Source organism: Mesorhizobium sp. M0410 (assembly GCF_040321435.1).
GTDB lineage: Bacteria > Pseudomonadota > Alphaproteobacteria > Rhizobiales > Rhizobiaceae > Mesorhizobium.
The window spans coordinates 54763-111322 of sequence record NZ_JAMYRN010000005.1 but is presented as its reverse complement, the minus strand read 5'-3'; the positions used below and the strand labels follow the sequence as shown (position 1 = coordinate 111322).

The following is a 56560-nucleotide window of genomic DNA, read 5'->3' as shown; positions in this document are numbered from 1 at the left end:
TATGATGCCAAGATCAACTCCGGCGATCTGATCTCGATCTCGGAAGTGGTGCGTGACCTCTATCGCGCCGACAACCAGCCGGAGCAGTCCTATTCCGAGCGCCAGCTCTACGAGGCGGCCCTCGACCGCATGGCCCGCGAGATCGCGGCCGTCAACCGCATGTCGGAGACCGAAGCGGTTCGCCTCATCGAGGTGAACCTCAACAAGGGCCCCAAGCGCGGCGCCAAGGCAGACAACGAGGAAGCCGAGCAGGAAGAGGCTGCCTGAGCTTTTCGCCTTCGAATCAGAAAAACCCGGCCTCGCGCCGGGTTTTTTGTTTTGGCTGACCGGTAATGGCCATTCTAGCTCTTGCCGCCGCCTTCCCGTTCCGCCTCCTGCTTCAGCGTGGCGATGAACCGCTTGGTCCGCTGGCGCTCGGGGTTGCTGAACAGCACCGCGGCCGGCCCTTGTTCGACGATGTTGCCGGCATCGAGGAACACCACTTCCCGCGCGATCTTCGAGGCGAGCCGCAGATCATGCGTCGCCATCACCATGGTCGTGCCCTCGCTGGCGAGCTTGCCGAGCACGTCGACCACCTCCTGCGCCAGTTCCGGATCAAGTGCAGAGGTCGGCTCGTCGCAGAGCAGGACTTTCGGCGAAGGCGCCAGCGCCCGGGCAATCGCTACGCGCTGCTGCTGGCCGCCTGACAGCGTCGCCGGCCAGGCGTCGGCCTTATGCGCCATGCCGACCTTTTCGAGCAGGGCGAGCGCCCGTCCGCGCGCTCTTTCCTTGGGCCATTTCAGCACCGTCACCAGCCCCTCCATGATGTTCTCGATCGCAGTGCGATGCGGAAACAACTGGAAATTCTGGAACACCATGCCGGTCTGCAGCCGCAGTCGCTGGATATCCCTGGTCGAGACCCTGCCGCCGGGGTGGAATTCGAGTGCATCGTCGCCGATCCGCACCGTGCCTGAAGTCGGCAGCTCGAGCAGGTTGATGCAGCGCAAAAGCGTGCTCTTCCCTCCGCCCGACGGCCCGACAAGCGCCGTGACGCTGCCTTCCTCGATGGTGACGGTCACGCCCTTCAGCACCAAATTGTCGCCGAAACGCTTTTCGATGTTGGTGAGGCCGATCATGCGCGCGCCTCCAGGAAGCCGCCATAACGGTTGAGCCGCGTTTCCAGCCGCGCCTGCAAGGCCGACAGCACGGAGCTCATGACCAGATAGAGAGCCGCTGCCTCGACATAGAGGATCAGCGGCTCATAGGTGGTGGCGACGATGCGCTGCGCCGCCTGGAACATCTCCGGCACGGTGATGGCGGCGGCGAGCGAAGTGTCCTTGACCAGCGAGATGAAGGTGTTGGACAGCGGCGGCACGGCGACGCGCCCCGCCTGTGGAAGAATGGTGCGCCGCATTGCCTGGGCCCAGGTCATGCCGATCGAATAGGCCGCTTCCCACTGGCCCTTGGGCACCGAACCGATGACGGCGCGGATGATTTCCGACGAATATGCGCCGATGTTCAAGGTAAAGCCGATCAGTGCTGCCGGAAAGGCGTCGAGCAGGATGCCGACCGATGGCAGGCCGTAGAAGATCAGGAACAGTTGCACAAGAAGCGGCGTGCCGCGGAATATCCAGACGTAGAAGCGGACCACGGCGACCAGCGGTTTGGGACCGAACAGCCGGACAAGCGCCACAACCAGGCCTAGGACAAGACCGAATGCAAACGACAGCAGCGTCAACGGCACGGTGAAGATGAGTGCGGCCCACAGCAGCGTAGGCAGGGATTCCAGCATCAATTGCAGCCAGTGCGGCACGAAGGCTCCTCCTTGCCAGATTGCCGTCGCTCATATCACGCGAAAGCGGCGGGCCGTCAAAAGACAGCTCGCCGCGATATGAACGACGCGGGCCGGCGTTCGGCCCACACGAGAAAGCCGTTTTACTTCGAAACGTCCTGGCCGAAATAGGTCTCGGCGATTTTCTTGTAGGTGCCGTCGGCCTTGATGTCGGCCAGCGCCTTATTGATGGCGGCCACCAGTTCCGGATCGCCCTTGCGCACGATGACGCCGGAATAGTCGGCGTTTTCCTCCTGCGCGGCAATCTTCACATTGGCGTCGGGCTTGTGCTTCTTGAAGTCGAGGAAGGACAGGCTGTCATTGATGGTGGCGTCGGCGCGGCCGGTAAGAAGAAGCTGGATCGACTGGTCGAAGCCGTCGGTGCCGACGAGCTCGGCGCCGTTGGTTTCAGCCAGCTTGCCGAAGTTCGAAGTCAGCGACTGCGCCGCCTTCTTGCCCTTGAGATCGGCGAAGCTCTTGATATCGGTGTTGTCGCCACGCACGATCAGCACCGCCTTGGAGGCGATGTAGGGATCCGAAAAGTCATATTTGGCCTTGCGCGCCTCGGTGATGCCGACCTCGTTGATGACGGCATCGTAGCGGTTGGCGTCGAGACCGGCGATCAGCCCGTCCCATTTGCCTTCGAGGAACTGGGCTTTGACGCCGAGGCGCTCGGCGATGGCCCGTGCGATCTCGACGTCGAAGCCGACGAGCGCGCCGGAAGCATCATGATAGGTGAAGGGCGCATAGGTTCCTTCCGTGCCGACCTTGAAGACGCCGGACTGCTTGATCTGGTCGAGATTGGCGCCGGCATGACCGGCGGCGATGGCCAGAACCTGCAGCGTTCCGGCGATAATAAGCGATTTGAGCCATTTCATTTTTCTGTGATCCCGTCCTTGGCCGATGTCCGGCGTCATTGCGAGTGCCGGAAAATGACAGATGCGCGATGCCGGAATAAGAAACTAAATTTCAAAAATCTCGCGCCCTTGAAATCCAATTCTCAACCAGCAGTTCCCGGCGCCATCCGGCTGAGTCAAGGCCGGTGGCGAATCGCCTGGAACAGCGCAATCGACATGACAGTTCAGGGGAACATTCCCCCGCATGGCACGTTCTTCGCTGTTGTAGGGCGCGGCGCCGCCATTTCAACCATCGGCGCCAACTCACGATTCGATCGCACCGCAACGCCTGAAGCAGGAGCGCGGCATGATGGAAGACAGTGCAGGACGGACCATGGTTCGCGCGGCGATGAAAGCCCCTTATCTGGAACGTGACGAAGAGCATCTCCTGGCGCTGCGCTGGAAGGAAAACAATGACCAGCACGCGCTGCACCGCATCACCGTCGCACATATGCGGCTGGTCATTTCCATGGCGTCGCGGTTTCGCCACTACGGCCTTCCGCTGGGCGACCTGATCCAGGAAGGCCATGTCGGGCTGCTGGAGGCCGCGGCCCGTTTCGAGCCCGAGCGCGAGGTGCGGTTCTCGACCTATGCGACATGGTGGATCCGCGCATCGATGCAGGACTATATCCTGCGCAACTGGTCGATCGTGCGCGGCGGCACCAGCTCCGCGCAAAAGGCGCTGTTCTTCAACCTGCGCCGTCTGCGCGCCCGCCTGGCAAACGGCGCCGAGCAGACGTCGAATGCCACGCTCTACCGCGAAGTGTCGGCGGCTCTCGGGGTATCGGAGGCGGATGTGGCGATGATGGATTCCCGCCTTTCGGCGCCGGACAGCTCGCTCAACACGCCGCTTGCCGACGATGCGGGCGCAACCGAGCGGATGGAGTTCCTGGTTTCGGATGACCCGCTGCCCGATGAGGTCGTCGGCGACACGATCGACGTCGAACGCCGCTCGGTGTGGCTGAAGACGGCGCTCGGCGCTCTCAATGCGCGCGAGCTCAGGATTATCGAGGAACGCCGGCTGAGCGACGAGGGCGCGACGCTCGAAGCGCTTGGCGAGACGCTCGGCATCTCCAAGGAACGTGTCCGGCAGATCGAGGCGCGCGCCATGGAAAAGCTCAAGGCGGCGCTGGTAAAGCAGAATCCGGAATTTCTCGCAGCCTGAATCGCGTCGGCTGCTATTTGTCGGTGACGATCTTAACCTTGTCGCCGGCCGAAACCGCCGCACCCGGCGACAGCGCGTTGAGCACCCTGAACAAATCCAGCTTGCGGTCCACGCCGACCATCTGTGCGGCCAGGGAGCCCATTGTCTGGCCGGGCTGCACCGTGACGATGCGGATACGCAGTGGCTTCAGTGCTGCCTTCTCGGCAGCACTCAGGATGCGGAATGAGCCGCTGACCGAGCGCGCCACCGTGCTCAGCGAGGTGCTGGCCGACGGTGCAGCAGTCAGCAAGCGGTAGACCTGGCCGCCGGCGCGGATCACCGCAATATCGAATTGCCAGCCATCGGCGCCGGCATGCGCGGTCGCCGCTTCGTTGCCGTTGATCGTTTCCTGACGCACGCTGCTGTCGTCGAGGCCGGCAACCCAGCCGCTGCGGATGTAGTCGGTCAGCGAGCGGTCCTTGTCGATCGAAACGCCGTCGAAGCGGATTGCCATGTCGCCCGGGCCTGTGGCCGTCACCGCCGCCGCCGAATTGTCGATGATGAAGCCGTTGGGCACTGAGAACGACACGCCGAGGCCAGGATGCAGGAAGGTTTCGCCGCGCACATAGCCTTCCTCCGGCGTGTCGCCGTAGAGCAGCCCGTCTATGCCGGCAAGGAATGAATCGCGGTCGCGCGACCCGACACCGGGCGCGCCGAACTGGCGGGCGTGGCGCTGCGCGAGATCGATACGCTGCGGCGTGTTGGGGTGCGTCGCCAGGAAGTCGAGGCTGGCGTCGGTGGCGCCGCTGATCGAGCGGAAATCGGTATAGGCCGACATCGACTGCAGGAAGCGGCCGGCGGCGTAGGGGTCGAAACCGGCTTCGCCGATCGACTTGATGCCGATGGCATCGGCCTCCAGCTCCTGATTGCGCGAGAACTGGGCCAGCCTCAGCTTGCCGCGGATCAGCGCCGCCTTGGCCGTCGGGTTGTCGCCGAGCACGTCCAAAACGACCTTGGTCGCCAACCCCTCTTCGGCTTCCAGCTGCTGGCGCTGCAGACCATGATTGGCCGTAACGTGGCCCATCTCATGCGCAATGACGGCGGCAAGCTCGGCTGAATCGTTGGCCAACGCCAGCAGGCCGCGGGTGATGTAGAGATAGCCGCCCGGCAGCGCGAAGGCATTGACGTTGGGCGAGTTGAGGATGGTGATGCGGTAGGTCTGGGTCGGGTTGGCCGACACCACGGTCAGTCTGCCGACGACCTTGGCCACCATGCGCTCGAGCTTGGGGTCGGAATACTCGCCGCCATAGGTGGCGAGGATGCGCGGGTGCTGCGCCTTCGCCAGTTCGGCGAGCCTGCTGTTAGCGGCGACATTGTCGACCGTAATCGGCTTGTCGGAGGGCTGGAAGCCCGATTCCTGCACGTCGGGAGGCGTGAACATCTGGCAGCTTGCCAGCGCCACGGCAAGACCGGCCAGCGCAAGAAAGCGCGCCAGCGGTTTCAACCTCCGATTGTCGATGCCGGTCGGCAGGTCGGCTTCCTTTCAAGTCCTGGGACGTGACCGCGAAAATCGGGCGCGATTTCCGGAAAGCATCACGCGCAAAATCAAGTTCTACGGCGTCCTTCGTGCGTCCGACAGATACGAGGCAGCAAGGGCAAATCACGGTCTAAGCCGGACCAGTTCCTGGCGGACCTAGCCACACTACCTCGACCATGGCAAGCAAGCGCCGCTTCGCCTTCCGCCGGTTTGACCATAAATTATGTCCGCTTCCGGGCAACATCTCGTGATCCAGTCGCAAACGGACCCGAGCCGATATAGCGTCGGAATGCCTCCGGTCCAGCCCCAACGAAAAAATCGGCGGCGGTGCCGGTCGCGGCAACCGTGCCACCGTCCAGGAAAACCATGTTTTGGCCGATACGGCGCGCATCGTCCGGCTGGTGCGTGACGAATAGCACCGTCATGCGCTGCTCCGAATGGACGTCGGCCACCAGGTCGAGCATGTCGTCGCGCAGTGCCGGTCCGAGCGAAGCGAACGGCTCGTCAAGCAACAGCACCGGCCGGTCGCGCACTAAAACCCGGGCGAGCGCGACGCGCTGCCGCTCGCCGCCGGAGAGTTCGCGCGGCAGTCGGCTTTCCTTGCCGGCAAGGCCGACGCGCTTCAGCGCTGCGGCGATTGCGGCGCGGTCAGCCTCGCTCAGCCTGAGCGAAGGCGAGCGGCCGAGCCCGACATTCTGCTCGAGGGACAGATGGGCAAACAGGTTGTTTTCCTGGAACACCATCGATACCGGCCGCGCTGATGGCGGCGCAGTGCTGACGTCGGCGCCGCCGATGAGCACGCGGCCTGACCGTGGCGCTTCGAAACCGGCCACCAGATTGAGCAGTGTCGACTTTCCCGAACCGCTCGGCCCCATGATGGCGGTGATTTCCGACGCCGGGAAATCGACATCGAATATAAGCGGCGTTTCACCATAGCTGAACGAGACATTATCGAGCCGCACGGCCGCGCCTTTTTCCACCGAAATGGACCGTTCCGGGCTGATCGGCATCATGATTTCTCCCTCCTTCCCATCCAGTCCGCGGTCAGCACCAGCGCCAGGCAGACAAGGCCGAGCACCAGCGCCAGCCCGGCCGCATCCTCGGTGCGGTAACTGCCCATGCGGGCCAGCAGCAGGTAGGGCAAGGTTTGCACGGAATCGCTGCCGAACAGCGCAATGACGCCAAGATCGCCGAGCGACAGCGCCATGGCGAAAGCGAAGCCGGTGGCGAGCGGCCGCCGCAGCGACGGCCAGTCGACCAGCCGCAACCGGTTCCAGCCCGAGATGCCAAGCTGTGCGCAAAGCCGTTCGTGGCGTTCGCTCGCCGCGTCATAGGCAGGGCGGATGGCGCGGATGGCGAACGGCATCGCCATCACCGCATTGACCGCAACGACCATGACAGGGGCGATCGCAAAGACATCGCTGACGGTGCGCAGGAGCAGGAACCAGCCGGCGCCGATGACGATGGGCGGCACCACCAGGACGAACCCCGCACCGGTGTCGGCCAGATGCTCGAGCACCGTCCGCCGGCCTGTCCGCCGGGTGAGCGCCAGCGCCCGGCGCGCCATGACCAGCGACAGCGACAGCGCCAGGGAGAGCAGCGCCGATAAGACGGACAGCACGGCACTGGTCGCCGTCGCTTGCCGCACCGCGCTCTCGCCGGCAAGGCGGCCGAGATCGGCGCCAAGCCCGGCCGCCAGCGTGGCCGCCATCGGCCCGGCGACAAATAGCAGTGCCAGCCCGATCACCAGCGCGTTCAGCACGGTCTCGGCCGCACCGGCTAAAAAATACCGGCGCGGCGCCACCGGCAGATTGGCGTCGCCGGTCATATTGGCGCCAAGCCGCGTCAAGGCCAGCACGACCACGAAGGTCAGGGCAATCTGCAGCAGGGTCAGCGTCACAGCCCGCGCCGGGTCGAAGTCGAAACGCAGCGCCTGGTAGATGGCAACCTCCAGCGTCGTCGCGCTGGGTCCGCCGCCGAGCGTAAGCACGATGGTGAAGGAGGTGATGCACAGCATGAAAACGAGCCCGGCAACGCCCGGCAAGGCCGCACGCAGCGGCGGCCATTCGATCAGCCGGAAGGCCGGCGCAGCACCCATGCCAAGCTGGCTCGCCAGCCGCCATTGGTCGGCCGGCACGATCTGCAACGCCTCCAGGAACAGCCGCGTCGCCAGCGGCAGGTTGAAGAAGACATGGGCGACGAGTATGCCCGACAGGCCATAGATGCCGGGCCAGCTCTGGCCGCCTAGCGCGCCCAGCGTGCCGGCAAAATAGCCGGCGCGGCCATAGAGTGCCAAGACACCGAGTGCGGCAACAATGGCCGGCAGCGCCAGTGGCACGGCGAAAAGCTGCAGGATAAAGCCTCGCCCGAAAAACTGTGGATGCCGCGACAGGGCACGCGCGACGAACAGCGCTGGCGCGACGGAGAGCAGGGTCGACAACAGAGCCTGCCAGAGCGTGAAACGGACGATACGCAAGAGATACGAATCGAAGGCGGAGACAACACCGGACGGGTCGCGCGTGGCTTCGACGACGAGCCCGGTGAATGCACCGCCGATCAGCAACGCGATGGCGGCGAGCGCGACGATGCCGGCGTTGACGCGGGAGTCAGATGATGGTGCGCGTTGCACGCTAGACTACCAGATTCGAGATTCTTAGTGAGGATTGCGTTCCTTCGCGCCCCCCTCTGTCCTGCCGGACATCTCCCCCACAAGGGGTGAGATTGGCAGTTTCAGCGCTCCGCTCATTCCAGCAACATCGGCGACTGGCGAAAGCCGCCGTGTCGTCCGATCTCCCCCCTTGTGGGGGAGATGTCCGGCAGGACAGAGGGGGGCGCCGTAGAGCGATCATCTTCGATCAATCGGCCAAAGCTACTTGCTCATCGCCGCAAGCCACTCATCGACCCAGGCCTTGCGGTGGGCCGCGACTTCCTCCGGGCTGAACAGCAAGGTTTTGGTCGGTTTGACAAGCTTGTCGAACGCCGGATTGAGCGGCTTGTCGGTCTTGCCGGCCGGGAACATCCAGTTGGTTTCGGGAATGACATCCTGGAATTTCGGTCCGGTCATGAAGGCGATGAACTTTTCCGCCAGCGGGTTCTTCGCGCCCTTGGTGGTGATCCCCGCAACTTCGATCTGCAGGTATTCGCCTTCCTCGAAGGACGCCGCCTGGTAGCGCTCGGTGTTTTCGGCGACCATGTGGTAGGCCGGCGACGTGGTATACGACAGCACCATCGGCGCCTCGCCCTTGGTGAACAGGCCGTAGGCCTCGCTCCAGCCTGGCGTCACCGTCAGCACCTTTGCCTTGAGCTTGGCCCAGGCTTCGGGCGCCTTGTCGCCATAGACCGACTTGACCCACAACAGCAGGCCAAGGCCCGGCGTCGAGGTGCGCGGGTCCTGGATGACGATCTTCTCTCCGGCATCGCCCTCGACCAATTCCCTGAGGCTCTTCGGCGGGTTCTTCAGTTTTTCGGTATCGTAGACGACGGCGAAATAGCCATAGTCGAACGGCACGAAAGTATCGTCGCGCCAGCCGCCCGGCACGCTGACATCCGATATGGCGCCATGCGGCGAAAACAGGCCGGTTGCCTTGGCGTCGGCGGTTAAATTGGTATCGAGGCCAAGCACGATATCGGCCTTGGTGGCGGCCCCTTCCAGCTTCACACGGTTGAGCAGCGCCACGCCGTCAGCGACCGAGACGAATTCGACGACGCAGCTGCACTCGGCCTCGAAGGCCTTCTTCACCGCCGGTCCCGGACCCCAATCGGCGGTGAAGCTTTCATAGGTATAGACGGTCAGTCTATCCTGTGCCGATGCCTGCCCTGGCAGGGCGAGCGCGGATGCCGCAAGCAGGACAATCGGGACAAGAGAGTGGAAAAAACTGCGCATCGGCGCCTCCTTCGTTCGCATTGAAAGGAATTGAGGCGCCGGGCTGTCCGAAGCGTCTAATCCCTCCGCCGGTACAAACCGGATCAGGTTCAGCGGGTTGGCAGTCTTGCCTCTCAGCCGGTCCGCGAAGATCGCGTCCGGCACCCCGTTAGAGCGTTTCGACACATAGGCCCGGCCGAAGTGCCGCGCAAGCGGAAGTTTGCCGGGCATCCAAAGCCCAGCCTTCCGTTTCGTCTGCCGTTTCATCTTCCGTTTCATTCTTCCGTTTCTGGGGCAGGGCTGGTAAGGGCCACGAGATATGAGCAAATTCACCATCCTGCTTGGCGGCGATCTCATCCGCACGCCGCTGCTCGACCGCCAGGTCGAAGGCTCGCGCGTCATCGCTGCCGATGCCGGCATCGGCCATGCCCGTATGCTGGGCCTGAGGCCGGAACTCTGGGTCGGCGATTTCGATTCCGTACCTGCCGAGTTGCCGGAGGATCTGGCCGCCGTGCCACGGCAGGTGTTTCCCGCCGAAAAGGACAAGACCGACGGTGAACTCGCTATCGCCGCCGCACTCGAACGCGGTGCGACCAGCCTTGTGCTCGCAGGCGCTTTCGGCGGCAAACGCACCGACCACATCTTCCTGCATCTGGCGCTGAGCGTCCGGCTGGCGGAAGGCGGGACGGACGTGCTTTTGACCAGCGGCGCACAGGAAGGCATTCCCTTGCTGCCCGGAAAGACTGGCTTCGACTATGCCGACGGCACGCTGTTTTCGGTGCTCGGCTTCTCCGATCTCGCCGGCCTGAGCGTCACCGGTGCCAAATGGCCGCTCGACCATGTCGAGGTTGCGTTCGGCTCGTCGCTGACCATTTCCAACGAGGTCAGGGGCCGGTTGGAAATCGCGCTGGCCAGCGGCCGCGCGCTGCTGCTCGCGCATCCTTTTCCCTTACCTGAAAGCTGACATGGCACCGCCGCTTCTCAATCTCGATGGGATAAAGCTGACCTTTGGCGGCACGCCGCTGCTCGACGGTGCCGCCCTGACGGCCTCAGCTGGCGACAAGATCGCCTTGGTCGGCCGAAACGGTTCGGGCAAGTCGACGCTCCTCAAGATCGCCGCCGGGCTGATCGAGCCGCAGGACGGCGAAGTCTTCCGCCAGCCTTCGGCAACCGTGCGCTACTTGCCGCAAATGCCCGACATGGAAGGTTTTGCGACCGTCCGCGCCTATGTCGAGGCGGGGCTCGGGCCCGCCGACGATCCCTATCGCGCCACCTATCTGATGGAGCATCTCGGCCTGACCGGCGAAGAACGGCCGAACGACCTCTCCGGCGGCGAGGCGAGGCGTGCGGCACTCGCCCGCGTCATGGCGCCGGAGCCCGACATTCTCCTCCTCGATGAGCCGACAAACCATCTTGACCTGTCGGTCATCGAATGGCTGGAGGAGGAGCTTGCCCGCACCTCCTCGGCACTGGTCGTCATCTCGCATGACCGCCGTTTTCTCGAGCGCGTGTCACGCGCCACAATCTGGCTCGACCGCGGGCAGACCCGCCGTCTCGACAAGGGCTTTGGCTATTTCGAGCAATGGCGCGACACGGTGCTGGAGGAGGAAGAGCGCGAGCAGCACAAGCTCGGTCGCCAGATCGTCCGCGAGGAGCACTGGCTGCGCTATGGCGTGACAGCGCGGCGCAAGCGCAACATGCGCCGGCTCGGTGAGTTGCAGACCATGCGCCAGCGCTTTCGCGGTCATCGCGGCGCCGAGGGTGCGGCGACGATGACAGCCAGCGACGCCGCCGAATCCGGCAAGCTGGTGATAGAGGCCAGGAACATCGAGAAGAGCTTTGGCGATCTGATCGTGGTCAAGGGATTTTCGACCCGCATCCAGCGCGGCGATCGCGTTGGCTTGGTCGGGCCGAACGGCGCTGGCAAGACGACGCTGTTGAAGATGCTGACCGGCGAATTGAAGCCGGACGCAGGCACGGTGCGGCTCGGCACCAATCTGGAGATCGCCACGCTCGACCAGAAGCGCGAGGCCGTCGATCCACAGGAGACACTGGCGCAGTATCTCACCGACGGTCGCGGCGAGAACCTGGTCATCAATGGCGAACAGCGCCACGTCGTCTCTTACATGAAAGACTTCCTGTTCAAGCCGGAACAGGCGCGCACGCCGGTGCGCGAGCTTTCGGGCGGCGAGCGGGCACGGCTGATTCTCGCCCGCGTTTTGGCGCGGCCGGCAAACCTGCTTGTGCTCGACGAGCCGACCAACGACCTCGATATGGAGACGCTGGAGTTGCTGCAGGAACTGGTCGCCGGCTTTGCCGGCACGGTGATCCTGGTCAGCCACGATCGCGATTTCCTCGACCGCACCGTGACCAGCATCATCGCGCCGGATGGTGATGGCCGCTGGATCGAATATGCCGGCGGCTATTCCGACATGCTGGCGCAGCGCGGCGGCACCAGGCTGGACGACCGCAAGGCGCGGCCGAAGGCAGAGACCAGCGAGGCGACGGCCGCAAGCAGGAGCGACGCGGTCGCTCCCAAGGGCCCGGCAAAGAAACTGTCGTTCAAGCAGAAATTCGCGCTGGAAACCTTGCCCAAGAAGATCGAGGCGGTGTCGGCCTCGATCTCGCGGCTGGAGAACAACATCGCCGATCCGGCCTATTACGAGCGCGACCCGGCCTCGTTCCAGAAGACGATTGCCGCGCTCGACAAGGAGCGCGTCACACTGGCAGCGCTCGAGGAGGAATGGCTGGAACTCGAGATGCTGCGCGAGGAGATGGAGGGGTAATTCGCGAGTTCAAGCGCCTTGTCATTGCGGCTAGACAGGAGTGCGCATATGTTATGCGCATGCTGCGGAGGTGATCATGCGCAAGATAGCTGTGAATGCGGTTCGTCAGCCGGCAAATCTGTCTATCGACTCAAAGCTCATGAAGGAAGCCAAGGGGCTCGATGTTAATGTCTCGCGCGCCGCTGAAGCCGGCATCGCAGAGGCAGTGGCCGCCGAAAAGACGCGGCTGTGGAAGCTTGAGAACCGCGCGACGATAGATGCGTGGAACGAATATGTCGAAAAACACGGTATTCCGCTGGCAGAACATCGGCAATTCTGATGGCGCGCTACGACGTCTTCGCGAGTAGCATCGAAGGCGGCTATCTCCTCGACGTCCAGGCCGATCTGCTCGACCATTTCAAGACCCGGGTGGTCGTCCCGCTGCTGCCGGTTGCGATGGCACCATCACCAATGCGAAGGCTCCATCCCATTTTCGAGATCAATGGTCGGAAATTGGTCATGGCCACCCATTTGATCGCCACGGTTGCGGCGACGGAACTGGGCGAGAGCCGACTGAATCTGACCAGGCATCACGAAGACATCGTGAGCGCGCTCGACATGCTGTTCCAAGGCTTCTGAGCCAAGGAGGCGTTGGGCTGGTGAGCCGGCCTCACCCCGCCGTCTTTGTCTGCCAGGCCTTCAGCGCCTCGTCGAATACCTTCTCGCCGGGAATTCCCTTTTCCATGGTGAGCAGCGCCCGCCGCCCGGTCTTGTAGACGACCGGCACGTCAATCCAGTCCTGACCTCTGAGCAAGGTCAGATTGGCGTCTTCATCCGCCTTGGTGTCGTTGAGCGCAACCAGGAAGAAGCCATCGGCGATCTTGGCCGGGATGCCGATCAGCGGGCTGCCGGCATCCTGCTCGGAGCCCTTCATGGCGACACGCAAGATGTTGTCGACACCGCCGCCCTCGAAGCCATTAGGCGTCAGGAAGATCATCTCGATGATGTGGCTGGCCGGCAGCGTCTGGTCGGTGTTGCGACGGATCGTCATGCGCAACTGGATATCCTTGCCTGGAATGGTCGCCTCGGCACGGATCGCCGGCTCGGGCGGCAGGTCGCCGCCGGGCGATTCCTGCACCAGCGACCAGACGATGTTGCCGGGCTCGGCCGAGCCTTGAGCGGTGCTGGTGCGCTCCTCGTAGAAGATCGCCTTCTGGCCGACGGCCAACGCGGCTTGCGGCGGAACTACCGTCGGTGCCGCTGCCGTCGCGGGCGGTGGGGCGGCCGTTGCAGGGGCTGGCGGAGTAGCTGCAGCATCGGGCGGCGTTGCGGGCGTTGGCGCAGCGGACCCATCGACTGGTGGAGCATTGGCCGTGGCTTGCGTGTCGGCGGGTGCGGCCGGTGCCGGCGCGGCGGGTGCCGGGGTGGTCGGCGCTTGAGCGGCCGACGGCGGCGTGGTCAGTGCGGCGACGGATTCGCCTTCGCCGATGCCCGCCTGCCCGGCCGCGGGGCCGGGATCGACTTCGTGGCCCTCGGGCGTAAGGCGCTGCGTAAACTTCGCGCCCTCGCCGGCCTCCGTCGGAGGCGCGGCGGCCGGTACGGCCGCATCGGCCACCGGCTTGGCCGGGGCTGGTTTTACCAGCGGTTCGGTGGCGACGGCTTTGGTCTCGTCGAGGCCGAGCATGCTGCCGAACGCATCCTTGTTCAGCCAGATGCCATAACCGCCACCGGCAATGACCAGCAGGGCAATGGCGGCGGCGATCACGCCGCCATAGCTGCGCCTGCGCTCGGCAGGATGGAGTCGCTGGAACCTGTCCTCCGCGGGGCCGCCGTCGTTGGAAAAGTCGTCGCCCCGAAAAACGCTGTCTTGGTCATCGGCCGTCGGAAGATCCATATCGGACGGCGGCGGACCAGCGCGCTCTTGAGGAAGAGCGACGGGCTGCGGCTTTTGCCAGTTCGGCACCGCCTTGGCGGGCGTGGACTGCCATGCCGGCCCAGTCTGGGCCGGCCCGGTCTTTGCTGGCCCGGTCGTTGCTGGCTCCGTCTTTGCTGGCTCGGTCTTTGCCGGCTGCCGGACATGGCTGGGCTGGTTCTTGTTGCGGTCGATGGAGGAGAAGATGTCCTCCAGTTCCGCCAGCGGATCGGATGCCGGTGCCGGTTTAGCATATTCTCGCTCAACGCTTGCGATGGCGTCTTCGAGTGCGCGCTTCTGCCTGGCGACATCCGACGGCGCAAACGGCGGATCGCGTTCGGCAATTTTCTTCGCGATCGTCGAACGCGCCATGTCATAAACTTTGGCGCGCACTTCCGCCGACGGCTTATCAAGCTTGTCTAGCGTCTTTTTCAGGGCACCAACAAAATCTACCATGCTTCAGTCGACCTGCATTTGTTTCTGGGCCGGCCCCCGCAAATCAGCCGCAATGCCCGGAAAGGCTGAGAAACTAGTCTTGAAACGGATCGGTCACAAGTATCGTGTCGTCCCGTTCAGGGCTGGTGGAAAGGAGTGCGACCGGCGCGCCGATCAGCTCTTCGATGTGGCGGACGTACTTCACCGCCTGCGCCGGCAGATCGTTCCAGCTGCGCGCGCCGGCGGTGGTACCTTTCCACCCCTCCAACGTTTCGTAGACCGGTTCGACGCGGGCCTGCGCACCCTGGCTGGCCGGCAGGTAATCGATCGCCTCGCCGTCGAGTCGGTAGCCGGTACAGACCTTGATCTCGTCCAGCCCATCGAGCACATCGAGCTTGGTCAGCGCAATGCCCTTGATGCCGTTGACGGCGACAGCCTGGCGGACCAGCACGGCATCGAACCAGCCGCAGCGCCGCTTGCGGCCGGTGACGACGCCGAATTCATGGCCACGCGTGCCCAGGAACTCGCCGATCTCGTTCTTCTGCTCGGTCGGAAACGGGCCTTCGCCGACGCGCGTGGTATAGGCTTTGGTGATGCCGAGCACATAGCCGATGGCGCCAGGGCCGACACCGGAGCCCGCGGCGGCCTGACCGGCAACCGTATTGGACGAGGTGACGAACGGATAGGTACCATGATCGATGTCGAGCAACGTGCCTTGCGCGCCCTCGAACAGGATGCGCTCGCCGGCGCGGCGCTTGTCGTCGAGGATTTTCCAGACGCGGTCCATATAGGGCAGGATCTCGTCAGCGACGGAAATCAGCTCGCTCATGATCGCCTCATGCGTGACTTCGGCATGGCCAAGCCCGCGCCGCAGCGCATTGTGGTGCGTCAGCAGCCTGTAGACCTTCAAGGGTAGCGTTTCCAAATCCGCCAAATCCATCACCCTGACCGCGCGCCGGCCCACCTTGTCTTCGTAGGCGGGACCGATACCGCGGCGGGTCGTGCCGATCTTCGTTCCGGAATTGGACGCGGCGTCCTCGCGGAATCCGTCCAGCTCCCGGTGCAAGGACAGGATAAGCGCGGTGTTTTCGGCTATTTTCAGGCGGTCCGGCGTCACCTCGACGCCCTGCGCCTTCAATTTCGCAACCTCCGCGACGAAAGCGTGCGGATCGAAGACGACGCCATTGCCGATGATGGACAGCTTGCCTTGCCGCACCACGCCGGACGGCAGCAGCGACAGCTTGTAGACCTTGCCGTCGACGACCAGCGTGTGGCCGGCATTGTGGCCGCCTTGGAAGCGCACGACAACGTCGGCGCGCTCCGACAGCCAGTCTACGATCTTGCCTTTGCCCTCATCGCCCCATTGCGAGCCGACGACCACCACATTGGCCATATTTCTTTTCCCTTGAGACGCCGCACGAGCAGCTTGAAAACAGTTCGAAACGACAGGCCTCTATCGCATCGGCCCCCAAAATCGGAATCGATTTTCGGAAAAGCACGACGCGAGGATTAGAGCCTTCCGACGCGTACTTGTAGCGTCCAATTGCACGCACGTCGCTCTATAGCGTCAAGACCCGGCGAGCGCGACCACTCTTTGCCGCCCAAAACGCCCCGAGGCACAACAATTTTCGCCTTTGACATCATTTACTTGGGTTGGCGGTCGCAATAGGCCCACACCGACGTCGAATTCCCTCTGCCTGGCCGGAATGTCACGATGCATCGAGCCGCCTACCTTTTCCTGCTGTTCACCACCTTGCTGTGGGGCGGCAACTCCGTGGCCGGCAAGCTGGCGGTCGACCACATTTCGCCGATGACGCTGGTCTTCCTGCGCTGGACTCTGGCCGTTCTGATCCTGCTGCCGATCGGCTGGCGAACGCTGCATCAGGACTGGCCAGTGGTGCGTCGGCACTGGTTGCTGCTTGGCGGGCTCGGCGCTTGCGGCTTCGCCTTTTTCAATGCGATCTTCTACACGGCGCTCAACTACACGACGGCAATCAACGTCTCGATCGAGCAGGCGGCGATACCGATCGTGATCATCATCGCCAATTTCGTGCTGTTTCGCCTGCGGGTGAACCGGGTGCAGATCGCTGGCGTCGTGCTGACCATCATCGGCGTCGCGGTGACGGCGAGCCATGGCGACCTGCGCCAGCTTCTCAAGCTGGATCTCAACTTCGGCGACGCGATCATGCTGGTCGCCGTGCTTTGCTACTCCTTCTATTCGGTGGGGTTGCGGCTGAAGCCGGTCATCCGCTGGCAGAGCCTGATGCTGGCGCTGTCGGTTGCCGCACTCATCACATCGCTGCCTTTCTTCCTGTGGGAGATTGCCGCCGGCAAGGTCATCGTCCCCGACGCCCGCGGCTGGGCTGTCGCGTTCTATACTGCCATCGGTGCTTCGGTCATCTCGCAGATCTTCTATATCAGAGGCAACGAGCTGATCGGCGCCAACCGGGCCGGCCTGTTCATCAATCTGGTGCCGATCTTCGGTACGCTGCTGTCGGTGCTGATTGTCGGTGAGACATTCCAGCTTTATCAGGCGCTGGCTCTCGCGCTGGTGCTGGGCGGCATCAGCCTCGCCGAATACAGCGGACGGAAGATGGCGGTATCCGCTGCTCAATGAAGTCGCTTGCCGCGACGGTTCACTGCGGTCCGTCAACGACCATGGAAGCGCCCCGCGTGCTGCTGCACACGGGGTGATCGAATTTCAGGCCGCGCCGACGTCGAAATGCAGCCGCTTGGCCGAGTCGATCGATTTGTGCGAGCGCACCTGCGCCAACACGTCTTCCGGGAACGGCGCATCGAGATAGAGCAACGCAATGGCATCGCCGCCCGGCCGGTTGCGGCCGAGCTGGAAATTGGCGATGTTGACGCCGTTCTCGCCGCACACCGTGCCGAGCAGGCCGATGATGCCGGGCGCGTCGGCATTGGTCGTGTAGAGCATGTGCTGACCGACCTCGGCGTCGAGATTGATGCCCTTGATCTGGATGAAGCGCGGCTTGCCGTCCGAAAAACAGGTGCCGGCGATCGAGCGCGTCCTGTGCTCGGTCTTGACCGTTAGCTTGATATAGCCGTCGAACACGCCCGACTTGTCGCGCTTGACCTCGGCGACGATGATGCCGCGCTCCTTCACCATGATCGGCGCCGACACCATGTTGACGTCGGCGACCTGCGGCCGGATCAGCCCGGCAAGAGTAGCGCTGATCAGCGCCCGCGTATTCATCGTCGCGGTCGAGCCGTCGAACAGGATCTCGACCTCCTTGATCGGATCCTCGGTGACCTGTCCGACAAAGGCGCCGAGCACTTCGGCGAGCTTGACGAAAGGTTTCAGCCGCGGCGCTTCCTCGGCGGTGATCGACGGCATGTTGATGGCATTGGAAACGGCGCCCTTGATCAGATAGTCCGACATCTGCTCGGCGACCTGTAGCGCGACGTTCTCCTGCGCCTCCATCGTCGAGGCACCGAGATGCGGCGTCGCCACCACATTCTCCATGCCGAACAGCGCGTTGTTCTCCGCCGGTTCGACCTCGAACACGTCGATGCCGGCGCCGGCCACCTTGCCGCTCTTCAAGGCCGCGATCAGGTCGGCCTCGACGATCAGCCCGCCACGCGCGCAGTTGATGATACGCACGCCGGTCTTCATCTTTGCGATCGCCGCGGCGTCGATGATGTTGCGCGTCTTGTCGGTAAGCGGTGTGTGCAGCGTGATGAAGTCGGCACGGGCGAACAGCTCGTCGAGCTCGACCTTTTCGACACCGAGTTCCTCGGCGCGGCTGTCCGACAGGAACGGATCGAAGGCGACGACGTGCATCTTCAGGCCGACGCCGCGCGTAGCGACGATCGAGCCGATATTGCCGCAACCGATGATGCCGAGCGTCTTGCCGGTGATCTCGACGCCCATGAAGCGGTTCTTTTCCCATTTGCCGGCATGGGTCGAGGCGTTGGCCTCCGGTATCTGGCGGGCCAGTGCGAAGATCATGGCGACGGCATGCTCGGCGGTGGTGATCGAATTGCCGAAAGGCGTGTTCATCACGATGATACCCTTGCGGCTCGCCGCCGGGATGTCGACATTGTCGACGCCGATGCCGGCGCGGCCCACGACCTTCAGCCTGGTCGCGGCGTTGATCAGCTTCTCCGTGACCTTTGTCGCCGAGCGGATGGCCAGCCCATCATACTGGCCGATCACTTCGAGCAGTTTTTCCTTGTCCTTGCCGAGATCCGGCAAATAGTCGACCTCGATGCCGCGATCCCTGAAGATCTGCACGGCGGTGGTGGAAAGTTTGTCTGAGACGAGAACGCGGGGCATTGGCTTGGTCCTTTGCGATTGGCGTCCCTCCCCCTTGAGGGGAGGGTCGGCGCGAAGCGCCGGGGTGGGGTCATTGCGGCCGGATGCGGCCAAATCTTTTTCTTTCTGGATCGCGGATCGGTGAGCGGTTGGAGGCGACCCCACCCGCCCCTTTGGGCCACCCTCCCTCGAGGGAGAGGGAGTCAGGCGGCTGCCTTCAGCGACGCCTTTTGTGCGGCAAAAGCCCAGTCGAGCCAGGGCAGCAGCGCTTCGAGATCGGAGGTCTCGACTGTCGCGCCGCACCAGATGCGCAGGCCGGGCGGTGCATCGCGATAGGCGCCGATGTCGTAGGCGACGCCTTCCTTGTCGAGCGCCGAGACGATTGCCTTGGCGAACGCAGCCTGTCCATCGGCGTTGAGTGCAGCGACATCCGGATCGGTGAAGGAAAGGCAGACCGATGTGTTCGAGCGCGTCGCCGGGTTGACGGCAAGATGGCCGAGCCAGGAAGATTTTCCGACAAAGCGATCCAGAACAGCGGCATTGGCATCCGCTCTGGTGACCAGCGCGTCGAGGCCGCCGATCGACTGCGCCCAACGCAGCGCGTCGCGATAGTCCTCCACGCACAGCATTGACGGCGTGTTGATGGTCTCGCCCTTGAAGATGCCTTCGATCAGCTTGCCGCCCGAAGTGAGCCGGAAGATCTTCGGCAGCGGCCAGGCCGGCTTGTAGCTTTCCAGGCGCTCGACGGCGCGCGGGCTGAGGATCAGCATGCCATGCGCGCCCTCACCCCCCAGCACCTTCTGCCAGGAGAAGGTGACGACGTCGAGTTTCTCGAAATCGAGCCTTTGCGCAAACGCGGCCGAAGTGGCGTCGCAGATGGTCAGGCCGCGGCGGTCGGCCGGAATGAAATCGCCGTTCGGCACGCGCACGCCCGAAGTCGTGCCGTTCCAGGTGAAGACCACGTCGCGATCGAAATCGATTTTCGTCAGGTCGGGCAGCGCGCCATAGCCGGCTTCGATCTTGCGCGCGTCGGCGAGCTTCAATTGCTTGACGACGTCGGTGACCCAGCCGGAACCAAAACTCTCCCAGGCGACCATGTCGACGCCGCGCTCGCCCAGCAGCGACCACAGCGCCATCTCGACCGCGCCGGTATCCGATGCCGGCACGATGCCGATGCGGTAATCCGCCGGAACCTGGAGGATTTCCCGCGTCAGCTCGATCGCTTGTTCAAGCTTGGTCTTGCCGATCTTGGCACGGTGCGAGCGCCCGAGCGCGGCATTTTTGAGCGCCTCGACCGACCAGCCGGGGCGTTTTGCACAGGGACCTGAGGAAAAATTGGGATTTGCCGGACGGAATTCGGGCTTCGTATGCGTCGTCATCGTGGTCTATCCTTCCAGATAGTGGCCCCTCGTTGGGGAGGGGTGGCCCACGGACGGCGATATGCGTTCAGGCTTTCGGCGTCAAGGGGAAAGTTTTTGTCGCTGTCGGGATACCGGCTGCCTTTGGAAAAAAAGTGCCACAACGCAAACGGCGGGCCAAAGACCCGCCATTGTTCACGCCTCAGCTTCGATCGAGCCTACCAGAGGTCGTATCGCAGTCCGACTTTGACCTGGTGATTATTGATCCCTTTGCGGATCGGATAAGAAGTCAGGCTTTCGGCCGTCACATATTCGGCGTCGGGTGCGGAGAAATACTGATACCCCACATCGACTGAGACATTCTTGGACACTTGGTAGGCAAGGCCGGCATTCAGCGTGTAGGCGAAGGAGTATTGGGTCTTGTTGTCACGCAGGACGAAATCGTCGGTGGGGTCGGCGTTGGCGGTGAAGTAGCTCGCCGACAGGCGGCGCTTGCTCTGGAGGATACCGACACCAGCGCCGAGATAAGGCGTGATTCCGACATAGGTGCCAAGGTCGACATAGCCATTGAGTATGCCTGAGAAGGCATAGTTCTTCAGGGTCGCCGATGCCACGGTCGTTCCGTTGTTATAGCCGACCTCGATCTTGTTGCCGGGCAGATAGCCGGCATTGAGATCGGCGCGCAAATAGTCGTTGAAATGGTAGCCGAAGCCAATGCTGGCGAAGATGGGATCTTCCTTTTCGTCGAAGCTCGCGGGCGTGAAGGCGAAATCCTCATCCCTGAAGCTCTTCTGCACCAGATAGGAGACATCGCCGCGCAGATACCATCCCGAGCCAACCTCGACCGGTACATAATCGGGCGCCTGGTCGACATAGACCGGCGGTTCGTAATCGGCACCAAGCGCCGGCGTCAGCGGCAACACGACGACTGCTGCTAGCGCCAGTGCTACAGGCGATTTGGATGTCATGGTCCTCGGCTCCCGAACTTGGCGCATTCGCAATCGCGCGCCGTTTCAGACAGCATTGTTAACCATAGGGGTTAAGTGCGGGTTAAGGATAACAAGGCGTTAGCAATTGATTTGATCCGCTTTCGCTTCTCAAGTTGGGCGGTGTTCCCGAGCGCCGCAGCATCTTAGGCAGCCAAAACGAAACCGCCCGGCATCAGCCGGGCGGTCGACGAATTCCTGGATTTCAGAAACAACTACTTGGTGTAGACGGGCTCGGGTTCTGGAACGTAGGGCTCCGGCGGCGCGCAGTCCGACCTGCCGAACTGGTAGCGCAGGCCGCCACGCACTTCGTGCACGTTGATGCCTTTGTCATAGCCTGGGCCGACATTGGGGAGGGAGGCATAGTCGAACATCTTACCGCCATTGATGTGGCTGAAGCGGTAGCCGACATCGAGTTTGACGCGATCGGTCAGGCAGTAGGATGCGCCCGCCATGGCAGCATAGGCAAAACGCCAGCCCTTGCCACCGCTATGATCAAATGAACCGTCGCTGTCCACGTTGTGCAGTTCATCCCACTTGACCCAGGCACCGCCGATGCCGGCGCCGACATAAGGCGTGATCCCATGCCAGGTGCCGATGTCGACATAGGCGTTGGCCAAGAGCAGCAGCGCCGAATAGGACGAGGTATCGACGGACGTGCAAGGCGTTTGCTGCGGGCCGCAGAAGCCGTTGGTCGAGCCGCGGAATTTGGACTTGCTCATCCAGTCCAAGGTGAGATCGGTGCGGAAATGCTCGTCGATCTGGTAACCAACACCGCCGCCGGCCGAGAAGGCGCCGTCCAGCTTGCCTGTATCGAACTTGCCGGGATTCTGGGGCGCTACACCGTAGGTGATGTAGTCGCCGCCACGAAACTTCGACCAGTGATAGTCGATGTCGCCACGGATATACCAGCCGCCGAATTCGGCCGGCTGCTCGTAGGCAACCGGTGGTGGCGCCTCCTCGACTACGGGCGGCTCGACGAAATCGGCGGCGAATGCCGGCCCGGCGCCGGCAAACAGCGCGGCCAGGAGGGCCATTCTTGCTGTGTTGAACATGCTTATCACTCCTGAGAACCCTCGAACGGCGAACGCGCCCGAAACGTGATTGACCTCAGTTGTGGATAATGAATCGGAAAGGTTAAAAGGCGTTTAACCGTATTGATTAACCACGAATCTCCAAAAGTCGAGCAATCTGGCGGCCGTTGCTGCAGGCGGAATTGGCGACTCAATAAAAAGCCCGCCGGCAAGGCGGGCTTTGAACCGATGTTGGAGGGAGATCAGGCGGCGCTGCGCGTTTCCGAAATGACCTCGACGATGTCGTTGACGACGGACTCGACAAGTTGTGGGTCGTCGCCTTCCGCCATGACGCGGATGAGCGGCTCCGTGCCGGATGGCCGGATGACCAGGCGCCCGGCCTTGCCGAGGCGATTGCGCGCATCTTCGATCGCTGCCTTGACCGGCGCCTCCTCGAGCGGCTTGCCGCCGGAAATATGCACATTCTTCAACAGCTGCGGCACCGGCTCGAACTTCTTCGACAGTTCGCTCACCGGCCGGTTCTGCCGCTTGATGCAGGCGAGCACCTGCAGCGCCGAGACAAGGCCGTCGCCGGTGGTCGAAAAGTCGGACAGCACGATGTGACCCGACTGTTCGCCGCCGACATTGAGCCCATGGGCACGCATGTGCTCGACGACATAGCGGTCGCCGACCTTGGTGCGATGCAACTGCAGGTTCATGTCGCCGAGGAAGCGTTCGAGGCCGAGATTGGACATTACCGTCGAGACGACACCGCCGCCGGCCAGCCGCCCGCTCTGGTGCCAGGACTCGGCAATCAGCGCCATGATCTGGTCGCCATCGACGATCGCGCCGTTCTCGTCGACGATGACGACGCGGTCGGCATCGCCGTCGAGCGCAATGCCGATATCGGCGCGCACTTCGTGCACCTTCTTTTGCAAGCCGGCTGGATGAGTCGAGCCGCATTCCTTGTTGATGTTGAAGCCGTTGGGCTCGACATTGATGGCAACGACCTCGGCGCCGAGTTCCCATAGCGCGTCGGGCGCCACCTTGTAGGCGGCGCCATTGGCACAATCGACGACGATGCGCAGGCCCGACAGCGACATCGAGCGCGGCAGCGTGCGCTTGGCGAATTCGATATAGCGGTCATGCACGCCGTCCACGCGTTTGGCGCGGCCGAGCCCATCGGAATCAGCGAGCGCCAATTCGATATCCTTGTCGAGCATCCCCTCGATACGCTCCTCGATCTCATCGGACAGCTTGTAGCCATCGGGGCCGAACAGCTTGATGCCGTTGTCGTAATAGGGGTTGTGCGAGGCAGAAATCATCACCCCGATATCGGCGCGCAGCGAGCGCACCAGCATGGCAACAGCGGGCGTCGGGATAGGGCCGAGCAGGAAGACATCCATGCCGGCGGCGCACAGGCCGGATACCATCGCGTTCTCGATCATGTAGCCGGAAAGCCTGGTATCCTTGCCGAGCACGACGCGGTGGCGGTGGCTGCCGCGCTGGAACGAGAGGCCGGCGGCCATGCCGACCCGCATGGCGACCTCCGCCGTCATTGGAAACTTGTTGGCTCGCCCACGAATGCCGTCCGTACCGAAATAATGTCCTGCCATGTTCGCCAGCTTCCCGATGGTTCTTTCCGAGCATCTCATGCCATAAAATGGCCCAAGCCCCGTCATCACATTGTATGATTATGGACGACCAATCCTTAGAAAATTGTTGTTTTGTGTGTTTTGCGTCACGCTAGTGTGTTGATTTTCAAGTTCCGAGCCCTTGTTGCGGCAGCAGCATCAGAAACGTCAACTCAAACTCATCTGGATCCTTTGGTCTGTGGCAGTGTGGCCTTGAACCCGAGTCCGCATCGTGCGGCTCCAGACAGCGGCAGGCTCAGGTCCTCCGCACCCGCCGATTTGACTGTCCGTCATGTGACGCAGTGGCCTCGCTGGGAACCAGCCATATGCGCGCTCTCCGTGCAATGCACCCGGACGAATTTGGCTGGGAGACGGTCCCGGCAACGAATTCATCACCTTAAAGAAAAGAATGCACCTCTAAATTTGTCTCTACGCTACTTAGCATCTGGCGCAACCAGCCGTTGAGCGCTATTGCTGCACTGGGACATATCATGAACTGCCACAGGGAGAAAACGCATGCTCATCCACCGACTTGCCACTTTGACGGGTCTTGCCGTCGCGACCTTGTTCCTGGCGGCGCCTGCCAATGCGCTGACCATGGCCGAGTGCAGCACCAAGTATAACGCGGCGAAGGATGCGGGAACGCTTGGCGGGCAGAACTGGAACCAGTTCCGCAAGGCGCAATGCGGCACCGATGCCACCGCCGCTACGACCGACACCGCCCCGGCCAAGGCCACTGACACCACCAAGGCAGCCGCCGGCGACGATGCGGCCCCGGGCCTGACGGCGAAGGAGTGCAGCACCAAGTACCAGGCGGCAAAAGCCGCCGGCACGCTGAACGGCATGAAGTGGAACGATTTCCGCAAGACACAGTGCGCCGCCGACGCGACGGCAGCCGCACAACCCGCCGCCACGACCAAGGCTGCGGCAGCCGCCGACGACGCTGCGCCGGGCCTGACGGCCAAGGAATGCAGCACCAAATACCAGGCCGCCAAGGCTGCCGGCACGCTCAACGGCATGAAATGGAACGACTTCCGCAAGAGTGAATGCGCCGCCGGCGCAACTGCAGCGGCACAGCCTGCCGCGGCACCTGCCGAGGCGGCGACAGCCGCCGCGACCGATTCCGGCAAAGGCCTCAGTATGGCGGATTGCAGCGCCAAATATCAGGCTGCCAAGGCCGGCAACACGCTGAACGGCATGAAGTGGAACGACTTCCGCAAGAGCCAATGCGGCGCCGGCGCAGCCGACGACGACACCCTGCCGGCTCCCGATGCCAAGTATACCGGCGATCCGCAGCCGCCGACCATCACCGCCCCCCAGGGCGTGAAATTCCCGACGGCGATCTCCAAGAAGTATGCAACCGAGACCCCGGCCAAGGGCCGCATGCACACCTGCCTCGACCTCTATTACGCGAACAAGGACGCCAACACGCTGGGCGGCCTCAGGTGGATCCAGAAGGGCGGCGGCTTCTACAGCCTCTGCAACGCCAAGCTGAAGAGCTGACCGGCGCCATCATCATCCGACGATAGGAACCCGCGAGCCGCAAGGTTCGCGGGCTTTTTTGTTATTGCCGAACAAGTGAGAGGGCCTTCCGAGGTCGGACCAACTGTCAGGTCGCGTTCCTTCGCTCCCTCTGTCCGCCGCCGGAAGCAAAAACCCGCCTCGGAGGGCGGGTCGTCGGCGCCGTTGAGCCCTTGCGCCGAACGGCAGGCAATTTGCCCAGGGTCGGCGCCAAGTCTCCCTCATCGTAGGGCGAAAGCCTCGGCTTTCCACCTGCGATAGCCCTGCCCCCAAGTAGGGAGACCGGCAGCTTTTGCGCCTCGCGAACATCAAAAGGAAACGCCGCGGTTGGAGCCCGCGGCGTTTCGAAGTCGATCTGTCCTGGGCCGGGGCCTAGCTTGACGGCTGGGGTTCCATGCCACCTTCGGGCTCGGGACCCTTCTTGCGGCGGCCGGACTTTGGTACGGCCGAGCCACGGCTCGGCGGCGTGTCGTCGCCGAGGTCGCGTGCGGGCTTATTGCCGGCGATCAGCTGCTTGATCTCCTCGCCCGACAGCGTCTCGTATTCGAGCAGGCCTTGCGCCAGCGCGATCCATTCCTTCTTTTTCTTAGTCAGGATTGACCTTGCCGTCGAATAGGCCTCGTCGATCAGCCGGCGCACTTCGGCGTCGATGATCTGCGCCGTCTCTTCCGAGATGTTCTGCGTGCGCGCCACCGAATGGCCGAGGAACACCTCCTCCTGGTTGTCGCCGTAGGCGACATGGCCGAGCTTGTCGGAGAAGCCCCAGCGCGTCACCATGGCGCGCGCCAGCTTGGTCGCCTGCTCGATATCGGAGGAGGCGCCCGAGGTGATGTTCTCCTTGCCGAACTTGAACTCCTCGGCGACACGGCCGCCCATCATGATGGCGAGGCGCGAGATCATGTATTTGTAGCTCATCGAATAGCGGTCGCCTTCCGGCAGCTGCATGACCATGCCGAGTGCCCGGCCGCGCGGAATGATGGTCGCCTTGTGCAACGGATCGGCCGACGGCACGTTGAGCGCCAGGATGGCGTGGCCGGCCTCGTGATAGGCGGTCAGCTCCTTCTCGGCCTGCGTCATCGCCGACGAGCGGCGCTCGGCGCCCATCATGATCTTGTCCTTGGCGTCCTCGAATTCGGCCATGGTGACGAGGCGCTTGTTGCGCCGCGCCGCCATCAGGGCGGACTCGTTGACCAGGTTCATCAGGTCGGCGCCGGAAAAGCCCGGCGTGCCGCGCGCGATCACCTTGAGGTCGACATTGGGCGCCAGCGGCACGTTGCGCACATGCACCTTCAGGATCTTCTCGCGGCCGACGATGTCGGGGTTCGGCACCACCACCTGGCGATCGAAGCGGCCCGGCCTGAGCAGCGCCGGATCGAGCACGTCGGGCCGGTTGGTGGCGGCGATCAGGATGATGCTTTCGTTGGATTCGAAGCCATCCATCTCGACCAGCAGCTGGTTCAGCGTCTGCTCGCGTTCGTCATTGCCGCCGCCGAGGCCGGCACCGCGATGGCGGCCGACCGCGTCGATTTCGTCGATGAAGATGATGCAAGGCGCATTCTTCTTGGCCTGGTCGAACATGTCGCGGACGCGGCTTGCGCCGACGCCGACGAACATCTCGACAAAGTCCGAGCCCGAAATGGTGAAGAACGGCACGTTGGCTTCACCGGCGACCGAGCGGGCGAGCAGCGTCTTGCCGGTTCCGGGAGGACCGACGAGCAGCACGCCGCGCGGGATCTTGCCGCCGAGCCGCTGGAATTTCTGCGGGTCGCGCAGGAACTCGACGATCTCTTCCAGATCCTGCTTGGCTTCGTCCACGCCGGCGACGTCCTGAAAGGTGACGCGGCCATGCGCTTCGGTCAAAAGCTTGGCCTTCGACTTGCCGAAGCCCATGGCACGGCCGGAACCGGACTGCATCTGGCGCATGAAGAATATCCAGACGCCGAGGATGAGGATCATCGGCAGCCAGGAGATCAGGGTGCCGAACAGCGAATTGGAGCCGTCGGATTCAGGACGCGCATTGATGGTGACGTTCTTGTCCTGCAGACGCGAAACCAGTGATGGGTCCCCAGGCGAATAGGTCTGGAAGCCGTTGGAGCTGTCCGTGTAATTGCCGGAGATACGGGCGCCGGCGATGGTCACCGACTTGATCCGTCCCGCCCCGACTTCCTGCAGGAACTGCGAATAGGGGACATCGCTCGAGGCCCCACGCGTCTGCGGCGTCTGGAAAAGATTGAAGAGAGCGATGAGCAGGACCGCTATGATCGCCCAGAGCGCGAGGTTGCGATAATTCGGATTCATCAATTGTCCCGTTGGCGCCGCTGGGCGGACACGCGTCGTGAGAGGAAACTTGGCCCTAACATAGGGAGAGCGTCTCCCCTTGCCAAGCATAACAGCAGGTCTCGGTTAAGCTTTCGCCCGTGGTAGGCCGGCACTGTGGCCGCCGAATGGCGAGGCTGGAACCGGCGCCGCGCCAAGCAAGGCGGCGACGGCATCGGCCGGCGCCAGATCGAAGGACGGCAGGAAACGGGCGAAGGGCGCGACTGCCGGATATGCGGCGACAGCCGCCGGCATCGGGCTTTCCCCGGGCAAACCCGGGCCTTCCCCAGGCAGACCAAGGCATTCGCCATCCCGCCATAACGCCGGCTCGGTGGCCAGGGCTGCGCGTACAAGGCTTGCCGGCGTGCCATGCCCGGCAATTGCCCGCTTTGCGGCAAGAGCCGCCCCGAGCGGGGCTACCAACAGCGGCGCGATCAACAATGCACTTGAACTGTCGCCCAATGTGATCCGTCTGCGGCCGTCCCAAAGGGCATTGTCGGAAACCTCGACAGCGGGCGGCAGATCGCGCAATTCGCGATGCAAAAAGATACCGGTACGCCGGGCATCGATCACGGTCCGCGACAATGTGGCACAAAGCGCCCCGGTGCGGAGCCGGCCGAAAAGGGCTCCGCTGCGGGCCTGGTCGGGAAGGAAGGCTGTGCCGCCGGTCGCCGCCAGCAGAATGCGCAGCGCATAAATAGCCGCCCCGCTGTCGCTTTCAGTCGCAAAATCCCGGTCGAGGCGGACGAGGCCGGCGGCTGGCCTGGAGGCCAAGCTGCGGATCAGCATGGCCGCGCGGCGTCCCAATTGCTCACGCTCGGCCGCCACCTTTCTGGCCAACGCTATCGCTTCGGCCACGCGAGGCGCACTATCGCGTTCGGCAAGTGCTGCGCGGACGCGCGGCCGCTCGAAAGCGGTGTCGGCATTGGTCGGATCTTCGATCCAGGCAACCTGTTCACGCCGCAGGAATTCGCGCAGTGCCCCACGCCTTACGCCGAGCAGTGGCCGCACGATCCAGTGCCGCCACTCGTAGAGGGTTGCCGGCGCCATGCCGGCAAGGCCCCGCCCTTCGTCGCGCGGCCTCTCCTCACCTGGCCCGTCGTCACGTGCTTGCCGCATCAGCACCGTCTCGGCCTGGTCGTCGGCGGTGTGGCCGGTCAGGATCAGGCCGATGTCTTCCGCGTCGGCGGCCTCGGCGAGCAGCCGGTATCGGGCTTCGCGCGCGGCGGCGGGCAGGCCGGTCGATGGTTTGTGCCCCGACCAGGCGAGGATGCGATGGGCAATGCCGCGCGCCGCGCACAGCCTGGCCACGGCTTGCGCTTCCGCTGCCGCTTGCGGCCGCAATTGGTGATCGATCGTCACCGCCAGCAATTTCGTTGCCGGGGCGTTACGGTCGAGATGGGCTTTGAGGAGGAGGAGGAGGGCGGTCGAGTCGCTGCCGCCGGACACGGCCGCAACAGCGCCGTTGGAAAAGTCGATCCGCGAAAAATCCGAAAGGTCAGGCCCGGTGTCGAGCGTCATGCATGTCGCCCAAGCGTGGGCCCGGTTTTGCGGCAGCGACACGCAACGGAAAAACTAGCACGCCGCGAGTGCCCTTTCCTGCTTGACCCGCTCCTTGAGCGCGCCGGAAATATCAGGGTAGCGCTTGCCGATCTCGCTGAAAGTGGCACAGGCCACGTCGCGCTGCTTCAGCCCGACCAGTGAAACGCCGAGCTTCAGCAGCATGTCGGGCGCCTTCTTGGCCTTGGGATAGTCCTTGCTGGCAGCGAGGAAAATCTCGGCCGCATCGCGGTATTTCTGCTGGCCGAGCAGCGATTCACCAAGCCAGTAATGCGCATCCGCCGCTTTGGCGTCCCGGGGAAAACGGGCGATGTGATCGCGGAAACCCTGTTCGGCGGTGCTGTAGTCGCCCGACAGGATGAACTGGTAAGAGTTGCGGTAAAGCTCCTCCGGGTCGTTGGTCGATGGGAGTGCCGCGACCACCGTGTCGTCGGATTTACCGGCCTTGTTGCCGGCCGCGCTGGCGCCGTTGGCTGGGGCCGTATTCTGCGACGGCGCGTTCGCCTGCGCATTGCCATCGGCTTCGACGACATTGCCGTTTTTGTCGACGGTGATGGTGCCGAACGTCTTAGGCGGCGCGCCGGGGATCAGCTTGCCGGGATCGCCGTTGGGCGATTCGATGATGACGTCTTCGACGCTTTTGCCGCCGTCTGCTGCCTTGCCCGCGTCGGCCGGAGCCTGCGTTGCCGGGACCTCCGCCACGTTACCGTCGCTGCTGGGCGCGGCCTCGGACTTCTTCTGTCCGGCCGGCTGCTGCGCGCCTTGCGGACCGCCTTCCAACTGCTGGAAACGGAATTCGTTGTCTTCCTGCTGCTTGCGGATCTGCTCCTGCATCTGCAGAACCTGGAAATTGAGTTCCTCGATCTTGCCGTTCATCTGCCGGAGCTGTTCCTCCAGCGCCGGAGTGCCGGTGCCATCCTGTTGTGCGAATTGAACCTGATCCGGCTTTTTCCTTTCGCCGAAAATGGCGGGCAGTTTGATCGTCGGCAGATGGAAGGAAAAACCGCTTTCCGATGACTGCTCGGTGGCGTTTGCCCCGATACCGTCAGCAAGTGCCGCGATACTTGATACGAGCAGCAGCGCAAGCGTGCCGCTCAAGACCGATCTGAAATGCATGTGCCTCTCGCCGTGAAACCATTGTTGCGCGCCTCTCACTCGAAGTAGACCAGCCAACTGGGGACTGGCCAGACGCTCTCGGCTCTTAACAGGACGTGAGACTTCGGCCAAATTTTGTTTGGAGCGAGCAGATACGAAAAAGGCGGCCCTGCGGCCGCCTTTCGCACTAAGTGTTGCATTTTTGCCGATCAGGAGCCGGCGCCGCTCAGGGTGGTCACGGCGCGGCGGTTCTGCGACCAGCAGGAGATGTCGTCGCAAACCGCGACCGGACGCTCCTTGCCGTAGGAAATGGTCTTCAGGCGCTGCGCCGAAACACCCTTGGCGACCAGGAAGTCGCGGGTGGCGGCAGCACGGCGGGCGCCGAGCGCCAGATTGTATTCGCGCGTGCCGCGCTCGTCGGCATGGCCTTCGATGACGATGGCATACTGCTTGTACTGGTTCAGCCACTGCGCCTGGCGCGACAGCGTCGTCTGCGCATCGGCGCGGATCGAGGAAGAATCGGTATCGAAGAAGATGCGGTCGCCGATATTGACGGTAAAGTCCTGGGCCGACCCGGGCGTTGCCGCGCCGGCGCCGTTGAGGCCGAGATCGGCGGCGCTGTTCGGCGTCTTCTTCGAGGCGCAACCGGTGATCGCGAGCATCGCGACGAGCGCGATCATGACCGGGTTTGTGGTAAGTGCTGCGATACGGCCCATGCCGCCTCTCCTTCGCAATTCGAGTGATTTCATTGATCGTCCAGTAACCACGTTTGGGTTAACCGACGCTCAAGAAACACGGTTAAAATTTGGTTTCGGCTGCCGTCCGCAACCGTTCTGCCGAGGGCTACTCAAGGGCGACAATGAGCGCGGACCGTAGGCGGAAATGCGGCCAAAACATGAAAAGAGGGAATTGAGGAGTTGAGGAATTGAGGAATTGAGGAAGAGATCACCTCAGCTTCTCTCTGAGATTGACCAGCATTCCATAGACGCGGGCATAGGATTGCAACCAATCGTCGCGTTGCGCCTGTGTGATGTACTCGAGGTCGAACGCATACGAAATCCAGGTCTCCACTTCACTGCACGATCCTATGGCCATCGAAGTGAACCGTGCGAATTCGGGCTTGGAGTGGGTCTGTTTGGCAAAGCCTTCGGCCAAATTGGCGCAGATCGCCTTGCTGGAACGACGTAGTTGATCGGCGAGCGCGTATTGCTCCATTTTCGGAAAGGCAAGCGTGGCTCTGTGTACCCCAAGGGAAACCGCATAGGCACGCTTATAGACTTCTAAATCCCTCGCGTGCTCGATGTGACCTCTGCCTTCTCCATTCTTCAGTTCTTCAACTCTTCAGTTCTTCAACTCGTCAGTTCGTCAGTTCTTCAATTCCTCAATTCCTCTTCCCGCCTATTCCAGCAGCGGCGACCAGGCCGGATCCGAGGCGAAGTTCGCCGTCGGGATCGGCTGTTCGTTGCGGCCGGTGAGATCGACCGAAACAAGTTTTGGTCCGCCATTGGAATCACGGAAGAACATCAGCACCCGGCCGTTGGGTGCCCAGGTCGGCCCTTCCTGCTGAAAGCCGGTAGACAGGATGCGCTCACCCGAACCGTCGGTGCGCATGACGCCGATCTGGAATTCGCCGCCGGTCTGCTTGGTGAAGGCGATGAGATCGCCGCGCGGCGACCATACCGGCGTCGAATAGACGCCGTCGCCGAACGAGATGCGGGTCTGGCCCGAGCCGTCGGCGCCCATCACATAGATCTGCGCGCGGCCGCCGCGATCCGAGGTGAACACCACCTTGCTGCCGTCAGGCGAGTAGGACGGTGAGGTGTCGATGGCGGTCGAGTTGGTAAGCCTGGTCGTCGAGCGGCTTCTCAGGTCCATGGCGAAGATGTTGGAATTGCCGTCATCGCGCAGCAGGCTCATGATCACCTTCTGGCCGTCGGGCGAAAAGCGCGGCGCAAACGTCATGCCGGGGAAATTGCCGACCAGCTCGCGCTGCCCCGTCTCGATCTGCAGCAGGTACACCCGCGGCTGACCGCTTTCATAGGACATGTAGGTGATTTCCTGCCGGTTCGGCGAGAAGCGCGGCGTCAGCACGATCGATTTGCCGTTCGAGAGATAGCGGACGTTGGCCCCGTCCTGGTCCATGATGGCAAGCCGCTTCTTGCGCGCATTCTTGGCACCGGACTCGTCGATGAAGACAACGCGCGTGTCGAAATAGCCCTTCTCGCCGGTCAGCCGCTCGTAGATCGCATCGGCGATGATATGGGCGACGCGCCTGGTATTGGCGTCGTTGGCGAAGAACTGCTCGCCCGACATCTGCTGGCCGGCAAACGTGTCCCACAACCGGTACTGGGCGCGAATGCGGCCGTCAGCCTCCTTGCCGACACTGCCGGTGACCAGCGCCTGCGCATTGATCACCTTCCAGTCTTCGAAGCGCGGCGTGGCATCCGGGCTCGAGATCTTTTCAATGAAAGCGCTTTTGTCGATCGGCGCGAACAGGCCGGAGCGTTTCAGGTCGGCACTGACGATGCCGGAAATCTCGGCGCCGAGCGCATCGCCGCCCTGGAAGTCCGTGATGGCGATCGGCAACGGCTCGACATTGCCCTTATTGACGTTGAGCTCAACGAGCGCCCGCGCCGGCAGGGTGACGGCAACGGTCATACCCAGCGCCATCGCTGCGATCGTCAGGAGCGGCTTGAGGATGGATTTCATGTCTTCTCGCTTCTTTCGCTGATTCTGTGAGCGCCGGGCCTAAAGGCCGAGCATCTCCCTAGGGTCAAAAGTGACCCGAACGTCGGACCAGATGTCTTGCTTGCCCGCCGGAACCTGCAGGCCGGCCATGTCGCATTTCTGAACCGCGCGCACTGCACTTTCGTCAAACGGGCGGTTTCCGCTCGATTTTTCGACAGTAGGCCGGCCATCCAGCTTGCCGGAGGCGTCCAGGTTGAACTGGATCACAGCCACGAAATTCTCCGAACCCTCGAGCCCTACCGGCAGGGTCCAGCAATTACTAAGCTGGGCCTCCAATGCCCCCTGCTCCGATTTCGAAAGCTTCTGGCCCTGATCCTTGTCGCCGCCGAGCGATGCTTGCTGGGTCGAGCGCTTGGCGCCGCCGCCGGACGGCTTCCGCTTGTCGAGCAGAGCCGAAATCTCGTCGGCGTTGAACTGCTTGTCTTCAGATTTCGGCCTGGACGAGGCTTCCTTGACCGGCTTGTCGGCATCCTTGCGCTCGGGCGCCTTGGCGCTTTCGGCCTGGGCCGGCTGCGGCTTCGGCCGAGCCTCGGGTGCTGGCGCCGAGTCCGGAAGCTGCGCCTCCTCGGTCGGCGGTTGCTTGGCAATCGCCTCGGCGACGGCATCCGGCTTGACCTCGGGCTGCGGATCGATCGCGGCGGTCTTGTCCTGCGGTGGCGTGGGCGTCGGCTCCGTGGCCGGCGTCGGCTTGGGCTCGGTCTGCTTGACCGGCTCGGGCTTGACCTCTTCCTTCGGCTGCGGCACCGGCGCGACCTCCGTAGCGGGAATAGGCTTCGGCTCTTCCTTCGGCTTCGGCACGTCCTCGGGTTTGGGCTTTTCGACCGGCGTCGGCGCGGGTGGCGGAGCCGCCGTCATGTCGACTGGCTGGGGCTTGGGCTCAGGTGTCGGCGGCTTGTCGGTATCGACGCTGTTATCGCCGACTTTCTGGGCATCGGGAACGATGTCGGGACGCTGTGTCGGCAGCGGCGCCGGCTTGTCATGCATCACAGACTTCTTGTCGCCTTGCAGGACCTGTGCCGTCGCTTCCATCGGCACGATCTCGACCGACACCGATTCCGCATCGGACGCAGGCATCGCGGGCGGCGAGGACAAGGTGAACAGCCCGAAGGCAATCGCCACCGTATGCAAGATCACCGATGTGGTGAGGCCGGTCCTCATCTTGCGTCTACTGATCCTGTTCCTGCAGTGAAACCAGGCCGATATTCTTGTAGCCGGCAGCCGAGATGCGGGCCATCACCTTCATGGCCGTGCCGTAATCCGTCGCCTTGTCACCCCTGATGAAAATGCGCTCGTCATAGCCCGTCTTCGAGATCGCCTGCAGCTTCGCCACCAGCTCCTCGACAGGGATCTCGGTTTCCTGGAGGTAAATCTGACCGGCCGGGTTGATGGACACGGTTATAGGCTGCGTATCGGCGTTCATCGCCTTGGCCTGCGTATCCGGCAGGTCGATCGGCACGCCGACCGTCAGCAAGGGTGCTGCGACCATGAAGATGATCAGCAGCACCAGCATCACGTCGACCATCGGCGTGACGTTGATCTCCGATATCAAGGCGTGATGGCGGCCGCGCCGCCTGTGGCCGCGCCCGCCGCGTCCTCCGCCACCTGCGCTTACGGACATTCCCATGATCGTTCCTCAGGCCTTCTGCGCGACTTTTTCATCGATTTGGCGCGAGAGTATGGCGGAGAACTCATCCGCAAACCCTTCCATGCGCACCGCGATCTTGCTCGCGTCCGACGACAGCTTGTTGTAGGCGATGACGGCCGGGATGGCGGCGAGCAGGCCGATGGCTGTCGCCAGCAGCGCTTCGGCGATGCCGGGCGCGACCACCGACAGGCTGGTGTTCTTCGAGGCGGCGATCGCCTGGAACGAGGTCATGATGCCGATCACGGTGCCGAACAGGCCGATGAAGGGCGCCGCCGAGCCGGTGGTGGCGAGAAACCCGAGCCGCCCTTCCAGCTTTTCCATTTCGCGGGTCAACGCCAGATCCATCGCCTTGTCGATGCGGGTCTGCAGGCCGAGCGGCGATTTCGCGCCCTTCTCGAAGCTTTTCTTCCATTCGCGCATGGCGGCGACGAAGATCGCGCTCATGCCGGTCGTCTTGCGGTCGGCGAGCGTGCGGTAAAGCTCTTCCAGCGATTGTCCCGACCAGAACACCTGCTCGAAGCGGTTGAGCGCCAGCCGCATGCGGGCATAGGCGACGAGCTTGTCGACGATGATCGCCCAGGTCCAGATCGAGGCGCAGAGCAAGCCGATCATGACCAGCTTGACCACCCAACCGGCCTGCATGAACAAGGCCCAAATCGATAAATGCGCGCCCGGGTCGGCGAGAGCGATGTTTTCCATGTTACGTCCTTAAAGATTTTCCGGGCGTGGCTGGCGGCTGGCCCATGGGCATCCCTTGTGGTCCGTTCGCGTTAAGCTTGCGGAATAACCCCAAATGCACCGTTGGCGGCCTTTTCGGGGCAAATATTGGTGAAAGGAAGGCGCTTGGATTCTCCCAATCTTAACCAATCCCTTCATGGACCGTTATGGTTAAGGATGGGTTATGACGTACAGCGCGGCGCATTGCCGCGCCCCGACGAGCCGCCCGGCGATCCTCGCCTCGATCAGGAGTTCCGGATCGTCCGCCTCTGAGACCTTATTTGCGCGTTCTGGGCATGAAGGCTGCGATCCAGTCCTTGGGAAAGCGCCGCGGCCGCCCGTTCTCGCCGACAATCGCCGCTTCGACACGCGCCTCGACCAGCACTTGGCTGCCGCGCTTCAACTGTTGCGCCATGACGATGCGGGCGCCGGAAATCTCGTCGGTGCGCGTATCGATGGTCAGGATGTCGTCCATGCGGGCCGAACCGCGGAAGTCGATCTCCATGCGCCGCACCACCCAGACTATTCTCTCGCCATGCCTGCCGTCGGCAAGCTCGGTGTGGTGGACGCCGGCCAGCCGCAGATAGTCGGAACGGCCGCGCTCGAAGAATTCGAGATAGCGCGCGTGGTAGACGACGCCGGAAAAATCGGTGTCTGCATAATAGACCCGCGCCATCAATCGATGGCCGAATTCCGTCAGCGCTCCGGAAAGCCCGGCGGACAACGCCGATTCACCATGATCGTCCATTGCGCTGTCCTTTTGGTCCCGACGAGCATCTGTTTTGACACCACCTGTTTTGCGCATAGACCGGCGATGATCAAGACCTGGAGGGCTGGGCCGGGGAACTGCCAGCAGCAAAGCCATAAGTAGCGGAACTTAGGGCTCTTCCTGGAACAGGCTGATCTGCTGCTGCGCCAGGTCCTTCGGCGCGTCGAGGCCGAGATGCCGCCAGGCATTGGCCGCCAGCACGCGGCCGCGCGGGGTACGCATGATGAAGCCTTGCTGGATCAGAAAGGGTTCGATGATGTCCTCGATGGCATCGCGTGGCTCGGAAAGCCCGGCAGCGATGGTCTCGATGCCGACCGGCCCGCCGCCGAAATTCCGGGCGATCATCGACAGATAACGGCGGTCGAGCGCGTCGAGGCCGAGCCCGTCGACCTGCAGCCGCGTCAGCGCCTCGTCGGCGACTTTGCGGTCGACATGACCGTCGCCGGCAACGCTGGCGAAGTCGCGCACCCGGCGCAACAGCCGCCCGGCGATGCGCGGCGTGCCGCGCGCCCGCCGGGCGATCTCCAAGGCACCGTCGTCGCCGAGCGGCATGGCAAGGATGCGGGCGCCGCGCCGCACGATCTGCTCGAGTTCCTCGACCGAGTAAAAATTGAGCCGGACCGGAATGCCGAAACGGTCGCGCAGCGGGTTGGTCAACAGGCCGAGCCGGGTGGTGGCGGCGACTAGCGTGAAGCGAGCCAGGTCGATCTTGACCGAGCGCGCCGCCGGCCCCTCGCCGATGATCAGGTCGAGCTGGAAATCCTCCATCGCCGGATAGAGGATTTCCTCGACCGCCGGGTTGAGCCGGTGGATCTCGTCGATGAACAGCACGTCGCGGTCTTCGAGATTGGTGAGCAACGCCGCCAGATCGCCGGCCTTGGCGATGACCGGACCCGAGGTCGAGCGGAAATTGACGCCGAGCTCGCGCGCCATGATCTGCGCCAGCGTCGTCTTGCCGAGGCCGGGCGGGCCGACGAACAGCACATGGTCGAGCGCTTCGCTGCGGCCCTTGGCGGCCTCGATGAAGACTTTGAGATTGGCCCGCACCGCAGCCTGGCCGACGAAGTCGCCGAGCGTCTGCGGCCGCAAGGTCTGCTCGGCGTCCTCGCCGCGTCTGTCGGGAGCAATTAGGCGTGGCGAAAGGCTCATGCGAGCAGTTCCATACCGGGAATGGCCTTGGCAGCGCGCTGATCGAAGGTGACCGTGTGCGAGCAACCTAATTTTCGATTGTGTTCCGCAATCAACGCGTCGGCAAAGTCGACCTGCACTGAATTCGATCGCTCGAGCGCGATGACGATGGCATCGAAGTCTTCGAACTCCAGCGTCTTGATCTTGAGCAGCCTCTGGATTGCGGCCAATACTTGTTCCTTTGGCTGCCTGTAGCGCGAAGCCAACGACCAGCTGAATTCGACCAGCACCATCAAACTCACGAAGCCGGGCATTTTCACACTAAGGCCGCTGCCGAACGCAAGCGCCTTTGCCCGCTGCTCCGGATCATCATTGAGCACCATGCGAAGCAGAACGTTGGTATCGATGCCGATCGACGTCAAGCGGGACCCTCTTGTCCGTCATTTGATCTATCCCCGACAACATGCCGGCCGACTGCATCCCGCACAGCGGCGTCGATTTCCTCCAGCGTAGCGGGACCGCCAGGCGGATCTCCCAAGAATCCGGCGAGGTCGGCAAATCCGAGGTTGCGCGGCGTTCCGATCAGGTAACCATCCATGACCGTCCAGGCGATCGTATCGCCCGTCTTGAGCGACAAGGCGTCGCGGACGTCCTTTGGAATCGTGAGCTGTCCCTTGGAGGTCAGACTGGCATATGCGCCCATATTCTTACTCCTGGAGAAAATTCTTACCGATCACATAGTAGTTGGAATTTCACTTTCCAGCAACGTCTCACCGTGCGAGCTCCTTCAGCCCGAAGCGGATCAGCTTCGATGCGTCCGCCTCCTCACCTGCCGCCTTCAGCGCCGCTGCGACTGCATTGGCGGCGGTGTCGCGCGAATAGCCGAGATTGACCAGCGCCGAGACGGCGTCGGTGATCGGCGCCGAGGCAACGCCCTCACCGAGCTCCTGCTTCAGGCCGATGGTGCCGGAGGCAGTGCCTGCATAGGCCGGCGCCTTGTTCTTCAACTCGGTGACGATGCGCTCGGCGACCTTCTTGCCGACGCCGGGCGCACGGCTGACCATGGCGATATCGCGCAGCGCAATCGCATTGGCGAGATCGGCCGGCGCCAGCGTCGACAGGATGGCCAGTGCCACTTTAGCGCCGACGCCTTGCACATTGTTCATCAACAGCCGGAACCACTCGCGCTCCAGCACCGACTGGAACCCATAGAGCCGCAGCATGTCCTCGCGCACATAGGTCTCGATGAACAGCACCACCGCCTCGCCCGGCTGCGGCAATGCCGCCAGCGTACGCGCCGAGCAATAGGCGACGTAGCCGACGCCATGCACGTCGACGATGCAGAAATCCTCGTCGATCTCGTCCAGCGTGCCTTTTAGCTTGCCGATCATTTGAGCGTGCCGATCATGCCGGGTGGGTTTCCGGAGAGATGATGTCGAGGTCCGGGAAGTAGCTGCGATAGCGCGCAGCATCGCGCGTCAGCAGGCGATGCCCGGCGACAACTGCATGGGCGCCGATAAAGAAATCCGGCAAGGTTCGTTCGCGAATGCCGCCGGCGCGGCGATAGCGCGAGTGCATGACACCGGCAAGGAAGGCTGCTTCCCACGGCACGAATTCACGCTCGATCTTGAGCATGTCGGCTGCCTGGCGAAGGGCCTGCTCCGTTGCAATCAGCGGCGCGAGCTCGGACCAGACGATTGTGTTGATGACAAGCGCGCCGTCGCGCCGGCATGCGGTAATTGCCGACGCAGACCACATTCTCTCCCGTCCGGCAGGACCCCAAACGTCGACCAAGACATTTGTGTCAATCAATGTCGAGGTCTTCACGCGGGCCCCTCAGCCATTTCATATATTCGTCCGTCGTCATGCCCCCCAAATCCAGCGTACCGGCCATACGGCCGAGCATCTGGCTGAATCTGCGCGAGGCTTCCTCCTCCGACATGTTTTCGTTGACCGCCATAACACGAGCGCCGTCCTCGGTGGGAACGAACTCCACCTCCGAACCTGGGCCGATACCCAGATGATCCCGGATCTCCTTCGGGATGGTCACTTGCCCCTTGGTGGTAACGCGCATGGTAATACCTCGTCGGTATTACTTATTGCCGGCCTGAGAACAAGTCAAGAACAAACTTATCCGACCAGCGCCGCCAGCCTGTAGGCGATGCTCTGCCGGTGGTGTGCGTGACAGATGGCGATGGCCAGCGCATCGGCGGCGTCGTCGCTGTCGAAAGTCGCCTTCGGCATCAGCACCTTGACCATCATGTGGATCTGCTTCTTGTCGCCATGGCCGACTCCGATCACCGCCTTCTTGACGGCGTTTGGCGCGTATTCGGCAACGACAAGGCCGGCACGCGCCGGCACCAGCATGGCGATGCCGCGTGCCTGGCCGAGTTTGAGCGTCGCTGCGGCGTCCTTGTTGACGAAAGTTTGCTCGACCGCCGCCTCGTGCGGCATCGCGGCATGCAGGACCTCGGCGAGCCCATCATGCAATTGGCAAAGACGCATCGCCAGGGCGGCCTTGTCGTCGGACCGCACCGTGCCGGAAGCGACGAAGCGCAGCGAATTACCGAGGCTTTCGACGATGCCCCAACCGGTGCGCCTCAGCCCCGGATCGATGCCGATGATGCGAATCGCTTCCCCCATCCGCCAACTTTACCCCTGGTAGACAGCGATGCCAGCGAAATGTGAACAAACCAGAAACGAGGGGTGGCTACGTCGCGCAGGCTGTTTGAGATTCGCTCTGACGAGGCAGATGGCGTGATTTTCGAGAACCGAGGCGGCCTTAGGTGTCCGTCGGAGTAGAATTATCAAACGGTCCCTCAGCCGCGGGCGAAAGCCGTGTTGAGCAGCGTGATCTGGTCGGACACCGGATTGAGGCGACGGCTCGACGGCGGCACCTCGGTGAGGCCGCCATAGATCTCCTCGTCCATGCGGCGCACCAGCGCCTGCAGGCGCAGCGAGCGGTTGACGAGGTCGGTGAAATCGTTCGGCAATTCGGCCCAGCCGGGCGCCTCCTCATGCGCCGAGGCGGTGTCGAGACGCACCTTGGATTTTTCTGAGGCCACCTGATCGCGGGTCATCTCGCCGGAATTCGCCGCCCGTTGCAAAAGCAGCCACGAGGCGACCTGCATCAGCCTGGTGGTCAGCCGCATCGATTCGGCCGCATAAAGCGTCGCCGCCGGCCTCGACAGCTTCTTGGCCTCGGCGCGGCCCTTGCCGTCGAGATACTCGGCCGCCTGCTCGACCAGGCCCATGCCTTCCTGATAGAGCGGCTTGAAGGATTGGGAGAAAACCCGGCGCTCCGCCAGCTTGATGGTTTTCGCGCCAGCCTTCGAAGGCTCGTTCATTGCCACGCCCCTGCACTTGCCTCACAGCCGGCCGATTCGGCTCTTGGTCTGCCACATCCGGCAGCCTAAACGACTGAAGCTTGAAAATGCGCTTCGCTGCCAGCGAAGGCAAGCACATGTTTAACAAACGGTTAACGGCCGCATTTAGCCGCTAGACGCCCATGCCGGCGCACAAAAAAAGAGCCGCGGATAAGGCGGCTCTCAGGAGTTTAACAGGGAGGCGTCAAACAAAGTGGCTCCAACCACTCGGTAAGAATCCAGATCACTGGATGGACATAGTAAACGCCTGTAAAGCTTAACGAAGCCTTAACGCAGCGCATATTTTTCGATCAAGGGCCCGGCATCTGTGCCGTAACAGCACAGCTGACCGGCCAGGGCGGCGTTCACACCACTGGCTGGAAGCGGGGGCGACCCGCTTGCGCCATGGTTCTTCCAGATCGTGACCGACATACCGAAACAAAGCGGCACTGCCCGCGACATCGTTCCGAAACAGGCGACGCGCTAAACGCCGCGCTCCTCGCAACGAGGCGGAGCAAACCTTGCGCTCCGGCAATCATGAAAATCTCTCAAGGAGCGAACAATGGATTGGTACTCGGTCGTTAAATTTCTGCACATCGTCTCGGCGATCCTCTGGGTCGGCGGCGGCTTCACGCTGATGCTGCTTGCGGTACGCGCCGACCGTGCCGGAAACGTCGAAGGCATGCTGCAGGCGATGCGCGCCACCGGCGAGCTCGGCAACCGGTTCTTCGCGCCGATGTCGATGCTGACATTGCTCTTCGGCCTCATCATGTGCGGCTTCTGGGTCGGCTTTTCCGATCTGTGGGTGCTGATCGGCCTTGCCGGTTATGCGACGACCTTCTGCATCGGCATGTTCGTCTTCAAGCCGACTGCCGACCGCATGGCAGGCATGATCGCCAAGGATGGCGTGACGCCGGCAGTGCTTGCCCAGGGCCAGCGCGTCCTCAATGCCGCGCGCTTCGACTATTCGGTGATGCTGGTGATCATCGCAGACATGGTGCTGAAGCCGACGCTGCACGACATCACCATTCTGGGCTGCATGGCGTTCGTGCTAGCAACCGGCGTTGCCCTGGCGCTTGGCAGGACGCGGCCGCTGCTGCCGAGTGCCGCCTGAGGTTTAAGGAATCCGACGGCGGCCGACTGGGGCCGCCGTCTTACAGGAGGCCGGCGATGCCGTCCCACAGAAGCTTAACCGCGACGACCGCCACGGTCGCATAGGTGAAGGGATAGAACAACTCCGGCCGCATCCGCCGCACCAGCCAGGCGCCGGCGATTGTCGACAGCGGCGCCAGCGGCATCAGCACCGCCGACGCGGTCAAATTGGTGGTGTCGAACTGGCCGAGCGCGAAATAGGGGATGAGCTTCAGCGCATTGGTGACGGCGAAGAAGATCGCCGCGGTGCCCGACAGCACCTTCGGATCGAGCCTGATCGGCAGCGCATAGACCTGAAAAGGCGGGCCGCCGACATGGGCGACGAAGCTGGTGAACCCGGCAACGGTACCCCAGAGGCCGGCGGCGACGCGGTTGGGCTCCGCCGCGTGGCCGGCACCGTGGCGGAGTTGCAAATAGAGCCAGCGCAGCACGAAGATCAGGGCAACCGCGCCGACGATCAGCCTTACCATCTCTTCGGTGACCAAGGCCGCCGTCAGCCAGCCAAGGGCAATGCCGATCACGGCGCCCGGCATCATGTCGGCCAGCATCTTGCGGTCGAAGATGCCCCACCATGTCCACACCGAGACAATGTCCATCAGGCACAGAATTGGCAGAAGGATAGCGGCAGCCTGAACCGGCGGCATCGTCAGCGCCATCAATGGCACGCCGACAAAGCCGACGGCGCCGCCGAAGCCGCCTTTCGACAGGCCGACGAGGATGACGGCCGGAATGGCCGCGGCATAGAACCAGGGATCGACGAGCAGGCCTGACATGAGGGAAAGGAGGCTGGAGGGAAGTGATCTCTGGAATAGACCAGAAATGGCCAGACCGCGACCGCAAATATGTGGGCCACGCCACCGAAACCCGTCACATGTTTGGCATGTCGAGCGGCGGCGGGCGTCTCCGGATCGGCTGCGCCTTGATGATCGCGGTGCTGGTTTCGGCCTTGTCGGCGATGCGGTCGAGAATCCCATCGAGCTCGCCGATCGAGCGGACGAACAGCCGCGCAACGAAGCAGTCATCGCCCGTCACCTTGTCGCATTCGCCGAATTCGGGGATTTCCTCGATCAGCTTCTGGACGATGTGCAGCTTGCCCGGCAATGGCCGGACGCGAACGATCGCCTGCAAGGCGTAGCCGAGCGCCTGCGGATCGATGTCGATGGTGAACGCGCGGATGACGCCGCGATCCTCTAGCCGTCGAAGCCGCTCCGAAACGCTTGGCGACGACAACCCGACCTGTAGCGCCAGTTCCTTCAGCGAGGTCCGTGAATCTTTGACCAGGATATCGAGGAGCTTTCTATCGAGCTCGTCCAGCATTTTACAATTCCAGGAAAAGAGCGATGTTTACCTAATTTAATGAGGCTCGTCCTGCATATCACCGGCTACAAGTCATGGAAAGACCCGATCCGCTGTGGGATTATAAAATCTCAACAAAGGTTCGGGAGCATCCATGGACAACACGGTACGCGGCACGATCGAAATGACGGCGGCGATGGCGATCCTCGGCACGATCGGCTGGTTCGTCGTCCTTTCCGGCCAGCCCATCATGGACGTGGTGTTCTGGCGCTGTGCTTTCGGGGCGGTAACGCTGCTGATTATCTGCGCGGCGCTGGGACTGCTGCGCGGCAGGCTGTCGCTTCGCATTGTAGCCATCGCGGCTCTCGGCGGTGCTGCCATCGTTATCAACTGGCTGCTGCTGTTCAGCGCGTTTTCGCGTGCCTCGATCTCGATCGCCACGGCTGTCTACAACACGCAGCCCTTCATGCTGGTGGGTTTTGGCGCGCTCTTCTTCTCTGAACGGCTGACGATGACCAAGCTGACCTGGCTCGGCATTGCCTTCGCCGGCATGCTGCTGATCGTGCAGGCCGCGCCCGATGCAGGCGATCATGGTACGGATTACTTTGCCGGCATTGCGATGGCGCTGGCCGCGGCTTTCTTCTGGGCCGTTGCGGCTATCGTCACCAAGAAACTCAAAGGCACGCCGCCGCACCTGATCGCCTTGATCCAGGTCTGTGTCGGCGTCGTCATGCTGGCACCCTTCGCCAATCTCACCCACCTTCCCGCCGACGCGCGGAGCTGGGGCATGCTGGCGACGCTCGGCATCGTCCATACCGGCCTGATGTACATCCTCATGTACGGCGCCATCCAGAAGCTGCCGACGCATCTGCAGGGATCGCTGTCCTTCATCTATCCCGTCGTCGCCATCCTCGTCGACGTGGTCGCTTTCGGTCATCGTCTGCAGCCGGCGCAGATCGTCGGCGCCGCCGCCATCCTGGTCGCCGCCGCCGGCATGAACCTCGGCTGGTCGCTGTGGAAATCGAAAGTGCCAGCCTAGAGCCCGCAAGCGACCCCCTGCCGCCTGTTCAACTCCCGCACTTTGCTCTATGCCGCAATGCAACCATCTTCGCCCGGCATAGGCGATAACCGGGACCGAACACCAATGAATGACGCAACGCCGCCCAACCGCTGCCGTATCGTGCTGATCGCGCCGCCAAACGTGCCGGCCGAGCGCATCGCCGCGGCCTTCGACGGCGGTGACGTCGCCTCGCTTATCCTGCCGGAAAACGGTATGGACGAGGCCGCCTTCCAGGCCTTTGCCGAGCAGATCGTGCCGGTGGCGCAAGCGGCCGGCATTGCCGTCATCATTGCCGGCGACACCCGCATCGCCGGCCGCGTCCAGGCCGACGGCATTCATGTCGAGGTCGGCAAGGACGAGCTCGCCGAAACGATCGAACATTTCCAGGCCAGGATGATGGTCGGCACCGGCGGCGCCAAGACCCGCGATGATGCGCTGGAACTCGGCGAGCTCAGGCCTGATTACATCTTCTTCGGCCGCTTCGGTTACGACAACAAGCCGGAGCCGCACCCGCGCAACCTGTCGCTGGGGCAATGGTGGGCGGACGTGATCCAGATCCCTTGCATCGTCATGGCCGGATCCGATCTTGCCTCGGTGGAAGCGGTCGCCGCCACCGGTGCCGAATTCGTTGCGCTGTCCAGCGCCGTCTTCGCCGACGGCGCCGATCCGAAGACGGCGGTTGCCGCCGCCAACGCGCTGCTCGACGAAACCGCGCCGCGCTTCGAGGACTGACGTGCTCTCGCGGAAAATCCTTTTCAGCGCCTTTCTTGCAACGGCCGTGACGCAGGCGATAGCGGCGGAACCCGTTCCGCTACCGCAGCCCAGGCCGGATTCCAGCGAACCTGCCGATAAGCCGATCGCCGCACAATTGCCGCAGCCCGCCACGACCGCCCCGTTGCCGTCGGGCGATACCATCAACCCCGACCGCTTCGGCGCAAAGCCGTCCGACGCCGCCTACGGCGCCTTTCAGCGCGGGCTCTACAAGACGGCCTACAATCTTGCGCTGTCCCGTGCTCAAAACGGCGATCCGGCGGCACAGACGCTGGTGGCCGAGATACTGTCGCGCGGCCTCGGCGTGCCGGTCGACGCGGCTGGGGCGGCGAAGTGGTATGCGCTTGCCGCCGAGCAGGGCGTGCCGGAATCGCAATTCCAGTATGCGCTGATGCTGCTCGACGGCCGCTACGTCAAAAAGGACGAAAAGGAAGCCTATGCGCTGATGCAGGCCGCCGCCGAGGCCGGCAACCGCCTGGCGCAGTTCAATTTTGCGCAGCTGATGGTCGAGCAGGAGCCCGGCGATGCCGGTATTGCCAAAGCCGTATCCTATTACGAGCGCGCTGCCGCGACCGGGCTTGCCGACGCACAATATGCGATGGCACAGGTCTACGCCAACGGCGCCGGCGGCAAGCCGCGCGACGATGTCCGCGCCCGCGGCCTGCTGGCACAGGCCGCGCGGCAGAACTATGACACCGCACAGATCGATCTCGCCACCTGGATGATCGAGGGGCGCGGCGGCGCACGCGACCTGAAATCCGGCTTCAACTGGATGAAGCAGGCCGCAGAAGGCGGCAATGTCGCTGCCCAGAACCGTCTCGCCAAGCTCTACATGAACGGCATCGGCACCGATCCGGATCTGATCCTAGCCGGCGCCTGGTATGTTGTCGCCCGCCGCGCCGGGCTCATCGACCAAGAAATGGACGATTTCCTGCAGGGCCTGACCGACGAGCAGACACAGCAGGCGCTGCAACGGGCCAACCGCCTGCCCTGATCGCGATCTCGCGACTCATCGCACCCGGGCTCGTCAGGCGGGCTCACTGCGTATGATCGAGCACGACCTTGCCGAAGGGCGAGCCGTGTTCAAGGTACCGAAAGGCTTCGGCGGCCTGGCTCCACGGCACAACCCGGTCGATCACCGGTCTCAACCGGTTGACGACAATGGCGCGGTTCATCGCCTCGAAGGATTCGCGTGAGCCCACCGGTATGCCTCGCGCCCGGACCTGCCGGCGGAAGATGTCGAGCGGGTTGATGGCGCCGTCACTGCCGCCGAGATAGCCGATGACGTTGATCTGGGCGCCGCGCGCCGCTGCCCTCAGGGATTGTGCAAAACTCTGCGGTCCGCCAACCTCGATGATATGGTCGGCGCCGCGGCCATCGGTCAATCCCAGCACGGCCGATGCCCAATCGGGGATGCTGCGATAGTTCACGCCATCCTGCGCGCCAAGTTGCTTTGCCCGCGCAAGCTTCTCGTCGCTGCTCGACGTCACGATGACGCGCGCCCCGGCAGCGGCCGCGAACTGCACCGCAAACAGCGAAACGCCGCCGGTGCCGAGGCAAAGCACGGTGTCGCCGGGTTTGACGCTGCCCTCCGTAAACAGCGCGTGCCATGCCGTCACGCCGGCGCATGGCAGCGTCGCTGCTTCGAGGTCGCTCAGATTGGCCGGCGCCAGCACCGCCGCCTGTTCGTCGAGCCGGGCAAATTCGCTGAGCAGCCCGTCGATTGGGCCGCCGCGTTGGTAGGAGGGCTCAGCCATCGCGAAACTGCCACCGACCCAGCGTTGCCAGAAGGTGCCGCAGACCCGGTCGCCGATCTTGAACCGGCTGACCTCGGCGCCGATGGCAACGACTTCGCCGACGCCGTCCGACAGCGGCACCAGCGGCAATGCAAACTTCGTGTGATAGCTGCCGCGGACGATCTCGGCATCGCGGTAGTTCAGCGCCGTGGCCTTGACTTTCACAATCATCTCCTGACGCCCTGGTCCAGGCATCGGCCGCTCGACCATTTTGAGGTTCTCGAAGCCGCCCGGGCTCCGCAATTCGATCGCTTTCATCGTCGTCCCTTTCCGGCTGGGTCCTGCCGGAGGAAAATCGCTTGCAACCCATCGGATTTCAAATTCATAATGTTCAGAATAATTATGCTTCTATGACATGTTCTGGTGTATCGTGCTTGAAGAATTGAAAACACTGGCCCTCTTTGCCGAGGAGGGTTCGATTCAGAAGGTGGCTCGACGCCTGCCATTGACGCAGCCGGCCGTCACCCGCCAGATCCAGCGGCTGGAGGAAATGCTCGGCACGGAATTGCTCGACCGCCGGCTGAAACCGTCGCGACTGACCCCGGCCGGCGTAGAAGTGCTGGCACGCGGCAAGGACATTCTCGCCGCGGTCGACGCGCTGAGATCATTCGCCAAGGGCGACGAACCGGAGGGCCTGCTGCGGCTCGGCCTCGCGCATGGACTTTGCGACAAAGCTGTGGCCGCCGCTATCGCTGATGCCGTGGCGCGGTTTCCGAAGGTCTCGCTGCGGCTGAAGAGCGGCTGGAGTCTTGAGCTGGCCGACCAGCACAAGCGCGGACAGCTCGACCTCGCCTTCATCCTGGACGGCAGCAATTCCAAAGCCGGCGACGGTGTTGTCGGAACCGAGCCCCTCGGCATCATCGCTGCCGAAAACACCGGCCGGCAAGCTGGCGTCAAGACCATGCCCTGGGTCCTCAGCCCTGAACCTTGCGACGCGCGCCGGCGGCTGGCGGCTGCCCTTGCCGAGGGCGGCCACAGGTTGATCGTCGGCGCCGAGATTCAGGACAGCGTGCTGCAGATCGACTGGGTTCGTCGAGGCCAAGGCCTTGGCCTGCTGCCCAGGCGGCTGCTGCGGGAAAAGCTGCCGCAGGGTATTGCCCTGGTCGACGCTCCCGGCCTCGAGCTGTCGCTGCGAATTGTCGTCCTACGTTCGCCGCACCTGCATCTTTTGAGAAAGGTTGCCGACGCGGTGACCGAGGCGGTCACCGCAACCGTCGGGACGGACTGAGGCTGCCGCGCCGCGTTGCCGGGCCAGCTTCGTTCCCGCTTCACCTGAAAGGCGCTCCTTGCCTCTGCTGGCGATTTGTGGTCTTGGAGGCGCCAAATTGCCCTTTGCGGCGATCATCTCATTTCCGGATCACCTCACCATGGCCAAGATCAATGGCAACGAAATCCGTCCCGGCAATGTCATCGAGCATGATGGCGGCCTTTGGGTGGCGGTCAGGACCAACACCGTCAAGCCCGGCAAGGGCGGCGCCTACAACCAGGTCGAGCTCAAGAACCTGATCAACGGCACCAAGCTCAACGAGCGCTTCCGTTCGGCCGAAACGGTCGAGCAGATCCGGCTCGATCTAAAGGATTTTTCTTTCCTCTACGAACAGGGCGACGCGCTGGTGTTCATGGACACCGAAAGCTATGAGCAGCTCGAACTGCAAAAGGAGTTCGTCGGCGATCGCGCCGCCTTCCTGCAGGACGGCATGATGGTCACGGTCCAGCTCTATGACGAAAGGCCGATCGGCATTTCGCTGCCCGACTATGTCACGTTGACCATCACCGAGGCCGACCCGGTGGTGAAGGGCCAGACGGCAGCCTCGTCCTACAAGCCGGCGATACTCGAAAACGGCATCCGCGTGCTGGTGCCGCCGTTCATCGGCTCGGGCGAGCGCATCATCGTCGATACCAACGAAATCACTTACGTGCGCCGCGCCGACTAAAGCGCGGGCAGCAGGAAGAAACACAATGGCGCGTTCCGCGATCCTCAATGTCATGGTCCAGGCCGCAATGAAGGCCGGCCGCTCCCTGTCGCGTGACTTCGGCGAAGTGCAGAACCTGCAGGTCTCGATGAAGGGGCCAGGCGACTATGTCAGCCAGGCCGACCGCAAGGCCGAAGACATCGTCTTTGCCGAACTGTCGAAGGCGCGGCCCGGCTACGCCTTCCTGATGGAGGAACGCGGCGTGATCGAGGGCGACGACGGCCAGCACCGCTGGATCGTCGACCCGCTCGACGGCACCACCAATTTCCTGCACGGCATTCCGCTCTTTGCCGTTTCAATCGCGCTGGAGCGCCAGGGCCAGATCGTCGCCGGGGTCGTCTACAATCCGGCGATGGATGAGCTCTATACCGCCGAGCGCGGCGGCGGCGCTTTCATGAACGACCGCCGGCTGCGCGTCGCCGGCCGTACCAAGCTGGTCGATGCGGTGATCGGCTGCGGCATGCCGCATCTCGGGCGTGGCCAGCACGGCAATTTCCTCATCGAGTTGCGCAATGTCATGGCCGAGGTTTCTGGCGTCCGCCGTCTCGGCTCCGCCTCGCTCGATCTCGCCTACGTCGCCGCCGGCCGCATGGACGGGTTCTGGGAAACCGGCCTGTCGGCCTGGGATGTCGCCGCCGGCATCTTGCTGATCCGCGAGGCGGGCGGTTTCGTCTCCGATTTCGCCGGGGGACAGGACGTGCTGAACGCCGGTTCGCTGGTTGCCGGCAACGAACTCATCCAGCGCGCGCTGTTGAAGACCATAAAAAGGCCACTCTCAGCCAGCTGATAGAGGCGCGCCGCGCTGAAGCGCCGCAGTCGCAAAACCGCAACCAAAGCTTGAAATACTCGCCCGCGGCCGCCCAGATAAGGCGACGCAGGATCATCGATGACGAACAGCCGGCCCAAATCCCAGAGCGAATTCTCCCAGCTCGACATTCCCTTCATGGGGCGCTGGCATTACTCGCGCGCCGAGATCATCGCCGACGGTATTGTCCACGCCGTGGGCATCGTGCTGGCGATCGCTGCGGGCTCGACGCTGCTGGCACTGGCCGCCTATCGAACCGGCCCCGGCGAATATGTCGCCGCCGCATTCTATGTGGTCTCGCTGCTCACCGTGCTGTCGATTTCGCTGGCCTACAATGTCTGGCCGGTGTCGTCGCCGGCAAAATGGATATTGCGGCGCTTCGACCATGCCGCGATCTACCTGTTGATCGCTGCCACCTACACGCCTTTCCTGGCCCAGCTCGGCGGCTCGCCGCTGGCCGTTTCGACGATCCTCCTGGTCTGGACCGCCGCGGCGGTCGGCATCGCCATCAAGGTCTTTCTTCCCGGCCGTTTCGATCGGCTGGCGATCGTCTTCTATCTAGCCATCGGCTGGAGCGGTCTCGTTCTGGTGGAGCCGCTCGTGCGGACGCTGCCGGCGACATCGATCGCGCTCATCGTTGCCGGCGGCATCGTCTACTCCTGCGGCGTGATCTTCTTCGCCTGGAAGGGCCTGCGCTTCCACAATGCGCTGTGGCATGGCTTTGTCGTCACCGGCGCCGGCCTGCATCTGGCCGCCATGGTCGACTGCCTGGTCATCAACCGGCTTTGACCTCCGGTCGCGGACAGTGGCAATATTGCCAAGCGCCATTCAATTTCGTCACAATTCCGTTTAGAGTCGCAAACACAAATTGATCGGCGGCGACGGCATCGGAAACGGGGCACGGATGACTCTTCTCAGATCCTTCGGCATGGGCAGGCGCTCCGACGTTCTGATCTACGATCCGCACAAATTGTCGAGTCCGCAGGTGTTTCTGCTGACCATGGTGATCTTTCTGTTCATCGTGGCCTTTATCGCCGCCATCCTGACGCGCCAGATCTCGACCGCCTTCGTCACCAATCCCGGTCTCAACGGCCTGATCATCGGCGTGCTGGCGGTCGGCATCCTGCTGGCCTTCGTCCAGGTCGGCCGGCTGTTCCGCGAGGTGCGCTGGGTCAACTCGTTCCGCGCCGGTTCCGAGACAACCGAGCCGGTGCTGCTGGCGCCGATGAAGGCGATGATCGGCCGCTCCTCGACGATTGCCTTCTCAACCAGTTCGATGCGCACCATGCTGGATTCGATCGCCACCCGCCTCGACGAAAGCCGCGACACGTCGCGCTACCTTGTCGGACTGCTGGTGTTCCTCGGCCTGCTCGGCACCTTCTGGGGCCTGCTCAATACGATTGGCTCGATCCGCGAAACCATCGAGTCGCTCGATCCCGGCACCGGCGATGCCGCCGCCGTGCTCGAATCCCTGAAGCAGGGACTTTCCGCGCCGTTGGCCGGCATGGGCACCGCCTTCTCGTCCTCGCTGTTTGGCCTCTCCGGCTCGCTGGTGCTCGGCTTCCTCGACCTGCAGGCCGGCCGCGCCCAGACGCGCTTCTATACCGAACTCGAAAACTGGCTGTCCTCGGTCACCGACCTGTCCTCCGACATCGTCGTTGCCGACGCGGCGAGGACCGAACCCTCCGAGGAAATCCGGCTGTTGTCGGAAAAGCTGCGCACTCTGCAGGAAAATGGCGGCGGCTCCAATCCGCGCGTGGCCACTGCCATGGCCAATCTCGCCGACGGCATTTCCGGCCTGGTCAAGAACATGCGCTCGGAACAGCAGATCATGCGCGACTGGGTCGAGGCCCAGTCCGACGAGCAGAAGGCGATGCGCAACACCCTGGAGAAGATCGCCGACGCCTTGAAGAAGCCTGGAGTGCATTGACGTGGCGTTGGCGCGAGGCCGGCGCTCCGACCGCCGCATCGATTACTGGCCGGGCTTCGTCGATGCGCTGTCGACGCTGCTGTTGGCGATCATGTTCCTGCTCACGGTTTTCGTTTTGGCGCAATTCCTGCTCGGCCGCGAGATCTCCGGCAAGGACACGGTGCTCAACCGCCTCAACTCGCAGATCAATGAGTTGACCCAGCTTCTGGCGCTGGAGCGCTCGACGACACAGGACAAGGAAGACACCCTTGCCAATTTGCAGGCATCGCTATCCGCATCGGAGGCCGAAAAAAGCCGGCTCGAGCAATTGCTGGCGCAAGGCGCCGGTGCCGGCGATGCCGCCAACCAGCGCGCAACGGCCCTTTCCGGCGAGCTCGACAGCCAGCGCCAGATCAGCCAGCAGGCGCTGAGCCAGGTCGAGATCCTCAACCAGCAGATTTCGGCGCTGCGCAAGCAGATCGCAGCGCTCGAACAAGCGCTCGACGTGTCCGAAACGCGCGACCGCGAATCCAACACCAAGATCGCCGATCTCGGCCGCCGCCTCAACGTCGCACTGGCGCAACGCGTGCAGGAGCTGAACCGCTACCGGTCCGATTTCTTCGGCCGCTTGCGTGAAATTCTCGCCGACCGCGAGAACATCCGTATCGTCGGCGACCGCTTCGTCTTCCAGTCGGAAGTGCTTTTCCCGACCGGCTCCGAAGTGATCAACGATGCCGGCAAGGTCGAGATGAAGAAGCTTGCCGATGCCATCATCGAATTGCAAAAGGAAATCCCGCCGGAGATCAACTGGGTGCTGCGCGTCGATGGCCACACCGACAACAAGCCGCTCTCCGGCACCGGCCGCTACCGCGACAATTGGGAATTGTCGACGGCGCGCTCGACCTCGGTGGTCAAGTTCCTGATCGAGAACGGCGTGCCGGCCAACCGGCTGGTCGCGGCCGGCTTCGGCGAATTCCAGCCGCTCGACCCCGCCGATACCGAAGAGGCGCGCAACAAAAACCGCCGTATCGAGCTGAAGCTGACCGAGCGGTGATCTGCAAGCCTTTGGCTTATATCATGCGCCAGGGCGAGCCGGCTCAAGTCGGCGGCATTTAGTGCACTGGTGCGGCAGCGGCAAGAGCTGAAAAAATTACCTTTTTTAATTACATTTTGCCGCCGTGGCCTTTTAGCCTTGGTCATGGGCCGAGAACCGCCGGCGGTAGAACCGCTCATCGCGACGCGACGGAACCTGACGGCCCGCGGCCGGAAGGCAGGGCCCCTCCCAACCACCGCCTTCCGCAGTAAAGGAGACGCAACCATGCGCTTCTTCGCTCCCAGGAATTTTAGGACCGCTGCGCTCGCCACACTTCTCCTCGTTCCGTTTGCCGGCGCTTACGCCGGCCCACGCGAGACGGCCTTGATCAATCAGATCCAGAGCGTGGAGACAGGTATCCAGGGCGCCATCCAGGCGAACAAGCTCGAGCCGGGCGAGGCGCGTGACTTGCGCACGCAGGTCGCTCAACTCGACCGGGCCGCCGAGTGGGCCGCACGCGAGGGAACGATGCCGAGCACGCAAGATCAGCAGTTGCTGGCGCAGCTCGACGATGTCAGCCAAAAGGTGCGCGCTGATACCGGCAGTGCCTTCCTCATCGGCAACGGCGCCGATGGCGGATACTATCCGAACGGCTATGGCCCAACCTATCCAGGCGGCTGAAACCGGCCGCAGCGCCCGGCGCTGTGGCAATTGATTTTTGCGCATGATCCTTGTCCAGCTTTCGGTTCAGGGAATCATGCGCTAGCCCAACGCCTGCGCAATCAGCGCCAGCACTGCCGGCACGGCGTCGGTCGCGGGCGGCTTTCGGGGTTGCCAACAGTTTTGCATTGATATCTTTTCTCGCCGTCAAATCAGCGGAACCCACAATGTCCTTTCAAAAACTCGACGACCTCGGCCACAAGCTCGAAGCACTGGAACACGCCCTTGCCATCCTCGGCGCCGATGAAGCGACCCATATGGCGGTCGGCGGCGGCGAGAAGCGCGCGGAGGCAATGTCGGCGCTTGCCGGCATGCACCATGCCCGGGCGACTGCGCCGGAGATTGCCGATTGGATCGCGGCGGCCGAGCAGGAAGCGCTGAACGAAGAGCAGCAGGCCGCGGTCAGGGAATTCCGCCGGCAATACACCAACCTGACCTGCCTGCCGGTCGAGTTCGTCGAGCGCCAGACGACCGCGCGCATGCGCTCCGAGCAGCTCTGGCGCGACCTGCGCGCCAAGAACGACTGGGCCGGCTTCCTGCCGGCGCTGGAAGGCGTCGTGGCGCTAGTCCGCGAGGAGGCGGCACTTCGCGCCGAGGTACTCGGGCTCGAGCCTTACGACGCGCTGATGGAGCAATATGACCCGGGCAATCGCACCGCCGACATCACGCCTGTGTTTGCCGAGTTGAAAGCCTTCCTGAAAGGCTTCGTACCGGAGGCACTGGCCGTGCAGGAAGAGCGGCTGGCGAAACATCCGCTGAAGCCACTTTCCGGCAGCTACCCCTTGGACAAGCAGCGCGAGCTCGGCCTCGCCATGATGGCGGCAGTCGGCTTCGACCTCACCCACGGCTCGCTGTCGGTTTCGCACCATCCTTTCTGCGGCGGGGTGCCGAGCGACGTGCGCATCACCACCCGCTACAAGACCTCGGATTTCCTGTCGGCGCTGATGGGCGTGCTGCACGAGACCGGCCATGCGCTGTACGAGCAGAACCTGCCGAAGGCGTGGGCGCACTGGCCGCTTGGCAAAGCGCGCGGCATGGCGGTGCATGAAAGCCAGAGCCTGTTCGTCGAAAAGCAGATCGGCCGCAATCCAGAATTCTGGCGCTGGGCGCTGCCGGTGCTCGAAAGACACCTTGGTGAGATCTGGACGATCGACGACATCCTGCCGCATGTGCACCGGGTCGAGCGCGGCCTGATCCGTGTCGATGCCGACGAGGTCACCTATCCGCTGCACGTCATCCTGCGCTACGAGCTGGAGCAGGAGCTTGTCTCGGGACGGCTGGAAGCAGCAGACCTGCCCGAGGCCTGGGATGCCAAAATGCGCGATTATCTCGGCCTGTCGACATCAGACAATCCGGCTGATGGTCCGATGCAGGACGTCCACTGGCCGGGTGCCGCCTTCGGCTATTTCCCCTCCTACACGCTCGGCGCCATGATGGCGGCACAGCAATGGGCGGCGTTGACCAGAGATCATCCTTCAGCCGACGAAGACCTCGCCAAGGGCGATTTCGCCGCGATCAACGACTGGCGCCGCAAAAGGATCTGGTCGCAAGGCTCGCGCTGGTCGACGCCGGAACTGCTCCAACGCGCCACCGGCGAAAAGCTCAATGCCGTGCATTTCACCAATCACCTGAAGAAGCGGTACGGGAAGTGAGCCGCTCCGTCTATTCCCGGCTCTTGCCGCGGTGACCGCGGAAATCCGCGAAACTGGCCTTTACTTTGGTGGGAAAGCCTCTGAAAAAGGAGTTCTTCCAAGTTGGGCGAGCGTAGATGTCTGCCTGTTACAGTTTTCATAGGGTGAAGTCTTTCTGGCCCCGCTTGGTATTTTTCATCTTATTGATCGGTCTGAGTTCTCCGGCCATGTCCGACGACATGGTTTTCAAGGGTCCGGCAGAAAGCTGGGTAAAGCAGCTTGATATTCCGGCTGCCGATCCCGCCCGATCGGATCAAATCAAGAATGGCGTTTCATGGCTGCTCTCGGACGACCAGATCAAGCATCGCGCCGGCGGCTATGTCGAGTACTCGCGCACCGTCTATAAGATCGTCGACCGTCCCGGCCTGGATCGTGGCGCGAGTATCGATCTGCAGTTCGATCCGTCCCGGCACAAGGTCACGCTCAACCATCTTCACATCATCCGCGATGGCGCCGTTCTGGACCGGCTGGAAGGCGTCGAATTCGACATCTTCCGCAGGGAAAGAGACGCCGAGAAAGGCGTCTTCGACGGCTGGCTGACTGCACATGTCAACATCGATGACGTGCGTGCCGGCGACATCGTCGATTACGGGTCGACCTACGAAGTAACACCGCTGGTCGGCCAGGACCTTTTCTTCAAGAATTTCGCCACCGAATGGGAAGAGCCGGTAGCGCTTATCCGCACAAGCATCATTTGGCCTTCGGGCCAGCCGCTCCAGATCAAGACAAGGGGAACCCGACTTAAGCCCTCAATCTCCCCGACTGGGCCGGACACCACTTATCTATGGGAAATTCCAAACCCGAAACCGGTCAATGTCGAGGATAACCTGCCCGTGACCTATCCAGGCTGGGGCTCCATCGATGTCGCGTCTACCGCGAATTGGCAAAGTGTGGTCGATGCCGTTGCGCCCTATTACAAGCCAGCGACCGTTTTCCCCCCGGCTTTTGCCGCAAAGCTCGACGACATCGCTCTGCGACGTCCGGTGCCGGAGGACCGAATGGTCGAGGCAATGCGGTTGGTGCAGGACCAGATCCGCTATGTAAGCCTGTCGATGGGTGCCGGTTCCTACGTTCCGCGTGATCCGGCGACGGTCATCTTGAGCGGGTTCGGTGACTGCAAGGACAAGGCCCTCCTGCTGGTCTCGTCGCTTGTGCGGCTTGGCATTGCTGCCGAGGTCGCCTTGGCCGATCTCGACGAGGGACGGGCCCTGGACCAGCATCTGCCGGCGCTCCGCGATTTCGACCATGCCATAGTCAAGGCAAGGATCGGAACAAAGACATATTGGCTGGACGCCACGAACTATCTTCAGGGCGGCAGGGCGCACAATCTCGCACAGCCGGACTACGGCTTCGCGCTGCCGCTTTCCAGCACCGGCGGGTTGGAGAAGATGCCGAGCCCTGTGCTCACCAGCCCATCGATCCAGATCGCCGAGGAATTCGACTTTCCGCGCAAACCGGGCGATCCTCTGGTACTGACGGTCTTCTCGACATATGAGGACGCCGATGCCGATTGGATGCGCGGCAATTTCGCCAGCCGGTCGCTGAGCGAGGTGTCGGACGCCTACCTGAAATACTACAACAAGCAATATCCGGGCATCCAAACCATCGCCAAGCCGGAAATCGTGGATCGCCGCGACGGCAACATAGTGAGCGTGAAGGAAAGTTATCGCTTGCCGGCGGAGGCGCTGGCGGCCAACGATCTGGCAAAGAATTTCCCGATCCGCGCGGCCGATCTCGGCAACAACTCTCTTCCAACCCCGACAATCGTCGACCGAACCGGGCCCGTCTCCCTCGGCTCCCAGTTCTACCGCCGCCACAAGGTGACCGTGCGCAACCTCAAGGCGAGGTTTTCCGGCGAA

The 56560-nt window shown here is 63.0% G+C and carries 56 protein-coding genes and 1 riboswitch (2 of these 57 running past the window's edge); of the genes, 21 read left to right on the top strand and 35 right to left on the bottom strand.

Annotated elements, in window-relative coordinates:
• Window positions 1–267 carry the end of a CarD family transcriptional regulator gene (locus NKI63_RS08595; protein WP_006327799.1) on the top strand. The gene continues 315 nt to the left of window position 1, outside the view, so the window shows 267 of its 582 coding nt (coding positions 316–582); its start codon lies beyond the left edge, outside the window; the stop codon is at window positions 265–267.
• A 74-nt stretch (window positions 268–341) separates the two neighbouring features.
• On the opposite strand, the gene NKI63_RS08590 is transcribed toward NKI63_RS08595, so the two are convergent.
• The 3 genes from NKI63_RS08590 to NKI63_RS08580 form a co-directional block, all read right to left on the bottom strand.
• Window positions 342–1115 (bottom strand): amino acid ABC transporter ATP-binding protein, encoded by a 774-nt coding sequence (locus NKI63_RS08590; RefSeq protein ID WP_254816493.1) that lies wholly within the window; start codon window positions 1113–1115, stop codon window positions 342–344.
• The gene (locus NKI63_RS08585) at window positions 1112–1792 is read right to left on the bottom strand and encodes an ABC transporter permease subunit (RefSeq protein WP_023721020.1); all 681 of its coding nucleotides are present in this window, start codon (window positions 1790–1792) and stop codon (window positions 1112–1114) included. The genes NKI63_RS08590 and NKI63_RS08585 overlap by 4 nt, the downstream gene beginning before the upstream one ends.
• Window positions 1793–1914: 122 nt before the next feature.
• Complete coding sequence (locus NKI63_RS08580) at window positions 1915–2688, bottom strand: amino acid ABC transporter substrate-binding protein (RefSeq protein WP_352504970.1); 774 nt, start codon at window positions 2686–2688, stop codon at window positions 1915–1917.
• Between the two features lie 325 nt (window positions 2689–3013).
• Here NKI63_RS08580 and NKI63_RS08575 point away from each other — a divergent pair, with 325 nt between their 5' ends.
• Window positions 3014–3871, top strand: a complete 858-nt coding sequence (locus NKI63_RS08575) for an RNA polymerase factor sigma-32 (protein ID WP_254816490.1) — start codon at window positions 3014–3016, stop codon at window positions 3869–3871.
• 13 nt (window positions 3872–3884) lie between these two features.
• Here NKI63_RS08575 and NKI63_RS08570 read toward each other — a convergent pair whose 3' ends face one another.
• The 4 genes from NKI63_RS08570 to thiB form a co-directional block, all read right to left on the bottom strand.
• Complete coding sequence (locus tag NKI63_RS08570; protein ID WP_352821072.1) at window positions 3885–5354, bottom strand: M48 family metalloprotease; 1470 nt, start codon at window positions 5352–5354, stop codon at window positions 3885–3887.
• Window positions 5355–5608: 254 nt separating this feature from the next.
• Entirely contained in the window at window positions 5609–6400 is a 792-nt protein-coding gene (gene thiQ, locus NKI63_RS08565; RefSeq protein ID WP_352504969.1) for a thiamine ABC transporter ATP-binding protein, read from the bottom strand.
• On the bottom strand, window positions 6397–8016 hold the full coding sequence (gene thiP, locus NKI63_RS08560; RefSeq protein ID WP_352504968.1) for a thiamine/thiamine pyrophosphate ABC transporter permease: 1620 nt from the start codon (window positions 8014–8016) through the stop codon (window positions 6397–6399). Before thiP ends, thiQ begins: the two co-directional genes overlap by 4 nt.
• Before the next feature lie 240 nt (window positions 8017–8256).
• Entirely contained in the window at window positions 8257–9270 is a 1014-nt protein-coding gene (gene thiB / locus NKI63_RS08555) for a thiamine ABC transporter substrate binding subunit (RefSeq protein ID WP_352504967.1), read from the bottom strand.
• Between the two features lie 43 nt (window positions 9271–9313).
• Window positions 9314–9428: riboswitch (TPP riboswitch) on the bottom strand.
• A 140-nt stretch (window positions 9429–9568) separates the two neighbouring features.
• Between thiB and NKI63_RS08550 the strand changes: the two genes are divergently transcribed.
• From NKI63_RS08550 to NKI63_RS08535, 4 genes are all read left to right on the top strand, one after another.
• Window positions 9569–10213, top strand: a complete 645-nt coding sequence (locus NKI63_RS08550; RefSeq protein ID WP_352504966.1) for a thiamine diphosphokinase — start codon at window positions 9569–9571, stop codon at window positions 10211–10213.
• 1 nt (window position 10214) lies between these two features.
• Window positions 10215–12035, top strand: a complete 1821-nt coding sequence (locus tag NKI63_RS08545) for an ABC-F family ATP-binding cassette domain-containing protein (protein ID WP_352504965.1) — start codon at window positions 10215–10217, stop codon at window positions 12033–12035.
• Window positions 12036–12111: 76 nt separating this feature from the next.
• Complete coding sequence (locus NKI63_RS08540; protein ID WP_254816484.1) at window positions 12112–12354, top strand: type II toxin-antitoxin system CcdA family antitoxin; 243 nt, start codon at window positions 12112–12114, stop codon at window positions 12352–12354.
• The gene (locus tag NKI63_RS08535) at window positions 12354–12653 is read left to right on the top strand and encodes a CcdB family protein (RefSeq protein WP_352504964.1); all 300 of its coding nucleotides are present in this window, start codon (window positions 12354–12356) and stop codon (window positions 12651–12653) included. The genes NKI63_RS08540 and NKI63_RS08535 overlap by 1 nt, the downstream gene beginning before the upstream one ends.
• Window positions 12654–12684: 31 nt before the next feature.
• Here NKI63_RS08535 and NKI63_RS08530 read toward each other — a convergent pair whose 3' ends face one another.
• Window positions 12685–14382, bottom strand: coding sequence for a hypothetical protein (locus NKI63_RS08530; RefSeq protein WP_352504963.1), 1698 nt, complete (start codon window positions 14380–14382; stop codon window positions 12685–12687).
• A 73-nt stretch (window positions 14383–14455) separates the two neighbouring features.
• Window positions 14456–15754, bottom strand: coding sequence for an adenylosuccinate synthase (locus tag NKI63_RS08525; protein WP_352504962.1), 1299 nt, complete (start codon window positions 15752–15754; stop codon window positions 14456–14458).
• A gap of 321 nt (window positions 15755–16075) precedes the next feature.
• Between NKI63_RS08525 and NKI63_RS08520 the strand changes: the two genes are divergently transcribed.
• Entirely contained in the window at window positions 16076–16978 is a 903-nt protein-coding gene (locus NKI63_RS08520; protein ID WP_352504961.1) for a DMT family transporter, read from the top strand.
• An 84-nt stretch (window positions 16979–17062) separates the two neighbouring features.
• On the opposite strand, the gene serA is transcribed toward NKI63_RS08520, so the two are convergent.
• The 5 genes from serA to glmM form a co-directional block, all read right to left on the bottom strand.
• Entirely contained in the window at window positions 17063–18661 is a 1599-nt protein-coding gene (serA, locus tag NKI63_RS08515) for a phosphoglycerate dehydrogenase (RefSeq protein WP_352476115.1), read from the bottom strand.
• 182 nt (window positions 18662–18843) lie between these two features.
• Entirely contained in the window at window positions 18844–20019 is a 1176-nt protein-coding gene (locus tag NKI63_RS08510; RefSeq protein WP_352504960.1) for a phosphoserine transaminase, read from the bottom strand.
• A gap of 197 nt (window positions 20020–20216) precedes the next feature.
• Entirely contained in the window at window positions 20217–20966 is a 750-nt protein-coding gene (locus NKI63_RS08505; protein WP_352504959.1) for an outer membrane protein, read from the bottom strand.
• Window positions 20967–21199: 233 nt separating this feature from the next.
• Window positions 21200–22039 (bottom strand): outer membrane protein, encoded by an 840-nt coding sequence (locus NKI63_RS08500; protein WP_352504958.1) that lies wholly within the window; start codon window positions 22037–22039, stop codon window positions 21200–21202.
• A gap of 221 nt (window positions 22040–22260) precedes the next feature.
• Window positions 22261–23613: a phosphoglucosamine mutase gene (gene glmM / locus NKI63_RS08495; RefSeq protein WP_292664754.1), complete on the bottom strand. Its 1353-nt coding sequence runs from the start codon at window positions 23611–23613 to the stop codon at window positions 22261–22263.
• A 534-nt stretch (window positions 23614–24147) separates the two neighbouring features.
• Here glmM and NKI63_RS08490 point away from each other — a divergent pair.
• Entirely contained in the window at window positions 24148–25134 is a 987-nt protein-coding gene (locus tag NKI63_RS08490) for a hypothetical protein (protein ID WP_352504957.1), read from the top strand.
• A 390-nt stretch (window positions 25135–25524) separates the two neighbouring features.
• Here the strand turns inward: NKI63_RS08490 and ftsH are convergent, their stop codons facing one another.
• The 18 genes from ftsH to rcdA all read right to left on the bottom strand — a co-directional run bounded on the left by ftsH (window position 25525) and on the right by rcdA (window position 40477).
• Window positions 25525–27450, bottom strand: a complete 1926-nt coding sequence (ftsH, locus tag NKI63_RS08485; RefSeq protein ID WP_352504956.1) for an ATP-dependent zinc metalloprotease FtsH — start codon at window positions 27448–27450, stop codon at window positions 25525–25527.
• Window positions 27451–27555: 105 nt separating this feature from the next.
• A complete protein-coding gene (tilS, locus tag NKI63_RS08480; RefSeq protein ID WP_352821062.1) occupies window positions 27556–28989 on the bottom strand; it encodes a tRNA lysidine(34) synthetase TilS in 1434 nt (477 codons plus the stop codon).
• Between the two features lie 54 nt (window positions 28990–29043).
• Complete coding sequence (ybgF, locus tag NKI63_RS08475; RefSeq protein ID WP_352504954.1) at window positions 29044–30144, bottom strand: tol-pal system protein YbgF; 1101 nt, start codon at window positions 30142–30144, stop codon at window positions 29044–29046.
• A 188-nt stretch (window positions 30145–30332) separates the two neighbouring features.
• On the bottom strand, window positions 30333–30839 hold the full coding sequence (gene pal, locus NKI63_RS08470) for a peptidoglycan-associated lipoprotein Pal (RefSeq protein WP_352504953.1): 507 nt from the start codon (window positions 30837–30839) through the stop codon (window positions 30333–30335).
• Between the two features lie 229 nt (window positions 30840–31068).
• Complete coding sequence (locus tag NKI63_RS08465) at window positions 31069–31425, bottom strand: four helix bundle protein (protein ID WP_352505151.1); 357 nt, start codon at window positions 31423–31425, stop codon at window positions 31069–31071.
• A 96-nt stretch (window positions 31426–31521) separates the two neighbouring features.
• Window positions 31522–32793: a Tol-Pal system beta propeller repeat protein TolB gene (gene tolB / locus NKI63_RS08460; protein ID WP_502896067.1), complete on the bottom strand. Its 1272-nt coding sequence runs from the start codon at window positions 32791–32793 to the stop codon at window positions 31522–31524.
• Window positions 32794–32871: 78 nt separating this feature from the next.
• Complete coding sequence (gene tolA / locus NKI63_RS08455; protein WP_352687204.1) at window positions 32872–34029, bottom strand: cell envelope integrity protein TolA; 1158 nt, start codon at window positions 34027–34029, stop codon at window positions 32872–32874.
• A gap of 7 nt (window positions 34030–34036) precedes the next feature.
• Entirely contained in the window at window positions 34037–34495 is a 459-nt protein-coding gene (gene tolR / locus NKI63_RS08450) for a protein TolR (protein ID WP_352504951.1), read from the bottom strand.
• Window positions 34496–34504: 9 nt separating this feature from the next.
• Window positions 34505–35215 carry a protein TolQ gene (tolQ, locus tag NKI63_RS08445; RefSeq protein ID WP_352489260.1) on the bottom strand — a complete coding sequence of 237 codons (711 nt, stop codon included), beginning with the start codon at window positions 35213–35215 and terminating at the stop codon, window positions 34505–34507.
• 295 nt (window positions 35216–35510) lie between these two features.
• Window positions 35511–35981, bottom strand: coding sequence for a tol-pal system-associated acyl-CoA thioesterase (ybgC, locus tag NKI63_RS08440; RefSeq protein WP_352504950.1), 471 nt, complete (start codon window positions 35979–35981; stop codon window positions 35511–35513).
• A 129-nt stretch (window positions 35982–36110) separates the two neighbouring features.
• The gene (gene ruvB / locus NKI63_RS08435) at window positions 36111–37151 is read right to left on the bottom strand and encodes a Holliday junction branch migration DNA helicase RuvB (protein ID WP_352504949.1); all 1041 of its coding nucleotides are present in this window, start codon (window positions 37149–37151) and stop codon (window positions 36111–36113) included.
• Window positions 37148–37552: a type II toxin-antitoxin system VapC family toxin gene (locus NKI63_RS08430; protein WP_352687200.1), complete on the bottom strand. Its 405-nt coding sequence runs from the start codon at window positions 37550–37552 to the stop codon at window positions 37148–37150. The genes ruvB and NKI63_RS08430 overlap by 4 nt, the downstream gene beginning before the upstream one ends.
• Window positions 37549–37833 carry an AbrB/MazE/SpoVT family DNA-binding domain-containing protein gene (locus tag NKI63_RS08425; RefSeq protein ID WP_352476100.1) on the bottom strand — a complete coding sequence of 95 codons (285 nt, stop codon included), beginning with the start codon at window positions 37831–37833 and terminating at the stop codon, window positions 37549–37551. The genes NKI63_RS08430 and NKI63_RS08425 overlap by 4 nt, the downstream gene beginning before the upstream one ends.
• Window positions 37834–37900: 67 nt before the next feature.
• Window positions 37901–38521 (bottom strand): Holliday junction branch migration protein RuvA, encoded by a 621-nt coding sequence (gene ruvA, locus NKI63_RS08420; protein ID WP_352504947.1) that lies wholly within the window; start codon window positions 38519–38521, stop codon window positions 37901–37903.
• 13 nt (window positions 38522–38534) lie between these two features.
• Window positions 38535–38957, bottom strand: coding sequence for a type II toxin-antitoxin system VapC family toxin (locus NKI63_RS08415; protein WP_352504946.1), 423 nt, complete (start codon window positions 38955–38957; stop codon window positions 38535–38537).
• Complete coding sequence (locus NKI63_RS08410; RefSeq protein WP_352504945.1) at window positions 38935–39204, bottom strand: AbrB/MazE/SpoVT family DNA-binding domain-containing protein; 270 nt, start codon at window positions 39202–39204, stop codon at window positions 38935–38937. The genes NKI63_RS08415 and NKI63_RS08410 overlap by 23 nt, the downstream gene beginning before the upstream one ends.
• 56 nt (window positions 39205–39260) lie before the next feature.
• A complete protein-coding gene (ruvC, locus tag NKI63_RS08405) occupies window positions 39261–39773 on the bottom strand; it encodes a crossover junction endodeoxyribonuclease RuvC (protein WP_254816459.1) in 513 nt (170 codons plus the stop codon).
• 176 nt (window positions 39774–39949) lie between these two features.
• Complete coding sequence (gene rcdA / locus NKI63_RS08400) at window positions 39950–40477, bottom strand: protease adaptor protein RcdA (RefSeq protein WP_352504944.1); 528 nt, start codon at window positions 40475–40477, stop codon at window positions 39950–39952.
• Between the two features lie 580 nt (window positions 40478–41057).
• On the opposite strand from rcdA, the gene NKI63_RS08395 reads away from it, so the two are divergent.
• Window positions 41058–41609, top strand: a complete 552-nt coding sequence (locus tag NKI63_RS08395) for a DUF2269 family protein (RefSeq protein WP_352476095.1) — start codon at window positions 41058–41060, stop codon at window positions 41607–41609.
• A gap of 40 nt (window positions 41610–41649) precedes the next feature.
• On the opposite strand, the gene NKI63_RS08390 is transcribed toward NKI63_RS08395, so the two are convergent.
• Together NKI63_RS08390 and NKI63_RS08385 are read right to left on the bottom strand one after the other, a co-directional pair.
• A complete protein-coding gene (locus tag NKI63_RS08390) occupies window positions 41650–42420 on the bottom strand; it encodes a sulfite exporter TauE/SafE family protein (RefSeq protein ID WP_352504943.1) in 771 nt (256 codons plus the stop codon).
• Window positions 42421–42514: 94 nt separating this feature from the next.
• Complete coding sequence (locus NKI63_RS08385; RefSeq protein ID WP_352504942.1) at window positions 42515–42964, bottom strand: Lrp/AsnC family transcriptional regulator; 450 nt, start codon at window positions 42962–42964, stop codon at window positions 42515–42517.
• Between the two features lie 133 nt (window positions 42965–43097).
• On the opposite strand from NKI63_RS08385, the gene NKI63_RS08380 reads away from it, so the two are divergent.
• From NKI63_RS08380 to NKI63_RS08370, 3 genes are all read left to right on the top strand, one after another.
• Window positions 43098–43982, top strand: a complete 885-nt coding sequence (locus NKI63_RS08380; RefSeq protein ID WP_352504941.1) for a DMT family transporter — start codon at window positions 43098–43100, stop codon at window positions 43980–43982.
• Between the two features lie 105 nt (window positions 43983–44087).
• On the top strand, window positions 44088–44735 hold the full coding sequence (locus NKI63_RS08375; protein WP_352504940.1) for a thiamine phosphate synthase: 648 nt from the start codon (window positions 44088–44090) through the stop codon (window positions 44733–44735).
• Between the two features lies 1 nt (window position 44736).
• Complete coding sequence (locus NKI63_RS08370; RefSeq protein WP_352821049.1) at window positions 44737–45768, top strand: tetratricopeptide repeat protein; 1032 nt, start codon at window positions 44737–44739, stop codon at window positions 45766–45768.
• Window positions 45769–45811: 43 nt separating this feature from the next.
• On the opposite strand, the gene NKI63_RS08365 is transcribed toward NKI63_RS08370, so the two are convergent.
• Complete coding sequence (locus NKI63_RS08365) at window positions 45812–46828, bottom strand: zinc-dependent alcohol dehydrogenase family protein (RefSeq protein ID WP_352504939.1); 1017 nt, start codon at window positions 46826–46828, stop codon at window positions 45812–45814.
• A gap of 97 nt (window positions 46829–46925) precedes the next feature.
• On the opposite strand from NKI63_RS08365, the gene NKI63_RS08360 reads away from it, so the two are divergent.
• The 9 genes from NKI63_RS08360 to NKI63_RS08320 form a co-directional block, all read left to right on the top strand.
• Window positions 46926–47798, top strand: a complete 873-nt coding sequence (locus NKI63_RS08360; RefSeq protein WP_352687194.1) for a LysR family transcriptional regulator — start codon at window positions 46926–46928, stop codon at window positions 47796–47798.
• A 139-nt stretch (window positions 47799–47937) separates the two neighbouring features.
• Complete coding sequence (gene efp, locus NKI63_RS08355; protein WP_254816449.1) at window positions 47938–48504, top strand: elongation factor P; 567 nt, start codon at window positions 47938–47940, stop codon at window positions 48502–48504.
• 25 nt (window positions 48505–48529) lie between these two features.
• Entirely contained in the window at window positions 48530–49330 is an 801-nt protein-coding gene (locus tag NKI63_RS08350) for an inositol monophosphatase family protein (protein WP_352504937.1), read from the top strand.
• A gap of 99 nt (window positions 49331–49429) precedes the next feature.
• Window positions 49430–50137, top strand: a complete 708-nt coding sequence (gene trhA / locus NKI63_RS08345) for a PAQR family membrane homeostasis protein TrhA (protein WP_352504936.1) — start codon at window positions 49430–49432, stop codon at window positions 50135–50137.
• Window positions 50138–50252: 115 nt separating this feature from the next.
• On the top strand, window positions 50253–51278 hold the full coding sequence (locus NKI63_RS08340; protein WP_352476085.1) for a MotA/TolQ/ExbB proton channel family protein: 1026 nt from the start codon (window positions 50253–50255) through the stop codon (window positions 51276–51278).
• Window position 51279: 1 nt separating this feature from the next.
• Window positions 51280–52311, top strand: coding sequence for a peptidoglycan -binding protein (locus tag NKI63_RS08335; protein ID WP_352465687.1), 1032 nt, complete (start codon window positions 51280–51282; stop codon window positions 52309–52311).
• 363 nt (window positions 52312–52674) lie between these two features.
• Window positions 52675–52971 carry a hypothetical protein gene (locus NKI63_RS08330; RefSeq protein ID WP_352821043.1) on the top strand — a complete coding sequence of 99 codons (297 nt, stop codon included), beginning with the start codon at window positions 52675–52677 and terminating at the stop codon, window positions 52969–52971.
• A gap of 206 nt (window positions 52972–53177) precedes the next feature.
• Window positions 53178–54662 (top strand): carboxypeptidase M32, encoded by a 1485-nt coding sequence (locus tag NKI63_RS08325; protein WP_352504934.1) that lies wholly within the window; start codon window positions 53178–53180, stop codon window positions 54660–54662.
• Between the two features lie 206 nt (window positions 54663–54868).
• Window positions 54869–56560 carry the 5' portion of a DUF3857 domain-containing protein gene (locus tag NKI63_RS08320; RefSeq protein WP_352821040.1) on the top strand. Its footprint extends 336 nt past the window's final position, so the window shows 1692 of its 2028 coding nt (coding positions 1–1692); its start codon is at window positions 54869–54871; the stop codon falls past the right edge of the window.

Coding starts and splice junctions, on each gene's coding strand:
- tolQ (WP_352489260.1), bottom strand. CDS start 35,215: ATGGAAAACATCGCTCTCGCCGACCCGGGCGCGCATTTATCGATTTGG.
- NKI63_RS08510 (WP_352504960.1), bottom strand. CDS start 20,019: ATGACGACGCATACGAAGCCCGAATTCCGTCCGGCAAATCCCAATTTT.
- NKI63_RS08380 (WP_352504941.1), top strand. CDS start 43,098: ATGGACAACACGGTACGCGGCACGATCGAAATGACGGCGGCGATGGCG.
- efp (WP_254816449.1), top strand. CDS start 47,938: ATGGCCAAGATCAATGGCAACGAAATCCGTCCCGGCAATGTCATCGAG.
- ybgC (WP_352504950.1), bottom strand. CDS start 35,981: ATGGACGATCATGGTGAATCGGCGTTGTCCGCCGGGCTTTCCGGAGCG.
- NKI63_RS08590 (WP_254816493.1), bottom strand. CDS start 1,115: ATGATCGGCCTCACCAACATCGAAAAGCGTTTCGGCGACAATTTGGTG.
- NKI63_RS08365 (WP_352504939.1), bottom strand. CDS start 46,828: ATGAAAGCGATCGAATTGCGGAGCCCGGGCGGCTTCGAGAACCTCAAA.
- NKI63_RS08325 (WP_352504934.1), top strand. CDS start 53,178: ATGTCCTTTCAAAAACTCGACGACCTCGGCCACAAGCTCGAAGCACTG.
- NKI63_RS08545 (WP_352504965.1), top strand. CDS start 10,215: ATGGCACCGCCGCTTCTCAATCTCGATGGGATAAAGCTGACCTTTGGC.
- thiQ (WP_352504969.1), bottom strand. CDS start 6,400: ATGATGCCGATCAGCCCGGAACGGTCCATTTCGGTGGAAAAAGGCGCG.
- ftsH (WP_352504956.1), bottom strand. CDS start 27,450: ATGAATCCGAATTATCGCAACCTCGCGCTCTGGGCGATCATAGCGGTC.
- serA (WP_352476115.1), bottom strand. CDS start 18,661: ATGCCCCGCGTTCTCGTCTCAGACAAACTTTCCACCACCGCCGTGCAG.
- glmM (WP_292664754.1), bottom strand. CDS start 23,613: ATGGCAGGACATTATTTCGGTACGGACGGCATTCGTGGGCGAGCCAAC.
- NKI63_RS08535 (WP_352504964.1), top strand. CDS start 12,354: ATGGCGCGCTACGACGTCTTCGCGAGTAGCATCGAAGGCGGCTATCTC.
- NKI63_RS08525 (WP_352504962.1), bottom strand. CDS start 15,754: ATGGCCAATGTGGTGGTCGTCGGCTCGCAATGGGGCGATGAGGGCAAA.
- tolR (WP_352504951.1), bottom strand. CDS start 34,495: ATGGGAATGTCCGTAAGCGCAGGTGGCGGAGGACGCGGCGGGCGCGGC.
- NKI63_RS08505 (WP_352504959.1), bottom strand. CDS start 20,966: ATGACATCCAAATCGCCTGTAGCACTGGCGCTAGCAGCAGTCGTCGTG.
- NKI63_RS08520 (WP_352504961.1), top strand. CDS start 16,076: ATGCATCGAGCCGCCTACCTTTTCCTGCTGTTCACCACCTTGCTGTGG.
- ruvC (WP_254816459.1), bottom strand. CDS start 39,773: ATGGGGGAAGCGATTCGCATCATCGGCATCGATCCGGGGCTGAGGCGC.
- NKI63_RS08490 (WP_352504957.1), top strand. CDS start 24,148: ATGCTCATCCACCGACTTGCCACTTTGACGGGTCTTGCCGTCGCGACC.
- ruvA (WP_352504947.1), bottom strand. CDS start 38,521: ATGATCGGCAAGCTAAAAGGCACGCTGGACGAGATCGACGAGGATTTC.
- NKI63_RS08500 (WP_352504958.1), bottom strand. CDS start 22,039: ATGTTCAACACAGCAAGAATGGCCCTCCTGGCCGCGCTGTTTGCCGGC.
- NKI63_RS08350 (WP_352504937.1), top strand. CDS start 48,530: ATGGCGCGTTCCGCGATCCTCAATGTCATGGTCCAGGCCGCAATGAAG.
- ruvB (WP_352504949.1), bottom strand. CDS start 37,151: ATGAGCCTTTCGCCACGCCTAATTGCTCCCGACAGACGCGGCGAGGAC.
- tolB (WP_502896067.1), bottom strand. CDS start 32,793: ATGGCGCTGGGTATGACCGTTGCCGTCACCCTGCCGGCGCGGGCGCTC.
- NKI63_RS08540 (WP_254816484.1), top strand. CDS start 12,112: ATGCGCAAGATAGCTGTGAATGCGGTTCGTCAGCCGGCAAATCTGTCT.
- NKI63_RS08425 (WP_352476100.1), bottom strand. CDS start 37,833: ATGGGCGCATATGCCAGTCTGACCTCCAAGGGACAGCTCACGATTCCA.
- NKI63_RS08340 (WP_352476085.1), top strand. CDS start 50,253: ATGACTCTTCTCAGATCCTTCGGCATGGGCAGGCGCTCCGACGTTCTG.
- trhA (WP_352504936.1), top strand. CDS start 49,430: ATGACGAACAGCCGGCCCAAATCCCAGAGCGAATTCTCCCAGCTCGAC.
- NKI63_RS08550 (WP_352504966.1), top strand. CDS start 9,569: ATGAGCAAATTCACCATCCTGCTTGGCGGCGATCTCATCCGCACGCCG.
- NKI63_RS08395 (WP_352476095.1), top strand. CDS start 41,058: ATGGATTGGTACTCGGTCGTTAAATTTCTGCACATCGTCTCGGCGATC.
- NKI63_RS08390 (WP_352504943.1), bottom strand. CDS start 42,420: ATGTCAGGCCTGCTCGTCGATCCCTGGTTCTATGCCGCGGCCATTCCG.
- rcdA (WP_352504944.1), bottom strand. CDS start 40,477: ATGAACGAGCCTTCGAAGGCTGGCGCGAAAACCATCAAGCTGGCGGAG.
- NKI63_RS08360 (WP_352687194.1), top strand. CDS start 46,926: ATGTTCTGGTGTATCGTGCTTGAAGAATTGAAAACACTGGCCCTCTTT.
- pal (WP_352504953.1), bottom strand. CDS start 30,839: ATGGGCCGTATCGCAGCACTTACCACAAACCCGGTCATGATCGCGCTC.
- NKI63_RS08580 (WP_352504970.1), bottom strand. CDS start 2,688: ATGAAATGGCTCAAATCGCTTATTATCGCCGGAACGCTGCAGGTTCTG.
- tolA (WP_352687204.1), bottom strand. CDS start 34,029: ATGAGGACCGGCCTCACCACATCGGTGATCTTGCATACGGTGGCGATT.
- NKI63_RS08410 (WP_352504945.1), bottom strand. CDS start 39,204: ATGCGCGTTACCACCAAGGGGCAAGTGACCATCCCGAAGGAGATCCGG.
- NKI63_RS08575 (WP_254816490.1), top strand. CDS start 3,014: ATGATGGAAGACAGTGCAGGACGGACCATGGTTCGCGCGGCGATGAAA.
- NKI63_RS08530 (WP_352504963.1), bottom strand. CDS start 14,382: ATGGTAGATTTTGTTGGTGCCCTGAAAAAGACGCTAGACAAGCTTGAT.
- NKI63_RS08375 (WP_352504940.1), top strand. CDS start 44,088: ATGAATGACGCAACGCCGCCCAACCGCTGCCGTATCGTGCTGATCGCG.
- tilS (WP_352821062.1), bottom strand. CDS start 28,989: ATGACGCTCGACACCGGGCCTGACCTTTCGGATTTTTCGCGGATCGAC.
- ybgF (WP_352504954.1), bottom strand. CDS start 30,144: ATGCATTTCAGATCGGTCTTGAGCGGCACGCTTGCGCTGCTGCTCGTA.
- NKI63_RS08385 (WP_352504942.1), bottom strand. CDS start 42,964: ATGCTGGACGAGCTCGATAGAAAGCTCCTCGATATCCTGGTCAAAGAT.
- thiB (WP_352504967.1), bottom strand. CDS start 9,270: ATGCGCAGTTTTTTCCACTCTCTTGTCCCGATTGTCCTGCTTGCGGCA.